The organism is Aeromonas sp. R2-2, assembly GCF_040908355.1.
GTDB classification, from domain to species: domain Bacteria; phylum Pseudomonadota; class Gammaproteobacteria; order Enterobacterales; family Aeromonadaceae; genus Aeromonas; species Aeromonas veronii.
This window is the reverse complement of record NZ_JBFODQ010000061.1, coordinates 1-57211: the sequence shown is the minus strand read 5'-3', so window position 1 is coordinate 57211 and position 57211 is coordinate 1. Positions and strand designations below refer to the sequence as shown.

General features: G+C 61.6%; 46 protein-coding genes and 1 pseudogene (1 of these 47 cut by a window edge). 22 read left to right on the top strand and 25 right to left on the bottom strand.

What is annotated here, in order from left to right; translation table 11 throughout:
* The 5 genes in view from AB5Z09_RS12465 to AB5Z09_RS12445 are tightly spaced (at most 27 nt apart) and all read left to right on the top strand, a layout consistent with a single transcriptional unit that may run on beyond the window.
* Positions 1–2736: the 3' portion of an efflux RND transporter permease subunit gene (locus AB5Z09_RS12465; protein WP_270657315.1), read on the top strand. Its footprint begins 429 nt before the window's first position; 2736 of the gene's 3165 nt are visible here — the last part of the coding sequence; the start codon falls outside the window, past its left edge; it ends in the stop codon at positions 2734–2736.
* Positions 2737–2763: 27 nt separating this feature from the next.
* Positions 2764–3903, top strand: coding sequence for an efflux RND transporter periplasmic adaptor subunit (locus AB5Z09_RS12460; RefSeq protein WP_270657316.1), 1140 nt, complete (start codon positions 2764–2766; stop codon positions 3901–3903).
* On the top strand, positions 3896–4585 hold the full coding sequence (locus tag AB5Z09_RS12455) for an ABC transporter ATP-binding protein (protein WP_139432586.1): 690 nt from the start codon (positions 3896–3898) through the stop codon (positions 4583–4585). The genes AB5Z09_RS12460 and AB5Z09_RS12455 overlap by 8 nt, the downstream gene beginning before the upstream one ends.
* Complete coding sequence (locus tag AB5Z09_RS12450; RefSeq protein WP_368195412.1) at positions 4586–5800, top strand: ABC transporter permease; 1215 nt, start codon at positions 4586–4588, stop codon at positions 5798–5800. It abuts the gene before it with no gap.
* Positions 5800–6999: an ABC transporter permease gene (locus AB5Z09_RS12445; RefSeq protein ID WP_368195411.1), complete on the top strand. Its 1200-nt coding sequence runs from the start codon at positions 5800–5802 to the stop codon at positions 6997–6999. The genes AB5Z09_RS12450 and AB5Z09_RS12445 overlap by 1 nt, the downstream gene beginning before the upstream one ends.
* Positions 7000–7050: 51 nt before the next feature.
* Here AB5Z09_RS12445 and AB5Z09_RS12440 read toward each other — a convergent pair whose 3' ends face one another.
* Complete coding sequence (locus AB5Z09_RS12440) at positions 7051–9513, bottom strand: diguanylate cyclase (protein WP_368195410.1); 2463 nt, start codon at positions 9511–9513, stop codon at positions 7051–7053.
* 430 nt (positions 9514–9943) lie between these two features.
* On the opposite strand from AB5Z09_RS12440, the gene AB5Z09_RS12435 reads away from it, so the two are divergent.
* Positions 9944–10960 carry a lipoate--protein ligase A gene (locus AB5Z09_RS12435; protein ID WP_368195409.1) on the top strand — a complete coding sequence of 339 codons (1017 nt, stop codon included), beginning with the start codon at positions 9944–9946 and terminating at the stop codon, positions 10958–10960.
* Between the two features lie 223 nt (positions 10961–11183).
* A complete protein-coding gene (locus tag AB5Z09_RS12430; RefSeq protein WP_368195408.1) occupies positions 11184–12878 on the top strand; it encodes an aspartate aminotransferase family protein in 1695 nt (564 codons plus the stop codon).
* A 146-nt stretch (positions 12879–13024) separates the two neighbouring features.
* Here the strand turns inward: AB5Z09_RS12430 and AB5Z09_RS12425 are convergent, their stop codons facing one another.
* The 3 genes from AB5Z09_RS12425 to yiaY all read right to left on the bottom strand — a co-directional run bounded on the left by AB5Z09_RS12425 (position 13025) and on the right by yiaY (position 15453).
* Positions 13025–13654: an NAD(P)H-binding protein gene (locus AB5Z09_RS12425; RefSeq protein ID WP_201955573.1), complete on the bottom strand. Its 630-nt coding sequence runs from the start codon at positions 13652–13654 to the stop codon at positions 13025–13027.
* Positions 13655–13825: 171 nt separating this feature from the next.
* Positions 13826–14164: an outer membrane protein assembly factor BamE gene (gene bamE, locus AB5Z09_RS12420; protein ID WP_005337980.1), complete on the bottom strand. Its 339-nt coding sequence runs from the start codon at positions 14162–14164 to the stop codon at positions 13826–13828.
* Between the two features lie 137 nt (positions 14165–14301).
* Complete coding sequence (gene yiaY, locus AB5Z09_RS12415) at positions 14302–15453, bottom strand: L-threonine dehydrogenase (protein WP_368195407.1); 1152 nt, start codon at positions 15451–15453, stop codon at positions 14302–14304.
* Positions 15454–15835: 382 nt separating this feature from the next.
* Between yiaY and udp the strand changes: the two genes are divergently transcribed.
* Entirely contained in the window at positions 15836–16591 is a 756-nt protein-coding gene (gene udp, locus AB5Z09_RS12410; RefSeq protein ID WP_005337975.1) for a uridine phosphorylase, read from the top strand.
* Between the two features lie 167 nt (positions 16592–16758).
* Here the strand turns inward: udp and AB5Z09_RS12405 are convergent, their stop codons facing one another.
* Positions 16759–17487: an RluA family pseudouridine synthase gene (locus AB5Z09_RS12405; protein WP_190973222.1), complete on the bottom strand. Its 729-nt coding sequence runs from the start codon at positions 17485–17487 to the stop codon at positions 16759–16761.
* A 222-nt stretch (positions 17488–17709) separates the two neighbouring features.
* On the opposite strand from AB5Z09_RS12405, the gene rihA reads away from it, so the two are divergent.
* Together rihA and AB5Z09_RS12395 are read left to right on the top strand one after the other, a co-directional pair.
* Positions 17710–18645 carry a pyrimidine-specific ribonucleoside hydrolase RihA gene (gene rihA / locus AB5Z09_RS12400; RefSeq protein ID WP_043818582.1) on the top strand — a complete coding sequence of 312 codons (936 nt, stop codon included), beginning with the start codon at positions 17710–17712 and terminating at the stop codon, positions 18643–18645.
* Positions 18646–18678: 33 nt separating this feature from the next.
* Positions 18679–19146 carry a hypothetical protein gene (locus tag AB5Z09_RS12395; RefSeq protein WP_005337958.1) on the top strand — a complete coding sequence of 156 codons (468 nt, stop codon included), beginning with the start codon at positions 18679–18681 and terminating at the stop codon, positions 19144–19146.
* Positions 19147–19232: 86 nt separating this feature from the next.
* Here AB5Z09_RS12395 and AB5Z09_RS12390 read toward each other — a convergent pair whose 3' ends face one another.
* The 3 genes from AB5Z09_RS12390 to AB5Z09_RS12380 all read right to left on the bottom strand — a co-directional run bounded on the left by AB5Z09_RS12390 (position 19233) and on the right by AB5Z09_RS12380 (position 21853).
* Entirely contained in the window at positions 19233–19529 is a 297-nt protein-coding gene (locus AB5Z09_RS12390) for a helix-turn-helix domain-containing protein (RefSeq protein WP_005337957.1), read from the bottom strand.
* Positions 19526–20056 (bottom strand): DUF1523 family protein, encoded by a 531-nt coding sequence (locus AB5Z09_RS12385; protein WP_041208367.1) that lies wholly within the window; start codon positions 20054–20056, stop codon positions 19526–19528. Before AB5Z09_RS12385 ends, AB5Z09_RS12390 begins: the two co-directional genes overlap by 4 nt.
* A 174-nt stretch (positions 20057–20230) precedes the next feature.
* Positions 20231–21853: a methyl-accepting chemotaxis protein gene (locus AB5Z09_RS12380; RefSeq protein ID WP_139742815.1), complete on the bottom strand. Its 1623-nt coding sequence runs from the start codon at positions 21851–21853 to the stop codon at positions 20231–20233.
* 232 nt (positions 21854–22085) lie between these two features.
* On the opposite strand from AB5Z09_RS12380, the gene AB5Z09_RS12375 reads away from it, so the two are divergent.
* Positions 22086–22718 carry a LysE family translocator gene (locus AB5Z09_RS12375; RefSeq protein ID WP_368167396.1) on the top strand — a complete coding sequence of 211 codons (633 nt, stop codon included), beginning with the start codon at positions 22086–22088 and terminating at the stop codon, positions 22716–22718.
* Between the two features lie 73 nt (positions 22719–22791).
* Here AB5Z09_RS12375 and AB5Z09_RS12370 read toward each other — a convergent pair whose 3' ends face one another.
* From AB5Z09_RS12370 to AB5Z09_RS12335, 8 genes are all read right to left on the bottom strand, one after another.
* The gene (locus AB5Z09_RS12370) at positions 22792–24000 is read right to left on the bottom strand and encodes a cation:proton antiporter (protein ID WP_368167394.1); all 1209 of its coding nucleotides are present in this window, start codon (positions 23998–24000) and stop codon (positions 22792–22794) included.
* Positions 24001–24031: 31 nt separating this feature from the next.
* Positions 24032–25135 carry a beta-N-acetylglucosaminidase domain-containing protein gene (locus AB5Z09_RS12365; RefSeq protein ID WP_368167392.1) on the bottom strand — a complete coding sequence of 368 codons (1104 nt, stop codon included), beginning with the start codon at positions 25133–25135 and terminating at the stop codon, positions 24032–24034.
* Between the two features lie 43 nt (positions 25136–25178).
* Complete coding sequence (locus AB5Z09_RS12360; protein WP_005359340.1) at positions 25179–26906, bottom strand: potassium/proton antiporter; 1728 nt, start codon at positions 26904–26906, stop codon at positions 25179–25181.
* A gap of 280 nt (positions 26907–27186) precedes the next feature.
* The gene (locus tag AB5Z09_RS12355; protein WP_005337933.1) at positions 27187–27333 is read right to left on the bottom strand and encodes a hypothetical protein; all 147 of its coding nucleotides are present in this window, start codon (positions 27331–27333) and stop codon (positions 27187–27189) included.
* Entirely contained in the window at positions 27330–28019 is a 690-nt protein-coding gene (locus AB5Z09_RS12350) for a M15 family metallopeptidase (protein WP_270657325.1), read from the bottom strand. Before AB5Z09_RS12350 ends, AB5Z09_RS12355 begins: the two co-directional genes overlap by 4 nt.
* A complete protein-coding gene (gene dapE / locus AB5Z09_RS12345) occupies positions 28016–29143 on the bottom strand; it encodes a succinyl-diaminopimelate desuccinylase (RefSeq protein WP_288726943.1) in 1128 nt (375 codons plus the stop codon). Before dapE ends, AB5Z09_RS12350 begins: the two co-directional genes overlap by 4 nt.
* 19 nt (positions 29144–29162) lie before the next feature.
* Positions 29163–29513: an ArsC family reductase gene (locus tag AB5Z09_RS12340; RefSeq protein WP_064341502.1), complete on the bottom strand. Its 351-nt coding sequence runs from the start codon at positions 29511–29513 to the stop codon at positions 29163–29165.
* Between the two features lie 320 nt (positions 29514–29833).
* Positions 29834–30148: a hypothetical protein gene (locus tag AB5Z09_RS12335; protein WP_005337929.1), complete on the bottom strand. Its 315-nt coding sequence runs from the start codon at positions 30146–30148 to the stop codon at positions 29834–29836.
* Positions 30149–30433: 285 nt separating this feature from the next.
* Between AB5Z09_RS12335 and dcuC the strand changes: the two genes are divergently transcribed.
* On the top strand, positions 30434–31810 hold the full coding sequence (gene dcuC, locus AB5Z09_RS12330) for a C4-dicarboxylate transporter DcuC (RefSeq protein ID WP_270657327.1): 1377 nt from the start codon (positions 30434–30436) through the stop codon (positions 31808–31810).
* A gap of 134 nt (positions 31811–31944) precedes the next feature.
* Positions 31945–33084, top strand: coding sequence for a M20 family metallopeptidase (locus tag AB5Z09_RS12325; protein ID WP_270804036.1), 1140 nt, complete (start codon positions 31945–31947; stop codon positions 33082–33084).
* 141 nt (positions 33085–33225) lie between these two features.
* Here AB5Z09_RS12325 and AB5Z09_RS12320 read toward each other — a convergent pair whose 3' ends face one another.
* The 4 genes from AB5Z09_RS12320 to asnS form a co-directional block, all read right to left on the bottom strand.
* The gene (locus AB5Z09_RS12320; RefSeq protein ID WP_368195406.1) at positions 33226–33882 is read right to left on the bottom strand and encodes a hypothetical protein; all 657 of its coding nucleotides are present in this window, start codon (positions 33880–33882) and stop codon (positions 33226–33228) included.
* A gap of 173 nt (positions 33883–34055) precedes the next feature.
* Positions 34056–35399 carry an anaerobic C4-dicarboxylate transporter gene (locus AB5Z09_RS12315; RefSeq protein ID WP_005337916.1) on the bottom strand — a complete coding sequence of 448 codons (1344 nt, stop codon included), beginning with the start codon at positions 35397–35399 and terminating at the stop codon, positions 34056–34058.
* Positions 35400–35773: 374 nt separating this feature from the next.
* Entirely contained in the window at positions 35774–36529 is a 756-nt protein-coding gene (locus tag AB5Z09_RS12310; protein WP_368167380.1) for a substrate-binding periplasmic protein, read from the bottom strand.
* Positions 36530–36639: 110 nt separating this feature from the next.
* A complete protein-coding gene (asnS, locus tag AB5Z09_RS12305; protein WP_043818544.1) occupies positions 36640–38040 on the bottom strand; it encodes an asparagine--tRNA ligase in 1401 nt (466 codons plus the stop codon).
* Positions 38041–38240: 200 nt separating this feature from the next.
* Between asnS and AB5Z09_RS12300 the strand changes: the two genes are divergently transcribed.
* On the top strand, positions 38241–38585 hold the full coding sequence (locus AB5Z09_RS12300; protein ID WP_005359354.1) for a hypothetical protein: 345 nt from the start codon (positions 38241–38243) through the stop codon (positions 38583–38585).
* A 9-nt stretch (positions 38586–38594) separates the two neighbouring features.
* Here AB5Z09_RS12300 and AB5Z09_RS12295 read toward each other — a convergent pair whose 3' ends face one another.
* Together AB5Z09_RS12295 and bioA are read right to left on the bottom strand one after the other, a co-directional pair.
* On the bottom strand, positions 38595–39407 hold the full coding sequence (locus AB5Z09_RS12295) for a HAMP domain-containing protein (protein ID WP_368195405.1): 813 nt from the start codon (positions 39405–39407) through the stop codon (positions 38595–38597).
* Between the two features lie 176 nt (positions 39408–39583).
* Complete coding sequence (gene bioA / locus AB5Z09_RS12290) at positions 39584–40858, bottom strand: adenosylmethionine--8-amino-7-oxononanoate transaminase (RefSeq protein WP_270660475.1); 1275 nt, start codon at positions 40856–40858, stop codon at positions 39584–39586.
* Positions 40859–41051: 193 nt separating this feature from the next.
* On the opposite strand from bioA, the gene bioB reads away from it, so the two are divergent.
* From bioB to htpX, 5 genes are all read left to right on the top strand, one after another.
* A complete protein-coding gene (gene bioB, locus AB5Z09_RS12285) occupies positions 41052–42140 on the top strand; it encodes a biotin synthase BioB (protein WP_151287003.1) in 1089 nt (362 codons plus the stop codon).
* The gene (bioF, locus tag AB5Z09_RS12280; RefSeq protein ID WP_257124642.1) at positions 42137–43333 is read left to right on the top strand and encodes an 8-amino-7-oxononanoate synthase; all 1197 of its coding nucleotides are present in this window, start codon (positions 42137–42139) and stop codon (positions 43331–43333) included. Before bioB ends, bioF begins: the two co-directional genes overlap by 4 nt.
* Complete coding sequence (gene bioC, locus AB5Z09_RS12275; protein WP_257124643.1) at positions 43326–44141, top strand: malonyl-ACP O-methyltransferase BioC; 816 nt, start codon at positions 43326–43328, stop codon at positions 44139–44141. Before bioF ends, bioC begins: the two co-directional genes overlap by 8 nt.
* A gap of 59 nt (positions 44142–44200) precedes the next feature.
* Entirely contained in the window at positions 44201–44878 is a 678-nt protein-coding gene (gene bioD / locus AB5Z09_RS12270; protein WP_005337893.1) for a dethiobiotin synthase, read from the top strand.
* A 113-nt stretch (positions 44879–44991) separates the two neighbouring features.
* Complete coding sequence (gene htpX, locus AB5Z09_RS12265) at positions 44992–45864, top strand: protease HtpX (protein WP_005337890.1); 873 nt, start codon at positions 44992–44994, stop codon at positions 45862–45864.
* A 75-nt stretch (positions 45865–45939) separates the two neighbouring features.
* Here the strand turns inward: htpX and AB5Z09_RS12260 are convergent.
* Positions 45940–47647, bottom strand: a pseudogene (locus tag AB5Z09_RS12260) (methyl-accepting chemotaxis protein).
* Between the two features lie 224 nt (positions 47648–47871).
* Positions 47872–49722, bottom strand: coding sequence for a hybrid-cluster NAD(P)-dependent oxidoreductase (locus tag AB5Z09_RS12255; RefSeq protein WP_257124645.1), 1851 nt, complete (start codon positions 49720–49722; stop codon positions 47872–47874).
* A gap of 77 nt (positions 49723–49799) precedes the next feature.
* On the opposite strand from AB5Z09_RS12255, the gene AB5Z09_RS12250 reads away from it, so the two are divergent.
* The 3 genes from AB5Z09_RS12250 to nifJ all read left to right on the top strand — a co-directional run bounded on the left by AB5Z09_RS12250 (position 49800) and on the right by nifJ (position 55947).
* Complete coding sequence (locus AB5Z09_RS12250) at positions 49800–50552, top strand: ABC transporter substrate-binding protein (RefSeq protein ID WP_115544057.1); 753 nt, start codon at positions 49800–49802, stop codon at positions 50550–50552.
* A gap of 176 nt (positions 50553–50728) precedes the next feature.
* Positions 50729–52375 carry an NAD(P)-binding protein gene (locus AB5Z09_RS12245; RefSeq protein WP_368195404.1) on the top strand — a complete coding sequence of 549 codons (1647 nt, stop codon included), beginning with the start codon at positions 50729–50731 and terminating at the stop codon, positions 52373–52375.
* Entirely contained in the window at positions 52372–55947 is a 3576-nt protein-coding gene (gene nifJ, locus AB5Z09_RS12240; RefSeq protein ID WP_368195403.1) for a pyruvate:ferredoxin (flavodoxin) oxidoreductase, read from the top strand. The genes AB5Z09_RS12245 and nifJ overlap by 4 nt, the downstream gene beginning before the upstream one ends.
* 182 nt (positions 55948–56129) lie before the next feature.
* Here nifJ and AB5Z09_RS12235 read toward each other — a convergent pair.
* A partial coding sequence (locus AB5Z09_RS12235) for an IS4-like element ISAs18 family transposase (RefSeq protein ID WP_368195402.1) occupies positions 56130–57211 on the bottom strand: 1082 nt, incomplete at its 5' end.

The window sequence follows — 57211 nt, the reverse complement described above, 5'->3', positions numbered from 1 at the left end:
GTAAAACCCCGGGGGATCGATGATGTCCCTATCGTCAGTTTGACCTTATGGAGCAAAGAGGGGAGCAAGCAACTGGGGGCTCCCGAGCTGACCCGGGTCGCCCATGAGCTGGAGACCGAACTCAAGCGCATTCCCGGTACCCGCGATATTTACACGCTGGGCAGCCAGAGTGCCGTGTTGCGGGTGATGCCGGATCCGGCGGCCCTCAGCGCCCACGGCATCAGCTGGGGCGAACTGAGCCAGCGACTGGCGGCCGCCAATCAGGTAGGCACGACACAGGCTATCGAGCAGAACAACAGTGAGATTAAAGTGCAGGTGGGGCAGTTCCTGCAAAGTGAGCAGGAGGCTAGAGAACTGGTAGTGGGGCTGCACGACGGCAAGCCGGTCTATCTGGGGGATGTGGCCAGGGTCTCTCTGGGTCAGGATACCCCGACCAAGCGCAGCTGGATGGGGCTGGGACAGGCCAGTTATCCGGCGGTGACCCTGGCCATCGGCAAGCAGCCGGGCCAGAATGCGGTCGATGTGGCCAAGCGGGTGGAGGTGCGGGTCGAAAGTTTGCAGAACCGACTGATCCCTGCCGGGGTCGAGGTGACGGTGACCCGGGACTACGGCGTTACCGCCGAGACCAAATCCAACACCCTGCTCGGCAAGCTGATTTTTGCCACCACGGCGGTGGTGCTGCTGGTACTGGTGAGCATGGGTTGGCGCGAGGCGTTGGTAGTTGGCGTTGCCATCGTCATCACCCTGGCGCTGACTCTCTTCGCCAGCTGGGCCTGGGGCTTTACCCTCAACCGGGTGTCGCTGTTTGCGCTGATCTTCTCCATCGGCATTCTGGTGGATGACGCCATCGTGGTGGTGGAGAACATCCACCGCCATCGCGGTTTGGGCAAGGGGTCGCTCAAGGAGCTTATTCCGGGGGCGGTAGACGAGGTGGGGGGGCCGACCATACTGGCGACCCTGACCGTCATCGCGGCCCTGCTGCCGATGGCCTTTGTCAGCGGGCTGATGGGCCCTTACATGAGCCCCATTCCCATCAATGCCAGCATGGGGATGCTCATCTCCCTGCTGGTGGCCTTTATCTTCTCCCCCTGGCTGGCGAGCCATTTGCTCAAGGGCGAGGTGCACGGTGCCCACGGCGAGGCCAAGGCTGGTCTCTTTCACCGGCTGATGACCCCTTTCCTGATTGGTGATGGCGCCAAGCGTGCCAGACGCAAGCTCTGGCTGGTGGTGTTGCTGCTGGTCGGGGCCGCCACCGCCATGCCGGTGGTGCAGTGGGTGGTGCTCAAGATGCTCCCCTTTGACAACAAGTCGGAATTTCAGCTGGTGCTCGATATGCCGGAGGGGGCGACCCTGGAGCAGACCGAGCGCACCCTGCTGGCGGTCGGGCGGGAGCTTGCCAAGGTGGAGGAGGTGAAGGATTACCAGATCTACGCCGGCACCGCCGCCCCCATCAATTTCAACGGGCTGGTGCGCCACTACTTTATCCGCAGCGGCGCCAACGTGGGGGATATTCAGGTCAATCTGGTGGACAAGCATGAGCGGGATCGCAGCAGTCATCAGATTGCCCAGTCGGTTCGGGCACAGCTGCAGGCCATCGCCAGTGCGGCAGGGGGCAACCTGAAAGTCGTTGAGGTGCCGCCCGGCCCGCCGGTCTGGTCTCCCATCGTTGCCGAGATCTATGGCCCGACTCAGGCCGCCCGCGAAGCGGCCGCTCGCGCCGTACAGGCCCGTTTTGTGGCCACGGCGGATCTGGTGGATGTGGATATCTATCTGACCGACCCGCAGCCCAAGTGGCGGCTGGTGGTGGATCGCAGCAAGGCGGCCCTGCTCGGGGTCGATCTCGGGGATCTGGTGAACACCCTCAATGGCGGGGTGGGTTATCAGGATGCCAGCTGGCTGCAGGGTCACGGCGCCAAGTATCCGGTGCCGATCCGCATCGAACTGGCTCCCGGTGACAAACGGGATCTGGCGGGCGTACTGGCCCTCAAGGTGCGCAGCCAGAGCGGCCAGTTGGTGCGGGTCTCCGAGCTGGTGAGTCGCCGTGATGAGGTGGCCCCCAGCTATATCATGCACAAGAACATGCAGCCCATGGTGATGGTGGTGGCCGACATGGGTGGCCATACCGACAGCCCGCTCTACGGCATGTTTGCCGCCGGTGCCGACATCGATCTGCCCCAGTATTACGTGCAGCAGCCCGACAAGCTGGGGGAGGTGGCGCTGTTGTGGGACGGGGAGTGGAAGATCACCTACGAGACCTTCCGCGACATGGGGATTGCCTACGGAGTGGGAATGATCCTCATCTACCTGCTGGTGGTGGCCCAGTTCCGCTCCTATCTGGTGCCACTCATCATCATGGCTCCCATTCCGCTCACCATCATAGGGGTGATGCCGGGCCACGCCCTGCTGGGAGCCCAGTTTACCGCTACCTCGATGATCGGGATGATCGCCCTGGCCGGGATCATCGTACGCAACAGCATCCTGCTGGTGGACTTTATCGAGCAGCAGCGCAGCGCCGGAGTGGCGTTCGAGCAGGCGGTGATCGAAGCGGCGCAGGTGCGGGCCAAACCCATCATGCTGACGGCGTTGGCGGCGATGATCGGAGCCCTGTTTATCCTCGATGATCCCATCTTCAACGGACTGGCCATCAGCCTGATTTTCGGGATCCTGGTCTCCACTTTGCTCACCCTGGTGGTGATACCCTTGCTCTATTATGCCCTGCTCTCCCGACGCTCATGACGGGAGTCACTAGCGAAAGGATGCGCGATGAAGAGAGGTTGGTTGTGGTGGGGAAGTGGCGCTGTGGTAGCGGCTGCTGCTGTGGCATGGTGGTGGCGACCGCAGCCGACGCCGATCAGGCTGGCTGAGGTCGGGCGGGGGGATGTGCTGGTCACTGTGGTCAACACCCGGGCCGGCACCATCAAGTCGTGTCAGCGGGCCGGACTCAGTCTGCCCGGTGGCGGTGTGGTGGAGCAGATCGCCGTCAAGGCCGGGGAGCGGGTAGCCCGGGGAGATCTGCTGCTGACCCTCTGGAGTGACGATATTCACGCCGATCTCGCCCGTGCCCGTGCCCAGCAGGCCCTTGGCAAGACCCAGCGCGAGGAGCGTTGCAGCGAGGCGGCCTACTACGAGCGGGAGGCCAATCGGCTGGCCACTTTGCTGGCCAAAAACCTCACCTCTCGCACCCTCGCCGAGCAGGCCCAGAATCTGGCCGATACCCGCCGCTATGTCTGTCAGGCATCCCGCCAGCAGGAGCGGGTTGACGAGGCGCAGGTCGCCCAGGTGGAGGCTCGCTTGAGCGAGCGTCGCTTGCTGGCGCCGTTTGCCGGAGTGGTGGCGGAGGTCAACAGCAAGTTGGGCGAATACATGACTCCCTCCCCGCCCGGAGTGGCCATGCCTCCGGTGATCGATCTTATCGACGATAACTGTCTGTATGTCTCAGCCCCCATCGATGAGGTGGATGCCGCCCGCCTCAAGGTGGGCCAGTCTGCCCGGGTACTGCTCGATGCCATGCCCGGGCGCGATTTTGCCGCCACCGTCACCCGCATCGCCCCCTATGTGAAGGAGCTGGAGAAGCAGGCCCGCACCGTGGAGGTGGAGGCGGCGCTCACTGCCCTGCCCACCGATGTCCCCCTGCTTATTGGCTACAGCGCTGACCTTGAGGTCGAGGTGACCCGCGCCACCGATGTGCTGCGGGTAGCGGCCAGCAGCCGGGCCGACGATGGCAGCGTGCTGCGGCTGGAAGGGGATAAGCTGGTGCGGGTGGTGCCCCGTTGGGGCGTGGAGAACTGGAACTGGATTGAGGTGGCCGAGGGGCTCGCTGCCGGTGATCGGCTGGCAGCCCAGCCCGGACAGATTGTCGGGGAGGGCCCTTTCAGCGCCGCCACGGAGCAGCCGGATGAGTGATCTCATTCGCCTTGATGCCGTCAGCCGTCGTTTCACTCTGGGGGGGAGCGAGGTGGCCGCCCTCGATCGCGTCTCTCTGCGGGTTGCCGAGGGGGAGTATCTGGCGGTGATGGGCCCCTCGGGCTCCGGCAAATCGACCCTGCTCAATGTGTTGGGGCTGCTGGATCGGCCAGACGAGGGGCGCTACTGGCTGGGAGGGGAGGATACCGCCACCCTGTCAGAGCCGGCGCTGGCCCAGTTGCGCGGCCATCGCATCGGCTTCGTGTTCCAGTCGTTTCACCTTATCTCCCGCCTCACCGCCCGTGAAAACGTCGAGCTGCCGCTAATGCTGTGCGGGATTGCCCCCGCCGAGCGCCATCGCCGCAGTCAGCAGTTGCTGGGGGAGCTGGGGCTGGATAATCGTGCCGGACACCGCCCTGCCGAGCTCTCCGGCGGTCAGCGTCAGCGGGTAGCCATCGCCCGGGCCATGGCAATGGCGCCGCGGCTGATCCTGGCCGACGAGCCCACCGGCAATCTCGACTCCCGCTCAGGGGAGGAGGTGATTACCCTGCTGGAGGGGCTCAACCGGGAGCAGGGGATCACGCTGGTGGTGGTGACCCACGATCCGCGCCTCGGTGAGCGTGCGGGCAGGCGGATCCTGATGAACGATGGCCGCATCAACATTGATAGCGGGGGTGGCTGAATGCGGCGGCCCGATGTGATCCGCTTTGCCGCCGTGGCGTTATTGCGTCAGCGTTCACGGGCGCTGGTCTTGATCCTGGCGGTGAGTCTGAGCGTTACCTCGGTGCTGCTGCTCACCGCGCTGGGGGAGGGGGCGAGGCTCTATGTGGCCGACCAGTTCAGCTCCCTTGGCAAGGATCTGCTGGTGATGTTCCCCGGCCGCAAGGAGACCACCGGCGGGCTGCCGCCGGTCACCGGCAACAGTCTGCGGCAGATCACCCTCGATGACATGCACTACCTTGGCCAGCACCAGCCAAACGTGCGGCTGGTGCCGCTGGTGATGGGCTTTGCCGAGGCCAAGCAGGGGGCGCGGCTGCGCCAGACTATGCTGCTTGGCAGCAGCAACGGGCTACGCGATACCCACGGGCTGGAGCTGCTCTCCGGCCGCTGGCTACCGGGGGATGCCGCAGAGGATCGCCCGGCCGTTCTGCTCGGGGCCAAGGTGGCCCGTGAACTGTTCGGTCAGGCCGATCCGGTCGGACAGTGGCTGCGTTTTGACAATCGCCGCTTTCGGGTGGTGGGGGTCTTCACCAGCCAGAGCAGCAATCTGGGGATGGATATGGCCGAGGCCGCGCTGATCCCGGTCGGTAGCGCCATGCGGCTATTCAACACCGAGGGGCTGTTTCGGCTGCTGATCCAGCCGCTGGCGGGGCAAGCGGTGCCGCCGCTGGTCAAGCGACTGGAGCAGCTGATGCAGGCGCGCCACGGGGTGCTCGATGTGACCGTGGTGCGCCGTGACGCCATGCTGGCCACCTTCTCCACCATTCTCTCTACCCTTACCCTGGCCGTTGCCGGTATCGGTGCCATCAGCCTGCTGGTCTCCGGCATCATGATGATGAATCTGGCGCTGATCAGCACCCGCCAGCGCACCGGCGAGATCGGCCTGCTCAAGGCGCTGGGGGCCGACAGTCGCCAGATCCGCCAGCTGTTTTTGTGGGAGGCGCTGTTGCTGAGCGGCAGTGGCGCGCTGTTTGGCACTATGTTGGGCTATGCCCTGGTTAGCCTCGCCGGAGTGATTTGGCCCGGATTTCCGGCGGCGGTCCCTCTGCTCGCTACTTTCTGCACCATACCGGCGGCCCTGCTGACCGGGCTGTTTTTTAGCTGGCTGCCCGCCTCCCGGGCGGCACGGCAAGATCCGGTCAGCAGCCTGCGCAGCGGGCAGTGGAGCGGTGGCTGATGCGCGCCGCTGATCTGCTTTTCTGGCTCTGGCGCGCCTTGCTGGCGGGGCGCAGCCGCAACCTGCTGTCGGCACTGGGTATTGCCATCGGGATCGCCTCGGTGACCCTGCTCACTGGTATCGGCGAGGGACTCAGGCTCTATCTGCTCGACAGCTTCTCCCAATTTGGCACCCGGTTGATCGCCGTGACCCCGGGCAAGACCGAAACCGCAGGCGGCCCGCCCGGCATCCTCTCCAGCAGCCGTCCCCTGCTGCTGGAGGATGCCGATGCCCTCGCCAGATTGGCAGGGGTAGAGGCGGCGCTCCCTGTGGTGCAGGGGCAGGGGGAGGTGCGCAGCCGCGGGCTCACCCGCAGCACCGCTATTCTGGGCACCGGCCCGGCGGCGCTCTCAGGCTGGCGGCTCACCCTGGTGCAGGGGCGTTTTCTGCCTGCGGATGACAGTGCCATGCCCCGCGCCTATGCGGTGCTGGGTGCCAAGGTGGCGGCGGAGCTGTTCCCCGGTGGCGATGCACCGGGGAACCTGCTGCGCGCCGGTGATCGCCGTTTTCGGGTGGCCGGGGTGCTGGCCCCCAAGGGGCAATTTCTCGGCTTTGATCTGGACGACATGATCTATCTGCCCGCCGCTCACGCCCAGGCGCTGTTCAACAAGGAGGGGTTGCAGGAGATCGACGTCATCTATCGCGCCGGGCAGGCAGAAGCCGACATCACCGCCCAGATCCGGCGGGTGCTGATCGCCCGCCACGGCGCTGAGGATTTCACCCTCACCTCCCAGCAGGACATGCTGACCAGCCTCGACAAGATACTCTCCATCATCAAGCTGGCGGTTGGCGGGCTCGGCATTATCTCGCTACTGATCGGGGCGGTCGGCATCTTCAGCATCATGAGTATCGCCCAGCAGGAGCGGATCCCTGAAGTGGGCGTGCTGATGGCGTTGGGTTGCCCACGGCGGCGCATGCTATTGTTGTTCCTGCTCGAAGCCGTGGTGTTGGCGCTGCTGGGCGGGGCCATGGGGTTGGCCCTGCTCGGCGGGCTCAAGCTGCTGCTCACCCTGCTGGCGGCTGGCTTGCCGCTCACCCTCCATCCTCTCTATCTGCTGCTGGCGCTCGGTTGCAGCGCCCTGGTGGGTCTGCTGGCCGGGGTCGCACCTGCGCTACGAGCAGTGAGTCTCGACCCCGTGGTGGCCCTGCGCGGTGACTAGGTCGCCCTTTCAGCAAGAGGCGCATTACGCTCGGGTCTTAGCAGAGGGGGACTAGGCGACCCCCTCTGCAACCGACAGGCTGCGCTCAGATCTGAACAGGGGGAAGTAGCGGCGATCCGCCTGACTCATGTGGCCGACTACCAGCTCCTGAATGATGAAGTTGAGCAGCTCGTCGTTGCCCAGCGTCCCCGCTTTGGCAGCGTGCAGCAGTTGGCCTGCTTTGTTGAGCAGGCGCTGGTGATCCTGACGGTGGCTGACGAGTTCCTGATAGTCGATCTCCGCCAGCATCTGCTCTTCAAAGGCGAAGTGGTGACGTGCCATGTCGAACAGGCTCTCCAGACTCTCCAGAAACGGGGCCGGATCCTCGTGCTGATCTTTCATCCGCTCCAGCAGCCGGTTGGTCAATACGAAGAGCTGGCGATGCTCGGCATCGATGCGCGGGTGACCGCACTCGTGGCCGGGTTGCCACAGCAGGGCGCCCTGCTCGGGATCAAGGCCCTCGGTATAGAGGCAGACCCGGCCGCGGCCGCGATTCTTTGCCTGATACATGGCCTGATCGGCGTGGTGCATCAGGGTTTTGGCATCCTCCCCGTGCTCGGGATAGAGCGCCAGCCCGATACTGCTGGAGATGAGCAACTCCTGCCCCTCCAGCTGGAACGGATGACGCAGCTGCTGGTGCAGCTTGTCGGCCACCGCCAGCACTTCGTCGCCACTCTCCGGCAGCAAAATCACGAACTCGTCGCCCCCCAGCCGTGCCACCAGATCCTGTTTGCGCACGCAGTGGCTCATCCGCTCGGCCACCATATTGAGCAGAATATCCCCGGTTTCATGGCCGAAGGTGTCGTTGATCGGCTTGAAGTGATCGAGGTCGATAAACATCAATGCCAGCGGACGGGGCGTCTCCTGCTCCATCAGCTCCTTGAGCCGTTGCTGCAGCAAGCGGCGATTGGGCAGCCCGGTGAGGGGGTCGTAGAAGGCGAGGCGGCGCATCATCTCCTCTCGCGCTGCCCGCTCGGTGATATCCCGGGTGACCCCGAGGATCGCCTCCGGCTGGGCGTTGTGGTTGCCATGGAGGGTGGTGATGGTCTCGGTCGCCACCAGATGGCCATCCTTGTGGCGCAACTGGGTGCGAATGACCCGGCGGGTCTGGTCATGTTCCCCCCGCTGCCAGGCCTCCAGGGTGGCGGAGATCTCCTCACGCAGCAGCTGCCTTGAGGCATCCGGCAGCAGCTGTTTGAGGGGCAGGGCAAACAGCTCGGGGGCCTCGTAGCCGCTTAGAGGAGTGATGGCCGGGCTGACATAGCGAAAGCGCAAGCTGGCTGCATCCATGGTCCAGATCACATCGGCGCTGTTCTCCGCCACGAAGCGATAGTGCTGCTCGCTCTGGGCCAATTCACGGGTCAGCCGCTGGCGATCCCGCGCCTCTTGGCGCAGGCGCAGATAGAGGTGCAAGAAGATGCCGAGCAGGGTCATCAGGGTAAAGGTGATAAGCATGGCCACCGCCACGCTCTTGTCGAGCAGTTGCCGTTGCTGGCGCAGCCGCTCCTGCGCCGGGTCGTAGATAAAGCGGTCGAGGTTGGGCAATACCGTGAGCATGCCCGCCTCCAGATAGGTTTTGGCGATCTGCAGCCAGCGCTCCTGCTGCATGTAGCCAGGTTCGATAAGATCTGGCTGCATCAGCTCTCTGGTTTCGCGCGCCTCGAACTCCAGCTGTTCACGGCCAGCCCCGGTCGGGTACTGCTCCATGATCAGGTTGATCATCTCTTCGGGGTGGTCCATCGCATAGCGCCACCCCTTGAGGCTGGCCTGCTGGAAGGCGTAGACCCGATCCTGTCGTGTGATCAGCTCCCGCTCGGAGGTAAACAGGTTGTCGCCGTAGAAGTCGAAGTCGATGGTGCGCGGGCTGAAGACCCGATAGGGGATGCCTCTTTGCTGCAGATAGAAGGGCTCGGTAGTGCTGTAGGCGCTGATGGCATCCACCTTGCCCGCCAGCAGTGCCTGTATCCCCTGTTTGTATGGGAGGGTGACCCAGTCGCGGCTGCGGGTCTGGTGAGAAAGGTAGGTCAGCAGCTCGTTGGAGCCAGGTTCCAGCATCAGTCGCTTGTTGGCCAGATCGGCTGGGTTGCGAATATCTGGCCGATCCAGCGTGAGCAGAACCAGCGGCGAGTGCTGCAGCAGGGCGGCGAGCACCACCACCGGACGACCGGCAGCCCGATCCAGCAGCAGATCACTGCCGCTGATGCCAAAATGGGCCTTTCCCGAGATCACCTCGCTGACCACATCGGTGCGGGAGTCCGCTTCGCGCAGGGTGACATGCAGACCGGCCTCCCGATAAAACCCTTTGGCGATGGCCGCGTAGTAACCGGCAAACTGGAACTGGTGTTGCCACGGCAACTGGACGATGACCTGCTCGCCGGCTCGCACGGGGGGAGAGGTCAGGGTCGCGATGACCATACTGACCAGCATTGGCATAAACCAGCTGAGGGGCTGGCGGGGGGCTGCGTTCTCCGTCATACAACGTTTCTCTCGGGAGCGATGTCTAGGCTAGATTCAAGCAATTTTGTGTCACCTGCAAGGGGAGAAAAGGCGTTTGCAATAGGGTATAGGGGGGTTGGAAAGTCATTTTTGTGTCGTTCATCACACGGGATGGATACATGCCGTTTTTTTGCAAGTTATGTGACCAATAAGAGAGTCATATGGCCTATCGAAGTGGTCGCATTCTAGCCACTTTTTCCCGTCTTTATCGTTATCATTGTGGCTAAACTGCATTTTTTCCGTGGTTGCACGTCAAGCTGTGTCGTTATATCAATAGATACTTTTAGGGGGCGGTCAGGTGTGACGCAAATGTATCGCGGCTGCTGCGCACCGGTTAATGTGCGACTGCTCAGTGATGGTACCCCGTCAGTGTTATCATGTTGCCCCCAGTTCCGGATAAGGTCTTTTTATGTCCCGCTTGCGTCTGCTTGTCTCCGACTCTCACGATCCCCTGTTCAATCTGGCCGTTGAGGAGTGCATCTTCCGCCAGATGGACCCCGGCCAGCGGGTGCTGTTCCTCTGGCGCAATGCCAATACCGTGGTGATTGGCCGTGCCCAGAATCCGTGGAAGGAGTGCAATACCCGCCGGATGGAAGAGGACGGGGTGACCCTGGCGCGTCGCAGCAGCGGTGGCGGCGCCGTGTTCCACGACCTTGGCAACAGCTGCTTCACCTTCATGGCGGGCAAGCCGGCGTATGACAAGAGCGTCTCCACCGCCATCGTGCTGGACGGGCTCAAGCGATTGGGGATCGAGGCGTTTGCCTCTGGTCGCAACGATCTGCTGGTGGCCACCCCGGACGGGGAGCGCAAGGTATCGGGGTCGGCCTATCGGGAGACTCTGGATCGCGGTTTTCACCACGGCACCCTGCTGCTGGATGCCGATCTCGGCCGCCTTTCCAACTACCTCAACCCCGACCCCAAGAAGCTGGCGGCCAAGGGGATCACCTCGGTGCGCAGCCGGGTGGCCAATCTGTGCGAACTGCTGCCGGGCATCGATCACCAACAGGTGAGTGAGGCGTTGGTCGAGGCCTTCTTCCACCATTACGGTGCGCGAGTTGAGCCCGAGCATATCTCCCCGGAGCAGATGCCGGATCTGCCGGGCTTTGCCGAGACCTTCGCCCGCCAGCGCAGCTGGGAGTGGAACTATGGCCATGCTCCGGCGTTCAGCCATCTGCTGGAGGAGCGGTTCAGCTGGGGTGGGGTTGAGTTGCACTTTGATGTGGAGAAAGGGGTCATCACCCGGGCGCAACTCTTTAGCGATACTCTGGAGCCGGCCCCGTTTGATCTGCTGGCGGCCGAACTGGCGGGTTGCTGCTATCGACCGGACGCTGTCGCCGCGCGCCTGCAGCCCTGGCTGGCGGCCTTTCCGCAGCAGCAGAGCGAGCTGGCGGAGTTTGCCGAGTGGCTGTTGGCCTCCCTGCGTTGAGGGGAGCGCAGCACTGATGGCGGTCTGGTAGTAAGGACTCTGTCAGCCAGGATGGGAGCAAGATCACGAAATATAAAGAGGCGCCTCAAAGGCGCCTTTTTGCCAGCCCTTGTCATGGCTGATACATGACAAAAAGTAGGGTAGGCCATTAGATATTGTCACTGTTGGCCCCGCTGGTACAGGGGTATAACGGCCGCACATTTGCTGTACTAATGGTATAAAAATGAGTGACTTAGTTTATCTGCAAGACGAAAGCGTCAATGCCGTCCACCCCGATTTCTCCGCCCGTTTCGCCACCGTCAAAGCCAACTTTTTCTCGCGCAATCCCGATCTCTGGCCCGTTTTTCGCGAACCCGGATTTGCCACCCTCAACGAATTTCGGGCCCGTGGCCTGGCCCCCGATGCCCGTTTGAATGCCTGGCCTGATGGCCGTGCCCGCCTGGCCGATCTCTGCGAGACCATGCCGGTGCCCGCCACCATGCGCACCCCGGGCGAGCCGATGGCCGAGTTGCTGTTTGCCGCTGCTCTATCGAAGGATTGGGAGAACCCCTCCAGCGTCGAGAACGTCATCACCATGTCGGCGGATCCCGCCATCTACGGTGCCCAGCTGGGCATTCTGGCCAACCCCAATCTGGTCTACTCCGAATACGCCGGGGTCGCCGAGGAGCTGGAAAAGAAGGTGGTGCGCCAGATTGCGCTGCTGGCAGGCTATGACCCCGAGCGGGCCACCGGCATCTTCACCCAGGGGGGGACCTTCTGTAACCTCTACGGCTACCTGCTCGGCATTCGCAAAACCTTGCCGGAGGCCAAGCACAAGGGGCTAGGCCACTATCAGGATTACCGCATCATCAACTCCCAGGGCGGTCACTACTCCAACATCACCAACCTCTCCCTGCTCGGGGTCGATATCGAGAACAAGACTATCCGCATTCAGGTGGGGGAGAACAATGACATCGATCTCGACCACCTCGAGCGCACCCTGACCGCCTGTTTTGCCCTGAAACACGTGGTGCCCACCATCATGCTCACCATGGGCACCACCGACACGTTCGGGGTGGATCAGGTGAAACCCGTGTTCGAGCTGCGCAATCGCCTCTGCGAGCAGTTCGAGGTGGCGGTCAAGCCCCATATCCACGTCGACGCCGCCATCGGCTGGTCGATGATTTTCTTCCTGGGTTACGACTTTGCCGCCAACCCGCTCGCCATCAACAGCGCCACTCTGGCGGGGATCGAGCGCAACGTGGCGCGCTTTGCCGAGCTGAAATATGCCGACTCCTTCACCGTCGATTTCCAGAAGTGGGGCTATGTGCCCTACACCTCCAGTCTGGTGATGATCAAGGAGCAGGATGACCTCAAGGCGATGGAGAATGACCCGGAGAACTTCTCCTACTTCGAGCGGGACATTCAGGGCCAGACCCACCTGCAATCCACCATCGAGTGCTCCCGCGGCGCGAGCGGTCTGTTCGGTGCCTATGCGGCGCTCAACTACATGGGGGTCGAGGGGTATCGCACCGTGCTGGCCCACTGCCTGCAAAATGCCAACTACTTCCGCTATCGCCTGAGTCAGCTTGGCAACGTCAAGCTGGTGGCGCAGGAGAATCAGGGGCCGAGCGTCGGCTTCAAGATCTACAACCCCGAGTGGGTGAGCGATCCGGAGGCCGAATTCGCCTTCGAGCTGGCCCGCTCCAGCGACCCTGCCTACAAGGCGCGGTTGCAGCGCAACACTGACTACCACCGCAGCCTGTTCAAGGGGCGCGGCAAGGTGGGGCTCTACACCAACTGGGTGGAGGCGGTGGCCCACTCTGACTACGATGCCCGCGGCAAATACTCCTACATCGCCGGGGAGAAGGCGGTCTTTATGAATCCTGCCTGCACTCGCGAGCAGATCGACGCCTTTATCGACCATATTCGCGGTTGATGGCGGTTGCCCTGACTGCCGAGCGCGGTCAATGGTGGCAAGAGATGGTTGGGGTGTATCACGCCAACAGATAGACAAAGGGCAAGCCAATTGGCTTGCCCTGCTGTTTTTACGGCATAGAGCTTAAGTAGTGGGGAAGGTCGGGTTCAGAGAGCCAGCAGTTGCTCGTTTTCGACAATCTCGCACCCAGCGGGCAGTTTCGAGAGGGCGATCATGGCGCGGGCCACCTGACGGGCCTCGATGGCGCGCCAGCGGGCGAGCTTGCCCACCAGCAGCGGCCGAAACAGCGGATAGATGGTCTGAAAGATCTGCTCGGAGAGGCGCGGTGGCTGGCGATCTCCGAGCAGCATAGCGGGCCGCACGATGGCGAGCCGTGGCCAGGATTGGGCCAGCAGGGCCTGCTCCATCTCCCCCTTGGTACGCGGATAGAGAGCCGGGGACGATGCACTGGCCCCCATGCTTGAGACCACGATGAGCCGTTGACAACCGTGCCTGCGGGCCAGATCGGCAAAGGCGACCACATAGTCGAGATCGACCCGGCGAAATGCCTCGGCAGAGCCTGCTTCCTTGCGGGTGGTGCCGAGGGCACAGAAGGCGATATCCACCGGGCGGGAGAGGGTGACGCTGGCCAGATCATCAAAATTGACCGGTAGCCAGTGGTGCGCCTCCTTGCCCGGCTTGCGACAGAGCAGGGTCAGTTCATGTTCGGCAGGCAGTTGCTGCACCAGTTCGCGACCGATCAGGCCGCTGGCTCCGGCAATCAGGATCCGGCTCATGGGGATTCTCCCTGTGTCGTTCGATAATGTTGATGCCATGGTGGCTGCTCATCAGCATCAGGCAATTTGCGAGCAGCTGCAATGGGGAGGAATGACTCAGTGTTGTCGGGCAGGATGAATTACGCGGGGCTGGATAAAACAAAACCGGCGCGAGGCCGGTTTTGCGGGATATCAGAGCGGGGTATTGAAGGCTGCTGGCAGCGGGAAGTCACCCGTCACTGTGGTCAGCCTGTCATTGGCGAAGGTGACGGTGAGCTCTTTGCGCTCCTTGTCGCCGTGGCCCGGCTGGAATTCATAGAGGTAGTACCAGGTGTTGGGGTCAAAGCCGTCACGCAGCATGGGGGTTCCCAGTACATAGCTGACCTGCTCGCGGGTCATCCCCTGGCGCAGTTTGTCGACCTGTTTTTGTTCCACATAGTTGCCTTGGGGAATATCGATACGATAGACCAGGCTGCAACCGGAGAGGGTGAGGGCGGTCAGGGCCGCGGCAATCAGGTGTTTCATCCGCATAACGAGTTCAGATCATCCATACAGTCTTTTTTGGCTCGGCAAATCATACCGACTCCCTCCACGGAAGTAAAAAGCCATTGATCCATCAGCCAATAAAAAGGGCCGCACTGCGACCCTTTCTGGCAATCCGGCAGCCGTTACATGGCGGCGCGGAAGATGGCGACGATCTCTTCGTGGCTCGCCTGTTTCGGGTTGGTGAAGCCGCAGGCATCTTTCAGGGCGTTGCTGGCCAGGGTATCGAAGTCATCGGCCTTGACGCCGAGCTGCTCCAGACCTGCCGGGATCTTCACATCCAGCGCCAACTGCTTGATGGCGGCAATGGCTGCGGCGGCGCCCTGCTCGTCGCTCATGGCGCTCACGTCAACACCCATGTAGCGGGCCACATCCTTCAGACGAGCCGCGCTCACCTGGGCGTTGAATGCCTGAACGTGGGGCAGCAGCACGGCGTTGCAGACGCCGTGGGGCAGGTCATAGAAACCGCCCAGCTGGTGGGCCATGGCGTGCACATAGCCCAGGCTTGCGTTGTTGAAGGCCATGCCGGCCAGGAACTGGGCGTAGGCCATCTGCTCGCGGGCATGCAGGTCATCGCCGTGGTGAACGGCGGTGCGCAGGTGCTTGGCAATCAGCTCGATGGCCATCACGGCGCTGGCATCGGTTACCGGGGTGGCGATGGTGGAGACATAGGCTTCGATGGCGTGGGTCAGGGCATCCATACCGGTGGCGGCGGTGAGACCGGCTGGCTTGGCCAGCATCAGCTCGGGGTCGTTGACCGACATCAGCGGGGTAACATGCTTGTCGATGATGGCCATTTTCACATGGCGCGCTTCGTCGGTGATGATGCAGAAGCGGGTCATCTCGGAGGCGGTACCGGCGGTGGTGTTGATGGCGATAAGCGGCAGTTGCGGCTTGGCGGAGCGATCCACCCCTTCGTAATCCTTGATGCTGCCACCGTTGGCCGCCACCAGCGCGATGCCCTTGGCGCAGTCGTGGGGCGAGCCGCCACCCAGCGAGATGACGCAATCGCAGCCGTTGGCCTTGATCATGGCCAGACCCGCTTCAACGTTGCTGGTAGTGGGGTTGGGTTTGGTCTCATCGAAAACTGCGCTTTCAATGCCATGTTCAGCCAGCAGGGTGGTGAGCTTGGCGACCACGCCGATCTGGTTGAGAATTTTGTCTGTGACGATCAGCGCCTTGCGGTAGCCGTAACCCTTGATATCGGTGGCAGCCTCTTGCAGGCAGCCGGCACCCATCAGGTTGATAGCGGGAATATAGAACTTGAATGTAGCCATGATGGACTTCCTATAGTTAGCCATTAAGTGGTAGTTGAGAGCTAGGCTACCATCTAGAAAGGGATACAAAAGCATCTTGTTTACAACTTTACGGGGTCGATCACGAGTCGTTAATTAAGCGCTGAACCAGGCTTGACCTTCCCGCATCTGACTCGATTTGCAGAAAAACGTTTGTCAATTATTTCATTGAGTTAGCAAACGTTTTGCGCAATGTTTATCACTGTCAATGCGTGGAAGTGTGAGGCGCTTCAAGGAATTGGAAAGCGCTTTCGACCATAGTTGGCGCCTCCCCGAAGAGGGGGGTAAAGGCTTGAAAGTATCATAAAGAATCATCTTAACTTGTGCCCTGACCATGCTGGCAGGGGGCAACCAGGAGTCCAATATGTCTGATGTATTTCACTTGGGTTTGAAGAAAGCGGATCTGCAAGGCGCCACCCTGGCGATCGTCCCCGGTGACCCCGAGCGCGTGAAGCGTATCGCAGAGCTGTTGGATAACCCGGTGCACCTGGCTAGCCATCGTGAATTCACTACCTGGCGCGGCGAGATGGACGGCAAGGCCGTGATCATCTGCTCTACCGGTATCGGTGGCCCGTCCACCTCCATCGCGGTAGAAGAGCTGGCCCAGCTGGGTATCCGCACCTTCCTGCGTATCGGTACCACTGGCGCCATCCAGCCGCACCTGAACGTGGGTGACGTGATCGTGACCACCGGTTCCGTGCGCCTCGACGGTGCCAGCCTGCACTTTGCTCCGATGGAGTTCCCGGCTGTTGCCGACTTCGACTGCACCACTGCGCTGGTGAACACCGCCAAAGAGATGGGCTCCAAGCTGCACATCGGTGTGACTGCCTCCTCTGACACCTTCTACCCGGGTCAGGAGCGTTACGACACCGTATCCGGCCGCGTAGTGAGCCGTTTCCAGGGTTCCATGAAAGAGTGGCAAGCCATGGGCGTGCTGAACTATGAGATGGAGTCCGCAACCCTGCTGACCATGTGCTCCAGCCAGGGCCTGCGTGCCGGTATGGTGGCTGGCGTTATCGTCAACCGTACCCAGCAGGAAATCCCGAACGCCGAGACCATGGCGAAAACCGAATCTGATGCCATCAAGATCGTACTGGGCGCTGCCCGCAAGCTGATCTGATAGCCCTCTTTGTAACAAAGAGTACCGAGTGGGGGGTGGGGGCCGTCGCGAAAGCGCGGCCCCTATCTTTATCCGCCGTTTACCGCCTTTCCTCTCTCGTCACGCCTTTCACTGATCCCGCCGCACTCGCGCTAGTTGTCTCTGCGGGCTGCCTCTACCTATTGCCCCTAAAAAGGCGCGGCACAGCGGATCTGCATCGGCTCGCCGCTCACCGGATGAGCAAAATCCAGCTCGCTGGCATGCAGCATCAGCCGCGGCGCCTGTTCGCAGCCGGGTTGCAGCAGGCCGCCATAGAGATCGCAGCCGAGGATGGGGTGGCCCAGAAGCTGACTGTGGATGCGCAGCTGATGGGTGCGGCCGGTCTCCGGCACCAGCCTTACCCGAGTCAGTGGCACGGTCTGTCCCTGCATCTGCAACTCCAGCCGCTCAATCACTTGATAGCGGGAGCGGGCGGGCTTGCCGCTGGCGGCGCAGATCTTCATCAGCGGAAAGATCGCTGGATCCTTGGCGATAGGAGCGTCGATAACTCCTTCGTCGTCAATCAGATGACCGCACAGCAGGGCGCTGTAGGCCTTGCTCACCGCCCGCTGACTGAACTGCTGGCAGAGCAGGGCATTGATGGCCTTGTTTCTGGCCACCACCATGATGCCTGAGGTGCCAAAATCGAGGCGATGCACCAGGGTGCAGCCGGGGAAATCCTGCACCAAGCGATAGTGAACCGAGTCGAGGTTTTGCGGATTCTTGCCCGACAGACTCAGCAGGCCGCTCGGCTTGTTGATGAGCAACAGATGCTCATCTTCGAACAGGATCTCGATGGCGGCATTGCAGGGCGGGGCAATAAAGGTGTCGACGATAACGGACATAGGTGGCACAGGCTGGAAACGGGGGGCGATCATACCCGAACCGGCGCGGCCGGGCGAATGGGCGGTGCGCTGCCTCGGAAAATGAACGGCATGACGCCAGGCAAACTTTTGATAGTGAGCCGTGTTGAGCGAGGTGGCGTGCCGTGCAAACCGCCCAGGTCAGCAATAAGGCCCCGTTTTGTGACCCCTTCCCGAGTTCATCCGAGGCTTGCTTGTTAAGGTATGGCTCCCTGTTATGTTGTAAGGACTCATCCCATGGCACAGCCCGTTATTCTCGATTGTGATCCCGGCCACGACGACGCCATCGCCCTCATTCTGGCGCTGGCCAGCCCTGAACTGAAGGTGCTGGCGGTTACCACCAGCGCGGGCAACCAGACGCCGGACAAGACCCTCAACAATGCCCTGCGCATCCTCACCTTGCTGGGACGCGACGATATTCCGGTGGCGGCCGGGGCGCCGAAACCGCTGGCCCGGGAGCTTATCATCGCCGACAACGTTCACGGCGAATCGGGTCTCGATGGCCCCAAACTGCCGGATCCCGCCTTTGCACCGCAGGCCATGACGGGGATCGAGCTAATGGCCAGATGTCTGCGCGAGAGCCCGGAGCCCGTGACTCTGGTACCGACCGGCCCGCTGACCAATATCGCCCTGCTGCTGGCGGCACATCCCGAGCTCAAACCCAGGATTGCTCGCATCGTGCTGATGGGGGGCGCCGCAGGGGCTGGCAACTGGACGCCTGCGGCGGAATTCAATATTTATGTGGACCCGGAAGCGGCCGATATGGTGTTCAAGTCGGGCATTCCCATCACCATGTGCGGCCTTGATGTGACCCATGAGGCGCAGGTGATGGATGAGGATATCGAGCGGGTGCGCGCCATCACCAACCCGGTAGCCCAGTGTGTGGCCGGGCTGCTCGACTTTTTCATGATCTACCATCGGGATCCCAAGTGGGGATTTGCTGGTGCACCGCTCCACGACCCCTGTACCATTGCCTGGTTGCTGGCTCCCGAGCTGTTCCACGGGGTTGAGTGCCGGGTCGATATCGAGACCAGCGGGGTGCATTCCGTGGGGATGACGGTGGTGGATCGTTATGGTCTGACCGGCAAGCCAGCCAATGCGCTGGTATTGTTGGGGCTGGATCGTCCGGGCTTTATCGATCTGCTGGTGACGCGGCTGCGGGCGTTTGACTGAGCGCCGGTTCATTTTTGCAAGAAGGGGCGGGGAATGTGGAAGAGAGGCTTGGTGCTGCTGGCCGGGTTGCAACTGACAGGCTGTGCGACGCCATTCGAGCGGATGTGGCAGGGGCTGGCGACCTGTGAATTTACCGATCTCTATGTGGATGAGACGGGCAGGCCCGCCAATCTACAACTGGCCAACTATACCCCCTACAAGGTGAGTGACGGCTTTGCCTGGTACAAGGTGCACGAGGAGCTGCACGGCCTGCCGGTGGTCGGTTTTATCGTGCCAGCCTCAAGCTTCGAAGTGCACGCTCTCTTTGTCGATACTCCCATCGCCAATGCCCGCCGGTTGACCCACAACGCCTACGGCAGCGAGTTTGGCGACGAGCAGAAGCATGACGAGGGGTTGGCGCCCCTGCTGCTGCGCGATCCCAACAACCCCAAGCGTTCCATCATCGACTGCACCCGCGGCGAGTCCGACGGGGAGCTTGAGGATTCGGCCATGCCCGAGTAGGGCGACCTGTCACGCCATCGGCCTGAAAAAAGAGGGGCCAGCCTTGCCGGCTGGCCCCTCTTTTTTATTGTTGCCCAGCGCCCGGATCAGGGGTAGCTCAGCGTCTCCTTGATAAGCGGCAGTTGAGCCTTGATCCATGCCGGATTGATGGGCCCCCAGTCGCTGATGCGGTAGTGCCCCTGCAGGTGGCGAGCCCCCTCGGTCTGCTCGAAGGCGCAACTGATATCGAGCTCGGCCAGCGCTGTCAGGGTATCTTGCGCGGTGCGGCGCGGCATGCCGGTCGCCTCCATGATGGCGGGCACCGTATCCGTGCCCTGGCTGATCAGCCAGGCCACGTAGAGGCGGCGGTAGAAGCTGGTGCGGGTCTTGCTCGGCTCACTCATAGCTCGTCCTCGAGACGATCGAAGTAGCGCCAGGTTGCGATGGCGGCTTTGCCCATCACCAGTGCCCAGAGGCCGAACCAGAACCAGCGGAAGAAGCTCCAGGTGGAGGCGTCAGGCTCGGTGCTCTCAATCTTGGTGACGTTGGGGAACATGGAGAACATGTTGATGCGCCAGCCGTAGGAGGTGATGATGGCGAGCCGTTTTTCAAACTCCATCGACTTGGCCTTGGCCTGTACGTCGGCGGCGTTGAACTTGAAGTAGAAGGGCCAGCCCCACTCGGTATCTTCATTGCGGAACACCCGGATCTTCTCGCCGGGGCGCTCGGTGTAGATGTAATAGACGTCGGTAGTCGGGCCGTCAGCCGGGTTCTTCTGGCTGATGGGGCCATCCTTGTCGGTGCGCTTCACCTCCACCCCGGTAATGGTAGCGATGGTGTGCTCCGGCAGGTAGTAGTCGAGCCAGGTGGCGGAAACGAGGGCAATGAGCCCCAGGGCGATAAAAGCGGGTTTCTTGAATCTCAGGCTCATGGTGTGCTCACGTAGGGGGAGTAACGTGCCTCTACCATACCGATATTTGACAGGTCAGCCCAGCCCCTTATGGCACCAACGGCCAAAAAATGGCGTTTAAAACAGAGACAAAGCCATTGCTTCATCAACAAGAAAGGCCCTTGCGGGCCTTTTTGTCTGGTTCACTTTGTGCGCTTACAGCTGGAATTGGGCCAGCTGCTTGCGTTGCTGCTCGGCGAGCTGGGAGAGCTCGTTGCTGGCACTGGCGCTCTGGCTGATGCCGGCGGAGCTCTGGCTCACGATCTCGTGAATATTGGTGATGTTGCGGTTGATGTCGGCGGTAACGCAGGACTGCTCCTCGGCGGCGGTGGCGACCTGGGCGTTGGCGTCGTTGATCTGGCGCACGGCACCGGTAATGCCGCTTAGCAGATCCTGCACCTGAGCGGACAAGCGCTGGTTATGGCTGAGGATCTCCAGAGTCTCCTGTACGCCGTTGTTGGCGGATTGGGACTGGCTCTGCAGCCGCTCGATGATGGCCTGGATCTCCTTGGTGGAGTCCTGGGTACGGGCCGCCAGCATTCTTACCTCGTCGGCCACCACCGCAAAGCCACGACCCGTTTCACCGGCACGGGCAGCTTCGATGGCGGCATTGAGCGCCAGCAGGTTGGTCTGCTCGGAGATCCCTTGGATCACTTCAATTACCTTGCCGATCTGCTCGGACTGGGATTTGAGCTGAGCCACGATGGCGGCGGCATCTTCCAGACTGCCCGCCATCCGGCTGTTGGCGGCGATGCTTTCGGTAAAGAGGGCGAGCCCCTGTTCGACCCGGCCATTGGCATCCCGCGCCAGCTCATCGGCGATGGCGGCGTTGTGGTTGACGTTGTCAGCGGTGCTGGAGAGTTCGGTCACGGCGGAGGCGACCTGTTCGATCTCGCTGTGCTGCTGCTTTGCATTGGCCTCGGACTGGGTCATCACGGCGGCCAGCTCGGTGGCTGCGGAGGCGACGCTGTTGCTGATCCCGGTCAGGTTCTCGATGGTGTTGCCGAGCTGGGTAAGGGTGAGGTTGATATCTTTGGCCAGACGGGTCAGTTCGTTGTTGCCCTCCGCTTTGGCGCGCACGTTGAAGCGCCCTTGCGCCACGGCGTGCATCACCTCTTGCAACTGACCGATGGGGCTGACGATGCGCCCAGAGAGGACCCAGCCGCAGATCAGCGCCGCCAGCAGGGTACCGGCGGTGAGCAGCAGGGTACGCAGCAGGGTGGCGTCGTAGTGGGCCTGCTCTTCGGCCAGCTCTTGCTGGATCAGCTGGTTGATGTGGGCGGACATGCTGTCGATCTGCTTGATCAGCTGTTCACCCAGCTCGCGGAAATGGAGGCGAGCCGCCTCGTAGGCGACCGGATCGCCGCCACCCTGATGTTTTTGCGCCAGCAGCGGCAGCATGTTGCTGCGGGTATGGCTGAGGTAGGCCTGCAGGGCGGCAGCGACCTGACGGTTATCCTGCTCGGCACCGGGGAGCACCAGACGGCCGAGGATGGCGTTGATCTCCTGCTCGGCGCTGTTGAGGTTTGCGGGCAGGGCGGCAAACAGCTTGGCATCGTAGAGGCCATAGATGGCGCTGGTGCGTAGCCGATAGGTGGCGTGGATCAGTTTGGCAATATCGTCCTTGTGCTGGACCACGCTCTGGGTCGTCTCATCTATGTCATTGATGGCTTCATCCAAACCCTGTTTGCTGATGGCGATCATCACCATCATCAGCAGGCTGGCCAGCAGCAAAGGTATCAAGACCTGAACACGTATTGATAGATTATTCAATGACATAAGTGGCTCTAATCCGGAATTGGAGGAGCCGATATCTTACACATGCACGTCAGGAGCTGTCACAGGCTTTTATTGCTGAAATGTGCTGAAGAAAAGGTTTTTTCTTGTGAGAAAGGAGCCATTTAGGCATGATTGAGCGCTTTATCCCCTGAATATGTGGTACAACTGGCTGGGTTGTGTCAATCCTGTCCCGTTTTCGTGATTTCCCGCTCTCGTCATATGGAGGTGTGTTGTGTCCAGCTGGATCGATCCGGCCATTCTGGCTCTGTTTATCCCGACCTTTTTCTTTGTCTCGGTGACCCCCGGCATGTGCATGACCCTGTCGATGACCCTGGGGATGAGCCTGGGGGTGCGCCGTACCCTGCATATGATGTGGGGGGAGCTGATCGGGGTCGGGCTGGTCTCGGTGCTGTCGGTGATCGGGGTTGCTGCCATCATGCTCAACTATCCGGGGATCTTCGCCGCCTTCAAATATGTGGGGGGCGCCTATCTGGTGTGGCTTGGCATCCAGATGTGGCAGGCCAAGGGGAAGATGGCCATTCCGGCGGATCTCTCGGCCGGTCAGCAGACCAGCGCCATGGGGCTGGCTCTGCAGGGCTTTGTCACCGCCATCGCCAATCCCAAGGGGTGGGCCTTCATGATCTCCTTGCTGCCCCCCTTTATCTCTGCCGACAAGGCGATGGCGCCGCAGATCAGCGCGCTGGTGGCGCTGATCCTGGTCATCGAGTTCTCCTGCCTGCTGCTCTACGCAAGCGGTGGCCGCACTCTGCGCCACTTCCTCGCCAAGAGCGGCAACGTCACCTTGATGAACCGCATCGCCGGTACTCTGATGCTGGGGGTGGGAGTCTGGCTGGCGCTCGGGTAAGAGCTTTCAGTGACCCGCACCAGACAAGAAAAATGCCACCGGTCGGTGGCATTTTTAATGGGCGCCGGGTGGCTCAGCGAGGCTTGAAACGCTCGACCCAGGGGTTGGCGGTGAGGCCGTGCAGGATGACGCTCAATATGATGGTGCAGAGCACGGTGGCGATGATGGGGCGCTGGCCAATCAGGGAGGGCTCGTTTTGCAGCACCATTACCGCAAAGACGATGCTGGCAAGGCCCCGCGGCCCGAACCAGCCGATAAAGAGCTTGAGCTCCGGCTTGAGGCCGGTACCGATGAGGCTCAGCCAAACCGGCACCATCCGCAGCAGGGTGAGGCTGGCAATGGCATAGAGCCAGTATTGCCAGTGCAGCAGCTCCGGCAGAATGGGCATCAGGGTCGCGCCAAACACCATCCAGATCACCACGGAGAGCAGGTCGCCGTAGCCTTCGCAGCTGTCCATATAGGCGTGCTTGTGTTCGCCGAGGCGGTGGCCGATAAAGAGGCCGCCGACAAAGGCGGCGATAAAGCCGCTCCCCCCGAGAGTCTGTGCCAGCGCAAAGCAGAGCAGGGCCAGCCCCGGCATGGTGAGCTGGCGCCAGAGCGGCAGTTGCCAGCCGTTGAGATAGGAGATTTTCAGTAGCCGGATGGTGAGGCTGGTCTGCACAAAGGCGACCAGCAGGCCAATGCCGATCTCCTCCAGCATCAGGGTGATAGCCAGCGTGGCGGTGCCTGCGTGCTGCTCGGTGGGGGCGATAAGGGCCAGCAGCAGAAGCAGCACCGGTACGCAGATGCCGTCGTTGAGGCCGCTCTCCTGATTAAGCCCTTCACGCACCGGTGCCGGCACCGCGGGGTTGCTTACCACCGCCTTGCCGAGCGCCGCATCGGTGGGGGCAAGAATGGTGGAGAGGATCGCCATCTCCAGCAGTGGCAGGTCGGGGAAGATCCAGTGGCCAAACAGGGCGCCACAAAGCAGGGTGAGGGGCAGGCCAATCAGCAGCAGCCGGATGGGGAGCTGGCGGTTGGCCAGCAATACCTGCCAGTTGGTGTTGGCGGCATCGTTGAATAGCACGATAACCAGCGTCAGCTCGGCCAGCAGCTTGATGCCGGCGCTGTCGATAGAGAGGGAGAGCAGCTCCAGCCCGCCCGGCCCCAGCAGCCAGCCGGTCAGCAGAAAGAGCAGGGGGCCGTTGACCAGCTTTGATTCAAAGCGCCCCGCGATCAGGCTGTAGACCAGCAAGAAGGCGGCGATCACCGCTAGATTCTGGTAAAGCAGGTGTGCATCCATACAACCTCCTTTCTGCCCCCGCAGGGGCGGTTTAATCGGTCAGGCAGTCGGGATCGAACACATACTCCCCGTCCAGCCAGCGCACGATTTCGTCTACGCAGGATTGGTCACGAAACGGCAGATAGCGCGCCTTGAGGGCGGCAATCTGATCGGAGGTGAGCTGTGTCAGCCCTAGATCCTGAAACAGCGGCAGGTCGGCCTCGATCATCGCCGAGATCTGCGGGCCGCAGGTGGCGTTGAGGGCGGCATGCAGCGCCTTGTCGGGGTCGTACTGCTTGCCGAGTCGGTAGCTCATCGGCAGGGTAGCGAGGGGCAGGGCGGAGAGCGCTGCCTGCTTCATCGGGTTGACCGCATGGCCGGCGAGCAGATCCGCCAGCTCGGCGGGGCGGTTCTCGAAGGCGCGCAGGTGCAGGTAGCTGCTCGCCTTGCTGCCATCGTTAACCGGGTAGTTGTCCCACAGGAAGGGCTTGCGGCCGAGCAGTTCGGTCACCTGCTTGAGGTGACTGGCTGGATATTCGCTGGAGCAGACCTTGGGGCCGGTCCAGAATATCTCGAAACGGCGATCGAGCTGCTCGCCAAGCTCCTCCAGATAGCGGGGAGGCATGGCGCCAAACACCTTCTCCAGCACCGGATCGGTCGAGTAGTAGCTGGGGCAGAAGATGAGGCGGGTCGCCTTGCTGTGAGCCGCGATATCGTGGGCGATGGTGAGCTGGTGACCGGCCAGATCCGGGGTATCCCCCTTCATATCGTCAAACAGCACCGCCAGAATATCGGGCTGGAGCATCTCGTCGATGAGGCGCACTTTTTCAAGCAGTGCCGGGCGCTGCCGCTTATAGTCGTGATGCGCCCCCATGGGGCTCAAGCCCACTCCGAAGGCGAGTCCGTTGGCGCGGCACTGGCGCGCCAGTTCGGCGAGATCGGCCAACTGCTGCTCGGGCCAGGGGAGAGCCCAGTGCTTGCGCAGATAGCCATCCTCTTTTGGTGCATAGATATAGAAACCGTAGCCGTGGCGTGGCAGCCACTGGGCGTAGCGGGCGCGGGCCTGCCAGCTCCATCCCTTGCCAAAAAAGCCTTCAATCACCCCCAGATTGGCAGCGGGGGGCAGGGGGCCGGACAGCAAACTTTGATATGGCATAACTCTCTCCCTTCTTGCTGGGGACTTGATACGGGACGGTCGGTCAGACCGGGTCCTCTTCCTGAAAGCGCACCCCGATCTTGCTCGGCACGCTCTCGTCCATTTCGGCCACGGTCCAGATCAGGCCCTGCCATTCGATGTTGTCACCGACCACCAGATTATCGCCCAACTGACTGGCAATAAAATCGCCCAGTGTCTGATCCGCCACCTCGCTCACATCCAGCCCGTAGAGAGGGGCGAGATCCACCAGTCGTGCCGCCGCTTCCAGCAGGAAGTCACCGAAGAAGCGGGGGCCGAGATCTTGCTCCGGCGCCTGGCTAAAGAGCTGGCCGAGGGCGGGGAGGTCACGTTCGTGACCGATCACGCAGAGGATGTCATCGGCCTGCAGACAGGTACTACCCGAGGGGTGGAGCAGCTCGCGGCCTCGAAACAGGGCGCAGATCCGGGTGCCGGTGGGCATCTGCAGATCCCGCAGTGGCGAGCCGATGCACCACTTCTCTTCCCCCAGCTGGTAGACGAAGGTCTCCCACTGGCTGTCGAGATCGATTTCGAGCCCGGAGCGGTTGATGGGCGACGGCGGTGCCGGTACCTCCACCCGCGCCAGTTTTGAGGCCAGCGGTAGCGAGCTGCCCTGCAAAATCAGCGAGACCAGCACCACAAAGAAGGCGACGTTGAAGTAGAGCTGGGCGTTGGGCAGCCCCGCCATCATGGGGAAGACTGCCAGAATGATGGGCACGGCGCCGCGCAGGCCAACCCAGGAGATAAACCAGCGCTCGCGGGGGGCGAAGTTCTTGAACGGCAGCAGCCCGATCCAGACCGACACCGGGCGGGCAAACAGGATCATCCACATTGCCAGCGCCAGCGCGGGCAGGGCGATGGGTAGCAGTTTGTGGGGTGAGGCGAGCAGCCCCAGCACCAGAAACATGCCGATTTGGCTGAGCCAGGTCAGACCGTCCAGCACCGACAATGTGGTGCTGCGGCTGCGCAGGGCGAGGTTACCGAGCAAGAGACCAGTGAGATAGATGGCGAGAATGCCGCTGCCACCGACCGCCGTGGTGAGGGCGAAGATCAGCAGGCCGCCGCTGACGGTGAGCAGTGGATAGAGCCCCGGCGCCAGGCGGGCGGTGTTGATGAGGCGCCACAGCAGCCAGCCGCCGCCAAGGCCAATCCCGGCGCCAAGTCCAAACTGCTTGACCAGTTGCAGCAGCAGGAAGCCCCCATCCAGCCCTTGCTGGGCGGTGGCGAGCACCTCGATCAGGGTGACGGTGAGAAACACCGCCATGGGGTCGTTGCTGCCTGACTCTATCTCCAGCGTCGCGCTCACCCGCTCGTTGAGGCTGCGTCCGCCAAGCAGGGAGAAAACCGCCGCCGCATCGGTGGAGCCGACGATGGCGCCGATCAGCATCCCCTGCATCAGGTTGAGGTCAAACAGCCAGGCGGCGGCAAGCCCCGTCAGGCCGGTGGTGATGGCCACACCGACCGTCGCCAGCGACAGGGCAGGCCAGAGCGCCACCCGGAACGAGGAGACCCGGGTGCGCATGCCGCCGTCGAGCAGAATGATGGCAAGCGCCAGGTTGCCCACCAGATAGGCGATGGAGTAGTCAGCGAAGTGGATACCACCTGGGCCATCCTCACCGGCCAGCATGCCGACGGCGAGGAAGATAACCAGAATGGGAATACCGAGGCGGGAAGAGAGGGCGCTCAACAGTACGCTGGCTCCCACCAACAGGGCAGCGACAAAAAAGAAACTGTTGATGGTAGCGGCATCCAAGGGCGAACTCCTTCCTGGTAATGTGCAAAGTAGGCACATTATATGCAGTTAGGCCCCCCTTGTGTGGCTTATTTGTGCATCAATTTGCACTTTCTTACATTTTTCATCCCTTTTTTCAGCATGGCCGCGCCATATTCTGACAGTGACGGGGTTAACGAAAGCGGAGTCAAAGGAGCGTCGATTTCAGGATGCGCAGGGAGGAGAGGGCGGGGAAAAGCGAAACGGCACAGCAGAGGGAGAGGGGAGCACAAGGGCGCTCCCCACGGGATGGGGGCGGGATTCAGTCGTCCTCGTCATCCTTCACTTCGCGGATCTTGTCCTTGTAGTTGGGCAACTGCTTCTCCAGCCGTTTCATGTCTTTGATGGCATTGAGAAACAGCCCGAGCAGGAACAGCAGCGGCAACCCTATCCACAGCCAGAGATTCATGGGATTTTCCTTTCGTCAGGACAGGTGGTGACATAACGGGCCAAAATTTCATCAAGGTTGGCCAATATGGTCGACTTGCCTTCAATATCCGCCTGTTGCAGACAAAGCGCCAGTGCCGCGGGATCGAGCCGCTGCTCATCGGACTCCAGCGAGAAGCTGATATGCCAGGGCTCGTAGGCGACCCCGCTCTCTGCCCCGACCGGCTTGGCATAAGGGAGGAAGAAGCCGAAGTCGCTCATATGATCGCTGAGCCACTCGCTGAGATCTGCAAACCAGCCCCCGGCTTCATACTCCCACGGCTCCAGTGCCAGTTTGGTATCGGCGGGCAGGCAGTCCGGGTCGTAGATATCGAGATCGGTCCCCCAGTGGTGACGGCTGGTGCCGGGCAGGGAGCTCCAGCGCAGGATGGCGTGCAGCCGCTCCACCTCGCTTAGTTGCAGGGCATCGATGGGCTGGCTGTTGGCATCGAGCAGAGGCCGTTCGCCGCGCCACTTGCCATTCCAGATGGCGAGCTGGCGCTCGAAGCTGCGCCAGCTGGAGGCCGCCTGCAGGTTGAACCCCTCATAGGCGGCCGCCACCTGCATGTCGTTGAAGGCCGCCGCGGTGGCGGCAGTTAGACGATGGGGGCCGCGCCCCACCAGAATAAGGTGGCTCTCGTCGAGCCCCAGCAGTTGTTCCTGCGTCATGCCAGCAATCTCTCGAGCACCCCTTGGTACATGTCCGCCAGCAGATCCAGATCGTCCGCCTTCACGCACTCGTTCACCTTGTGAATGGTGGCGTTGACGGGACCGAGCTCAATCACCTCGGCGCCGGTGGGGGCGATAAAGCGCCCGTCCGAGGTGCCGCCGGTGGTGAGCAGGGCTGGCTGCTGGCCATTGACCGCCTCGATGGCAGAGACTGCCGCCGCCAGCAGTTTGCCGGTGTCGGTGAGGAACGGCTGGCCGGAGAGGGTCCAGCTCAGCTGATAATCGAGGCCATGTTTATCCAGCAGCGCTTCGACCCGCTCGCGGATATCCAGGTCGGTCAGTTCGGTGCTGAAGCGGAAGTTGAACTGGACCTGCAGCTCGCCCGGAATGACGTTGGAGGCGCCGGTACCGGCCGAGATGTTGGCGATCTGGAAGCTGGTGGGGGGGAAGTAGGCGTTGCCCTCATCCCACACGGTGGCAGCGAGTTCCGCCAGCGCTGGCGCGGCTTTGTGAATGGGGTTGTCAGCCAGATGGGGATAGGCCACATGGCCCTGCACCCCGCGCACCAGCAGATCGCCGGTGATGGAGCCGCGGCGGCCGTTCTTCACCACATCCCCCACCACGGCGGTGGAGGAGGGCTCGCCGACGATGCACCAGCGGATCTTCTCATTGCGGGCCTCCAGGGTGTCGATCACCCGGGTGGTGCCATTGATAAAGGGCCCCTCCTCATCGGAGGTGATGAGAAAGGCGATGGACCCTGTGTGATCCGGATGCTCGGCCACGAAGCGCTCGACCGCCACCACCATGGCAGCCAGCGAGCCCTTCATGTCGGCGGCGCCACGGCCGTAGAGCACGCCATCCTTGATGGTCGGCTCGAACGGCGGGGTGTGCCATTTGTCCAGCGGCCCGGCGGGCACCACGTCGGTGTGACCGGCGAAGCAGAACAGCGGCCCCTCGCTGCCACGACGGGCCCAGAGGTTGGTGGTGTCCTCAAACACCATGGGCTCGATGACAAACCCGAGCTTGGCGAGGCGCTCCGCCATCAGGGTCTGGCACCCTTCATCGAGGGGGGTAACGGAGGGGCGGCGGATCAGATCCTTGGCCAGTGCGATGACATCCGACATCAGTTGTCCTTAGTTGTCCTTAACGGGAGAAGAGGGATTGATAGTGATCAGCCTTGAAACCCAGAGTCAGTTCGCCGTCACGGTCGAGCAGCGGGCGCTTGATCATGGCCGGGTGCTCCAGCAGCAGGGCGCGCGCCTTGGCGGTGTCGAGCCCCTGTTTGGCCTCATCCGGCAGGGCGCGGAAGGTGGTGCCGCGACTATTGAGCAGGGCTTCCCAGCCGAGTTTTGCCAACCAGCTGTCCAGATCGTCCGGGTTCAGGCCGTCGGCGCGGTGGTCGTGAAAGCGGTAGTCGATACCGGCCTCATCCAGCCACTTGCGGGTTTTCTTGATGGTGTCGCAGTTCTTGATGCCATAGAGGGTGATGGCCATGGGGAGTCCTTCTCTTGTGGGCGCTGGCCGTGGGCCGCGTCCCGAAAATCCGAATCAACAGAGTGCAAGGGCCCGATTCTGGCATTGTGGCAATCCCATGGCAACGCCGATGGTCCGGCTCGCGGGTTTTACCGGAACTGGTCACACCTGAACGGCGATTTTGAGCACAAGGTCAGAAGCAGTGGGGCTGGCATGCCCGATGGGGTTGGGTATTGCGGGAGAAGATCGACTATTGCAGGAGAAAAAGAGAAGGGGGCAAACGCCAGATAACCAAAACGCGCCAGCGGGCGCGTTTTGGTCGGCATCATCAAGCACCTCAATCAGTGCAGGGTGGTCCACTCATGGTCAAAGACCCGGGCCCGTTCCCAGGGAGCATCAGGCAGGCTGGAAGAGAGGCCAGTGTATTTGCCCACGTCGTCCACCACGATGGCGGAGAGGATCGGCAGGTTGTTTTCGGTGCAGTACATGCGGATGCGTTGCAGCAGGGTGCGCAGTTCATCCTGGCACTGCTCCAGCCCGGCCTGCTTGGCCAGTTTGGAGTAACGAATGGTAGTGCGTTCCTTTGCAGACTCGACGAGGATGTCCCACAGCTTGTAGTCGCAGGTCGAAGCACCTGCGGTGGCTTGGCTTGTCATAACTCTCTCCGGCGCGAAATGGTCGCTATATGTCGAAGCGCATCTTCGCCAGTTCGGCGCCGTCATATGTTGATCCAACGCAAAAAAGAGGGGAGTCGCGTCACACAATTCCCGGATATGGGGTGATAAAGGTTTTCCGGCAGTTGAAATAACGAAAAATTGTTACATGGCCGACATATTATGCTAATGAATCACGGTGACGGCACCTTTATTGATAGGGATCAAAGGCAAACAGTGGTCAGATCACTAGATTTCGCTCTTCGATAAATTTATCAGGAGTGAATATTGGAACTTTTATTCGTCTTGCTCGTTCTGGTGGCCGTGGTTTACGGCATTATCAAGGATTACAACCCGCAGGCGGTGCTGGCGCTGGCGGGCATGGCCATTTTTGCGGTGGCCTACTGGCTGGGGCTGCACCCCATTCTCCCCGCTGACAAGAGCACCGGCTTCGCCCTGTTCGACCTGTTCGAAGTGTTCAAGGGGATCTTCTCCTACCGCGCGGCGGGCCTCGGCCTCACCATCATGGCGGTGGCGGGTTTTGCCACTTACATGTCCCATATCGGGGCCTCCCAGGCGCTGGTGCGAGTGGCGGTCAAACCGGTGGCAGGCATCCAGTCCAGCTACCTGATGCTCTCCATCTGTTATCTGGTGGCGGTATTCGTCTCCCTGTTCGTTACCTCCGCTACCGGCCTTGGCCTGCTGTTGATGGTCACCATGTATCCGGTGATGCGCAACCTCGGCATCAGCCCGGCCTCCGCCTGTGGTGTCATCGCCACCTCCCAGGCGTTTGAAATTGGCCCGACCCAGACCAACGCCATCTTCTCCGCCGGTCAATCCGGCATGGATCCGACCAGCTATTTTGTTGACTACCAGATCTGGCTGGTGGCCCCCATGCTGCTGGTGACCATGGTGCTGCACTTCTTCTGGCAGCGTCACTGCGATCGCAAGGATGGCTGGGATCCTGCGCTCCATCGCGGCGATCATGCCGAGCTGGACGAACAGGGCACCGAGAGCGTGCAGGCGCCTACCTGGTATGCCCTGCTGCCGATCATCCCCTTCGTGCTGATGATGACCTTCTCCAAGCTTCTGGTGAGCGACATCAAGATGAGCGTGGAGGTGGCCATGCTGCTGTCGGTCTTTATCGGCATGCTGTGCGAGCTGCTGCGTAGCCGCTCGGTGCGTAACGCGTTTGCCGGGCTGTCGAGCTTCCTCGATGGCATGGGCAAGGTGTTTGGCCCCGTGGTGGCGCTCATCGTCTGTGCCGAGCTGTTTGCCGAATCTCTCAAGGCCATCGGCGCCATCGATACCCTGCTGCACTCTGCCAGCAATGCCGGTATCGGCAGCGGTCTGATGACCCTGGTGATGGTGGCGCTGATCATGGTAGCGGCGGTCATCATGGGCTCCGGCAACGCGGCGTTCCTCAGTTTCTCGACCCTGGCACCGGCGGTGGCGGCCAAGTTTGGCGTACCTGCGGTGACCATGCTGCTGCCGATGCAGCTCGCTTCCAGTATCGGCCGCACCGTCTCCCCCATCGCAGCGGTACTGATCGCCTGTGCGGGGATTGCCAAGGTATCGCCCTTTACCGTGGTCAAACGCACCAGCGTGCCGATGGCGGGGGCGCTGGTGACGGCGCTGACCCTCAACTATCTGCTGTTTATGTAGTGATGTGGGTTATGTAGTGGTGTTTGGAATTTACCGGTCGGGCGGGTGGCATGGCTGCCCGCCTTTTTCTCACTGTGTCGCTTTGTTGCAATAGACGATCGGCCATCAACGCTGATTGTTGCATGGAGAAGATAATGACAGTTGTAAAGAGCCCGTTTTCCCTCGATAACTATCTGGCCGATTTGGCCCCGCTCATCAACCTCGATTGCGGTACTCGCACCCCGGCCGGGGTAGCGAAAGTGGCCGACATCATGACCGAGAAATATGAGGCCATCGGCTGGCAGGTGACTCGCCACCAGTTTGCTGCCGAGTGCGGCCCCTGCCTCGAGATCACCAATGCGCCGGGTGCCGATCACTACGACGTGATGCTGTGCGGCCACATGGATACCGTCTTCCCCGAGGGGACGGCGGCCAAGCGCCCGCTGAAAATCGAAGGCAATCAAGCCTTTGGCCCCGGCGTCTCGGACATGAAGAGCGGCCTGCTCTCTATCTGGTATGCACTCAAAGAGATGGATCCGGCATTGCTTGCCAAGCTCAAGGTGCTGGTCTGCTACAACTGCGACGAAGAGATTGGCTCCCCCTGGTCTAAGGATTGGCTGGTGAAAAAAGCCAAACAGAGTGGCTGCGTGCTGGTGGCCGAGGCAGCCCGTCCCAACGGGGATCTCATCAGCGCCCGCAAGGGCAATGCCAAGTACCGCATCACCTTCCACGGCAAGGCGTCCCACGCCGGTTCGGCCCTGACCGAAGGTGTCTCTGCCATCACCGAGCTGGCGCATTGGGTGCTGGCCATCAACGAGCAGGTCAACATGACCACGGGCACCACCATGAACGTCGGCGTGGTACAGGGCGGCACCGGCGTCAACGTGGTGCCGGACTTTGCCGAGGCGATCGTGGATTTGCGCTTCTGGAGCAACGAAGAGGCCGCTGCGGTACACGACCGGCTCACCTTTATGGCCAACAACCCCTTCCTCGCGGGTTGTCGGGTCGAGGTGGATCGCCAGAGCTTCAAGCCGGCGATGCGCCCGAGCGGTGACACCGAGGCGCTGATGGCGCTGGTAGAGGCGGCAGCCAAGGAGGAGGGGATCCCCTTCAACTGGCTGGAGGCCGGTGGCGGCTCGGATGCCAACTTCACCGCCGCCGCAGGTGTGCCGTCGCTGGATGGCTTCGGCCCCATGGGGGGCGGTTTCCACTCGGAAGCGGAGTTCCTGCTGCTGGAGAGCATCGAGCCGCTCATCCGCCTGCTGCAGCGGGTGCTGGGCAAGCTGGCGAAATAAGCCGGTTTATCCCTTGTTCGGGTCGTCATGGCCTGCTCAAAACTGGTCCGCTCAAATCCAAACGGGAGGCTGTTGCCTCCCGTTTTTTTATCTCGATTTTGCGCATGTCCCTGAACGAGCGCGCCAGATGGTTTGAGGCCGTTACCCCAGTGGCTCGGCCAGGTAGGCCAGATGATCCTGCCGCGCCACCTGCCAGCCATCGAGGCGCAGTGGGGCGGCAAAGCCCGGGCCATCGGTCACCATGGTGTGGTACTCCCCCTGCTCGCCGCAGGCATCGAAGCCCTCGCGCTCGGCCAGTTGTTGCAATTCCACGAGGGTGGCGGTATCGAGGGTGCGTCCAGTCCACTCGGGAGCCAGCACCCGGGTATTGACGCAGGAGAGGTGGGCGACGATGCCGCGGGCCAGCATATCCGCCAGCAAGGCTTGACGAGATTGCTGCCAGAGCGGGGTATGGACGGTGAGACCCAGCGGCTGGCAGCGTTCGCGGATCCAGTTTGGTGCGCCCCCCACGCTGTCGATATCGCCGGTGACTACGCCATCGAGTTGCCACTCCTCCTTGAGCCGTGCCAGTGCCCGCTCATAACCGAGATCGAACGGTGCTTCTATGGTGACCAGCAGATGGGGCAGCCCGAGGGCTTCCGCCTGACGGCGCACCAGCGGCAAGGGGTGAGCGAGAAATCGGGGTTCTGGCGGCGCAAAGGTGGCCAGTGCCACCACCTGATGGCCCGCTTGACGGGCATGACAGAGGGCCAGCATGGCATCTTTGCCACCGCTCCAGAGCAGGATGACGCGAGACATGGATGAGATTCCAGTGGTGAACGAGGGGGCATGCTACCCAGCGGCGGGGGCAGAGGTAAAGGCATAGTGTCCGGAAATGGCGGCGGGGAAGTGGTTGGGGTCACAGAGCGGGGAAAAAGCAGGCCCCCGAAGCGGGGGCCTGTATTGCAATGGCGTGGTAAACGCCGCTGCGATTAGAGCAGGATGCTGGTGAGGATAAAGCCCAGCGAGCAGGAGGTCACCACCCCGATCAGCCCCGGAATGATGAAGCTGTGGTTGATGATGAACTTGCCGATGCGGGTGGTGCCGGAGCGGTCGAAACCGATACAGGCCAGATCGCTCGGGTAGGTCGGCAGCACGAAGTAGCCGTAGCTGGCCGGCAGGAAGGCGATCAGCAGCTTGGGTTCGACACCCAGCGCCAGACCCATGGGGGCGATGGCGGTCAGGGCTGCGGCCTGGCTGTTTACCAGCTTGGAGATAAGGAACAGCACCAGGGCGTAGGTCCAGGGTTGGGCCTGTACCACATGGGCCAGAGTCTCTTTGAGCAGCGGCATGTGAGCCTGGAAGAAGGTCTCACTCATCCATGCCACCCCGAATACGGAGAAGATGGCGACCATGCCCGCCTTGAAGACGGCACCGTTGGCGATCTCGCCCGGCTTGACCTTGCAGCGCATCAGGATGATGGCACCGGCGATCAGCATCATCATCTGGATCACCAGGTTCATGGAGAGCGGGCCGGTCTTGTCCTTGATGGTGAACACCGGACGCAGACCTTCGTTGGCGCCGAGCAATACCACGGCAGCGATGGCGGCGAAGAAGATCCAGGTAGACCAGTAGGCCTCTTTCGGGAACTTGGTGTTGAGCAGGGTTTCACCGCCGCCGTAGATGAAGGCGCGCTGTTCCGGGTCTTTGATCTTGGCCTGGAACTCTTCGTCCTTGTCCAGATCCTTGCCGCGACGCAGGCTCCACAGGGCAGCCACGATGACACCGGTCAGGGAGGAGGGGATGGCGATCATCAGGATGTCGAGCAGGCCATAAGCCTGACCGATACCATGACCAGCCGCCAGAATGGAGACCATAGAGACCACGGCAACGGAGACCGGGGAGGCACAGATGGCCATCTGGGAGGCAACGGAGGCGACAGCCATCGGGCGTTCGGGACGGATGTTCTTCTGCAGCGCGATGTCAGCGATGATGGGGAACATGGTGTAGACCACGTGGCCGGTACCGCACAGGAAGGTGAGGGTCCAGGTCGTGAGCGGCGCCAGGATAGTGATGTATTGCGGGTGGCGGCGCAGCAGACGCTCGGCCACTTGCATCATCAGGTTGAGGCCACCGGCAGTCTGCAGGGTGGCGGCACAGCCGATCACCGCCAGAATGGTCAGCATTACCTGAACAGGCGGTTCGCCCGGCACCAGGCCGAAGACGAAGGTCAGCAGGAATAGACCGATACCACTGATGAGACCGAGTCCCATGCCCCCAAAGCGGGTACCCAGCAGCAAGCAGCCGAGTACCACTAAAAATTCCATCAAGATCATTCCGTTACCTCGTGTGATTCAACCCATATTGCCGCGGGTAGCCTGAACCATGAATTGTCATTGTCTGTTTTATTTAGCCCAAAAGGGTTAGTTGCTATTCTGCTCCCCTGAAAAAGTGAAAAAATTGAGTTACTTCAATAACTCGATGAATTTTTGATTAAACCACTTAAAAACCACGTACTAACAAAAGCATCATTTTTGTCACCAAGTGGTATCACTCGGGGCCAAGCCATCGGGTGGTCATGGCGGCAGCACAGAGCGGCAACAGGGCTGCAGGGGAGGGGCATAAAAAGGGCTCGATTGCGGCAGAAGAGGGTGAAAAAGCCAGCGCTCAGGCTATTTTTGCCAGCAAGGACTGACTTCAGCGGGTTGGCTCATTTGGCCGCAGGTGCTTGCTGCAGATAGCGGCGCTGATAATCCTCGCTCAGCTTGGCAATATCCAATCTGGCAATGGCCTGTGCCACCCGTTGCTGCAACGCCTGCTGGTCGGGACGAAACATGATGTGCAGGCTCTTGTGTTCGAGGATCTTCGGGTGAAATTGCAATCCGGCGCTGCTCAGCTTGCGATCATGGTTGATGAGCCAGTGAAAGACATCCCGATCGATCACCGCCAGATCGAGCCGGTCGCGCTGCAATTTGCGCAGGTTGAGCAGGTCGGAATCGACGGCGGCAGTGTTGAGGCGCTTGCTGGCCATCAGGGCATCGAATTCACGGGTGTTGACGTACCCCTCCACCACGCCGATCCGGTAGGGGGCGAGATCCGTGAGCTGCTGCCAGGGGATGGGTGGGCCTGAGCGCTGCGCCATGCCCAGCACGCTGTCGCCTACGCTGGGGGAGCTGCGCCACAAGGTCGGCAGGGTGTCGGAGAGGTAATCTGGAAAATAGCCGCTATAAGGCTGGGTCGGGTCGGCCGCCAGCCGTACCGCCCGCTGCCAGGGGTAGAAGTCGAACGTCACCTCCAGTCCCGCCTCGGCAAAGGCACGTTTGACGATATGACCGGTGAGGCCGCCATCGGGCAGGCTCTGGCTGGTGTAGGGGGGCCACTCCAGGGTGGTCAGACGAACGGGCTCGGCCCACAGTTGAACAGGCATGCAGGACAGCAATAGCGAAAGCAGCAGGCGATATCCCATAGGCGACGAGTTCCTTGTGCCGGTTGATCCTGAGTATCACCCATAACGGTGACAATAAAAAAGCCGACCCACAGGTCGGCTTGTGCAATGCAGTGGCAAGATGCCGCTGATCAGAACTCGGCGGTACGCGGAGTACGCGGGAACGGGATCACGTCGCGGACGTTGCCCATGCCGGTCACGTATACAACCAGACGCTCGAAGCCCAGACCGAAGCCGGAGTGCGGCACGGTACCGAAGCGACGCAGGTCGCGATACCACCAGTAATCTTCCTTGTTCAGGCCCATCTCGGCCAGACGGGCATCCAGCACGTCCAGACGCTCTTCACGCTGGGAACCACCGATGATCTCGCCGATGCCCGGTGCCAGTACGTCCATCGCGGCAACGGTCTTGCCGTCGTCGTTGAGGCGCATGTAGAAGGCCTTGATATCTTTCGGGTAGTTCTTCACCACCACCGGAGACTTGAAGTGCTCCTCGGCCAGATAGCGCTCGTGTTCGGAGGAGAGATCGATACCCCAGGAGACCGGGAATTCGAACTTCTTGCCGCAGTTTTTGAGCACTTCGATGGCGTCGGTGTAGTCGATCTGGGCGAAGTCGGAGGAGACGAAACGCTCCAGACGGCCGATGGCATCCTTGTCCACGTGCTGGGCGAAGAACTCCAGATCGTCGCGACGCTCGGTCAGTACGGCGTTGAAGACATACTTCAGCATGGCTTCGGCCAGTGCGGCGTTATCTTCCAGATCGTTGAAGGCCACTTCCGGCTCAACCATCCAGAACTCGGCCAGGTGGCGGCTGGTGTTGGAGTTTTCAGCGCGGAAGGTCGGGCCGAAGGTGTAGACCTTGGAGAGTGCGCAGGCATAGGTTTCGGCGTTCAGCTGGCCGGATACGGTCAGGAAAGCTTCTTTGCCGAAGAAATCTTCGTTGTAGTCCACCTTGCCGGCGTCGGTGCGCGGCAGGTTTTCCATGTCCAGAGTGGAGACACGGAACATCTCGCCGGCACCTTCGGTGTCAGAGGCGGTGATGAGCGGGGTCGCAACCCAGAGGAAACCCTCTTCGTGGAAGAAGCGGTGGATGGCTTGCGCCAGGCAGTGACGAACGCGGGTCACGGCGCCAACGATGTTGGTGCGCGGGCGCAGGTGGGCCTGTTCACGCAGGTATTCGATGCTGTGGCGCTTGGCGGCCATCGGGTAGGTATCCGGATCCTCGACCCAGCCGACTACCTTCACCTCGGTCGCCTGCAGTTCGAAAGCCTGGCCGCTGCCCTGAGAGGCGGCAACCACGCCGGTCACTTCCACGGAGCAGGCAGTGGTCAGACGCAGCACTTCATTCTCGTAATTGGCCAGGGTATTGGGGACAACTGCCTGTACCGGATGGAAACAGGAGCCATCGGAAATGGCCAAAAATGAGATCCCCGCCTTGGAATCACGGCGAGTCCGGATCCACCCTTTGACAGTTTGGGTGGTGCCGACCGGATACTTACCGGCCAGCACATCTACTACGGATGCGTGCGTCATCGAAATATTGTCTCCAGCTTGTTCTTGCAGCGCTATTTGCAACACTAGGGAGTCTGGCCCGGGCACAGATGGCCCACCATGGCAGACTAAGCCGTCAATCTTACCCGCGCGGGTTTGATAAACAAGCAAAAATGTCGGACTCTGGTGGGGTTTTCGGCATGGTTCACTCAACAAGAGTGTCACGGGCGCAGGAGAGGTGGGTGAAAGATCGGCGGCATGGGCCAGATTGGCTGACACGGGTGTTGCAGGGGCTGGTGATGCTCTGCTGGGGTGGCTTTATCGTGCTGCTCTCCCTTTACCACTATGCCCGCCCCGAAATTGCCTACGGTTTTCTGGTCTATGGCGGGATCGAGGTGCGCGATTATTGGGACCCGGCCCTTACCCCCTGGCTGGTCTACGGGCTCTGGAGCTGCTGCGCCCTGACGCTGGCGGTGTTGCTGCTGGAGCGCAAGCGCAGCCGCCGTCAGGATGACTCCCGGCATGTCAATCTGGCCATCCTGCTATTGGTGCTGATCGCCAGCTTGCTCTTTTACTACGTCGGTTAAGCGCCCGCCTCAGCGGGGCTGATCCGGTTCCTGCCTGCTGGCCTTGGTGCGCTTGCCGATCTGTCGCTCCACACTGTCGAGCATCTGGTTGTAGGCCACCGCCACCCGGCCAATCTCGTCGCCGTCATCCCCCTCCAGCCGGTGGCCGAAGTCGTGCAGGTCGGTGGCCTCTTCCATGGAACGGGTCAACTGGTTGAGGGGGCGCACGATCCAGGTGCGGATGACCCAGAGGGTCAGCAGCAGTCCCACCCCGAAGATGCCGGTGAGGATCAGCGCCGAGGTGAGGATATTCTGCTCGACCCGGGTAAACAGCGAATCGAGGGAGTAGTCAAAGCGCACCGCACCAAGCACGGTGTTCTCCGGTACCAGATGACAGCTGGTGCAGTCGGTGCCGCGAAAATCCTTCTTGGCCAGCAGCGGTCGAGTGACCACCAGACGGCTGTGCATGCCGTTGTGCACCACCTCCAGGCTCCCTTTGCCCGCCAGAGCCAGCTCATCAAACTCATCTTTTACCTGCTCTGTCTCTCGTCCCGGCCCGAACTGTTTGCTCACCGCGTCGCCACGGACGATGCGGGCATCCTCCACATGGGCATGGTCGAGAAATTTGCCGCGCAGGGTATCGCGGGCATCCATCTTGCCGGTCAGCATCAGCATGTTGAGGCCGTCGAAATAGGCTTCGGTCTGCTCGCGGCTCTGCTCCTTGATGAGGGTCAGGATGAGATCGCGCTCGCGCACCGCCTGATAGGCTGCGGAGAAGACCAGTACCATGGAGAAGATGAAGAGCAGGAAAAAGTTGATTTTGGCAGCAATGGAGAGGCGCATGAGCAGTCTTTCTTGATGGTAAAACCGCAGCAGTTTACCCCTCTTGGGGCCTCAGGTCTGGTGTTTTGCTCACATTACGGCAAGTGAAACTGCACTGAAGTGGATAAAGTTGCCCTTTTTATATATCAAATGCCGGTAGTCAAACGGGCGGCTGCGATGGCCGCCCGCTGCATGCATTAAAACTCGCCCTCGGTGATGGCCTGACGGATGGCGCCGGTCAATACCCGCAGCTCTTCAGGGGTGATGACGAAGGGGGGCATCAGGTAGACCAGCTTGCCAAAGGGGCGGATCCAGGCGCCCAGTTCGACAAACTTGCGCTGGATGCGCGCCACATCCACCCGTTCCTTCATCTCCACCACCCCGATGGCACCGAGCACCCGCACATCCGTGACCGCCGGGTGCTGGGTCAGCTCTACCAGCTCGGTACGCAGCTGATGCTCGATGGCTCGCACCCGCTCCTGCCACGGTGAGGCCAGCAGCAGATCGATGGAGGCGTTGGCCACCGCGCAGGCGAGGGGATTGCCCATAAAGGTGGGGCCGTGCATAAAGACCCCCGCCTTGCCGTCACAGATGGTACGGGCGACATGCTCGGTGGTCAGGGTCGCCGAGAGGGTGAGGTAGCCGCCGGTGAGCGCCTTGCCCAGACACATGATGTCGGGGCTGATCCCCGCCCAGTCGCAGGCAAACAGCTGGCCGGTGCGGCCAAAGCCGGTGGCAATCTCGTCGGCAATCAGCAGCACGCCGAACTCGTCGCACATGGCGCGTACCCACTGTAAGTAGCGGGGGTGATAGAAACGCATGCCGCCAGCGCCCTGCACTATGGGTTCGAGCACAATGGCGGCAATCTCCTCGTGATGATCGGCCATGAGTGTCGCCAGCTCCACCACGCACTGCTCGTCCCACTCGGCGTGGAAGCGACAGCTCGGCGCATCGACAAAATAGTGTTCCGGCAGAAACCCCTTGTAGAGCTCGTGCATGCCGCCATCGGGATCGCAGACGCTCATGGCGCCAAAGGTGTCGCCGTGATAGCCGCTGCGCAGGGCGACAAATTTGGCTCTGGGCGTCCCTTTGGCGTGCCAGTACTGCTGCGCCATCTTGAGCGCCACTTCCACTGCCACCGAGCCGGAATCGGCCAGAAATACCCGATCAAGCCCCTTTGGAGTGATCTCCACCAGCTTGCGGCAGAGCTCGACCGCCGGGGCGTGGGTGAGGCCGCCAAACATCACGTGGGACATCTTGCCGAGCTGGGCGGTGGCGGCGGCGTCCAACTCCGGCACCTGATAGCCGTGCACGCAAGCCCACCAGGAGCTCATGCCATCCACCAGTTCACGGCCATCGCTGAGGCTGATCTTCACCCCTTTGGCGCTGGCCACTTCATAGCAGGGCAGGGGGTGAGTGAGAGAGGTGTAGGGGTGCCACACATGGTGCAGGTCAAATTCTTGGTTGGTCATTTGTTGTTCTGTTGTCAATTGGTTTGATCTGGTCGGTGTTGACAGTCTACGCGGGCTCTCTACACTAGCCAACAATTTCAGGCACTTGGCACTGCGCATCACCCTGAGCGCGCGGGCCTGGCAACGGGTTTTGTGGCTGTCCATCCCAAGATGGCGGGCGCAGGATCCCACTAATAACAACCGGAAGCCATGTATGAATGCTCTCACCGCGGGCGGTCACGCCCTTCGCAATGACTGGACCCTCGCCGAGGTTCAGGCTCTGTTTGCCCTGCCGTTCAACGATCTGCTGTTTCAGGCTCAGACTGTCCACCGCGCTCACTTTGACCCGAATGAAGTGCAGGTGAGTACTTTGCTCTCCATCAAGACCGGCGCCTGCCCGGAGGATTGCAAATACTGCCCCCAGAGCGCCCGTTACCACACCGGGCTCGAAGCCGAGCGGCTGATGGAGGTGGAGAAGGTGCTGGAGCGGGCCCGCGAAGCCAAGGCCAACGGCTCGTCCCGTTTCTGCATGGGGGCCGCCTGGCGCAATCCCAAAGAGAAGGACATGCCCTACATCATCCGGATGATCGAGGAGGTGCGGGGACTAGGGATGGAGACCTGCATGACGCTGGGGATGCTCACCGCCGATCAGGCGGCGCGTCTGGGGGCTGCGGGGCTTGATTACTACAACCACAACCTCGACACCTCGCCGGAGTTTTACGGCGAGATCATCTCTACCCGCACCTATCAGGATCGGCTCGATACGCTGGAGCATGTGCGTGGCGCGGGCATGAAGGTCTGCTCCGGCGGCATCGTCGGCATGGGCGAACAGGCGAAAGACCGGGCGGGCCTGCTGATGGCGCTCGCCAACCTGCCGCGCCACCCGGAGAGCGTGCCAATCAATATGCTGGTCAAGGTGAAGGGCACGCCGCTGGAGGATCAGGAGAACCTCGATCCGTTCGAATTTATCCGCACCATCGCGGTGGCACGGATCATGATGCCCGCCTCCCATGTGCGCCTCTCCGCCGGGCGGGAGAAGATGAACGAGCAGATGCAGGCCATGTGCTTTATGGCGGGAGCCAACTCCATTTTCTATGGCTGCAAGTTGCTGACCACCCCCAACCCGGACGAGAACAGCGACATGCAGCTGTTCAAGCGGCTCGGTATTCGCCCCGCCCAGCGGGCCCAGAAACCTGATCAGGTTCAAGAAGAGGAGCTGCTGGCCGAGGTGAGTCGCCAGAGCGAGCCCACCGAGATGTTTTATGACGCCACCCGTCCCCGAGCCGGGGCCGCGCAGCCATGAACGGCCCTGCAGTAACGGGCCCCTTTGTGTTGGGCACGGCGCTGGCCGAGCGCGAGCAGGTGGGTCTGCTGCGCAACCGCATCGCGACCGACGGGGCGAGTGGCGGGCGGCTCAGGGTTGCAGGGCGCGACTACCTCAACTTTTCCGCCAACGACTATCTGGGCCTGGCTGATCATCCCGCCATCAAGGCCGCCTTCAACGCGGGGATTGAGTGCTATGGCACGGGCTCCGGCGCCTCACCGCTGGTGACCGGTTACAGTCGTGCCCACCAACAGCTTGAGGAGACCCTGGCCGAGTGGCTCGGGGTGGAGGCGGTACTGCTGTTCAACTGCGGCTTTTCGGCCAATCAGGCGGTGCTCAAAGCGCTGCTTGGCAAGGAGCATCTGCTGTGGCAGGACAAACTCAACCACGCCTCTTTGCAGGAGATGGGCAGCCAGCTCCCCTGCAAGATGAAGCGCTTTGCCCACAACGATATGGCGGCCCTTGAACGGCAGCTTGAGCCAAATCGCGGACTGATTGTTTCGGAAGGGGTGTTCAGCATGGACGGGGATCAGGCCCCCTGGGGTGAGCTCGCAATCCTCGCCGCCCGGAGCGGCAACTGGCTGATGATCGACGATGCCCACGGCCTCGGTGTGCTGGGGCCTGAGGGGCGCGGCACCCTGGCGGCGCAGGGAGTAAATCCTGCCAACGTGCATATCCAGATGGGCACCTTTGGCAAGGCGCTTGGCGTCGCTGGCGCCTTTGTCGGCGGCAGCCGCGAGCTGGTGGAGTATCTGGTCAACTTCGCTCGCCACTATGTCTACAGCACCCATATGCCCGCCGCGCAGGCTTGCGCGGTGAGCAAGAGCATCGAACTGGTGCGCGCGGCTGATGAGTCCCGCGCCCATCTTGGCCAGCTGATCGCTCGCTTCCGGCAAGGGGCAAAGGATCAGGGTTGGCAGCTTGGCGCGAGCGATACCCCGATCCAGCCGCTGCTGGTGGGGGAGAGCAGTGTTGCCCTGCAACTGGCAGAACGGCTGCGGGAACGCGGCGTCTGGGTGAGCGCCATCCGCCCGCCCACGGTGCCAGTCGGTACGGCCCGGCTGCGCATTACCCTGAGCGCGGCTCACCGCGAGCAGGATGTGGAGCGCCTGCTCGATGCCTTGGGGGTCTGCCCTGCAGTTACAACGCTTGGGGAGGCTCACTATGGCTGAGCGTTTTCAAACGGTCGACAAGGCGCAGCTTGCTCGCCGTTTTGGCGCCGCCGCTCGTCATTACGATGCCCACGCCCGCTTTCAACAGGAGGTGGGTCAGGCGCTGTTGGAATGGATGCCAGACAGGCTGGTTGGCACTGATCTGACGGTGAGCGGGCTGGATCTGGGCTGCGGCACCGGCTTTTTCTTGCCCCAGCTGGCGAACCGTTGTCACCAGCTGGTGGGGCTGGATCTCGCCCCCGGCATGCTGGCGCAGGCCGCCTTGCGTGGCAGCGGCGCCCGCCTGCTCTGCGGTGATGCGGAGCAGCTTCCTTTCGCCGACAGCGCGTTCGACTGGGTTTTCTCCAGTCTGGCGTTGCAGTGGTGCGAGCGTCCGGCCCAGGCTTTTGGCGAGTTGCTGCGGGTGGTCAAACCGGGCGGCCAGATCTTTTTCTCGACCCTGCTCGATGAGTCACTCTGGCAGTTGCGAGCCGCTTGGCAGCAGCTTGATGGTCGCGCCCATGTCAATCGCTTCCTCAGCCTGCCACAATTGGAGCAGGCGCTGGCTAGCGCCGGGGTATCTGCTCCCGAGCTGCGTTGTATCACCTGGGATCTCGCCTATCTTGAATTGCCGCAGTTGTTGCGCGATCTCAAGGGGATTGGGGCCAATCAGATCAATGACAATCAGGGGAGTGCCGCCCCGGCCGGTCTGAGTGGTCGCGCCAGATTGCAGCAGCTGGCGCAGGCGTATGAGGTGTTTCGCCAGCCCGATGGCAGGCTGGTCGCCAGTTATCGGGTGTGCCTCGGCCGCCTCAGCAAGCCTCGCTGAGCGCCGGGAATCGCATTGTGTGCAGGGTAGTCAACGGGCCCTGCCAAGGAGAGAACCGTATGAAATCATTCTTTATCACCGGCACCGATACCGATGTGGGCAAGACGCTGGTGGCGCGCACCCTGCTGCGCGAATTCAGCGCACAGGGAATCAAGTGCGCGGGTTACAAGCCGGTCTCGGCCGGATGTGCTCGCACTCCGGACGGGCTGCGCAACCTGGATGCCGTTCTGTTGCAGGAGGCGGCGAGTCTGCCGCTGCCCTATGAGGTGGTCAATCCGTTCGCCTATGAGCCGCCGATTGCGCCCCACATCGCCGCCAGCGAGGCGCGCCAGCCTATCACCATGCAGGGGTTGAGCGAGGGGCTACGCAAGATTGAACAGGCTGGGGCCGAACTGGCGGTAGTGGAAGGGGCGGGGGGCTGGTATTTGCCGCTCGATCGCAAGCATCTGCTGTCGGACTGGGTCAAGCAGGAGAACATGGCGGTGATCATGGTAGTGGGGGCCAAGCTGGGTTGCCTCAACCATGCGTTGCTCACCTTTGCCGCCATTCGCAATGATCAGCTGCCGGTGGCGGGGTGGGTAATTAATCGGCTCCATGGTTCCATGAGCCATTATCAGGAAAATCTGGACACCCTGAGGGGCTTGCTGCCAGCTCCCTTCCTCGGCGAAATTCCGTTTATAAACAATCCACTTGAAGCCGATTTGCAGGGGCGTCTCGATATCTCGCCGCTACTTTGACGGCATATTCAGCGAACATTCATCGAATCTCCCTAGAATGTCGACATTAACATGATCAGGTGGGGATCCCGAGTGATCCCCGGTCATGTCCCTTATCTTCACAAGGAGTCTATATGAAGCGAATTATGCTATTCCTGGTGACCAACCTGGCCGTCATGCTGGTGCTGGGGGTGGTACTCAATATCCTGTTCTCGGTTCTGGGGATCAACAAGTCCAGCATTTCCGGGCTGTTGGTGTTCTGTGCCGTGTTCGGTTTTGGGGGTTCCTTTATCTCCTTGCTGATGTCCAAGTGGATGGCCAAGCGCAGCTATGGCGTCCAGGTCATCGAGCAACCCCGTAACGAGACCGAGCACTGGCTGGTGAGCACTGTGGCCCGTCAGGCCCGCGAAGCGGGTATCAAGATGCCGGAAGTGGGGATCTACGACTCTCCCGAGATGAACGCCTTTGCGACCGGCGCTCGCCGCGATGATTCGCTGGTGGCTGTCTCCTCCGGCCTGCTCTACAGCATGAGCCGTGACGAGGCGGAAGCGGTACTGGCCCACGAGGTGAGCCACGTGGCCAATGGCGACATGGTGACCCTGACCCTGATCCAGGGTGTAGTGAACACCTTCGTGATGTTCTTCGCCCGTATCGTGGCTGGCGTGATCAGCAACTTCTTCAGCTCCAACAACGAGGAAGAGAGCAGCAGTACCGGCGGTTTTGCCTACATGATCACCGTGTTCGTGCTGGAGATGCTGTTCGGCATTCTGGCCTCCATCATCGTCATGTGGTTCAGCCGTCAGCGTGAGTTCCGTGCCGATGCCGGTGCCGCCAAGTTGGCCGGTCGCGACAAGATGATTGCCGCCCTTGAGCGCCTCTCCCGCGGTGCCGAGCCACAGCTGGAAGGCTCCATGATGGCTTTTGGCATCAACGGCAAGCGCTCCATGAGCGAGCTGTTCATGAGCCACCCGCCCATCGAGCAGCGTATCGCCGCCCTGCGTGGTTGATAGATACTGAATGACGGGGATACCCTGCATAAAAAACGGCTGCCTTCGGGCAGCCGTTTTGCTTTTCAGCGTTCTTTAAAGCTTGAAGTGCCCCATCTCCTGGCGCAGTACCCGTGACAGCTGCTTGAGCTTGGCCGCCTCTTGGGACACGTGGCGGGCGGCATCCCCCGACTGCTCCGAGAGGGAGGTGATGTTGCCGACGGTAGAGACCACCTCGTTGGCTGCGGTGGACTGCTCGCGCAGGGTGTGGCTGATCTCCCCCATCAGGCCGGTGAGGTTGGAGGCGTGGCTCTGGATGCTGGCGATCGCCTCGCCGGTCTGGTTGGCCAGCGTGACCCCGCGAGAGACGTTGTTGACCGTGTTCTCCATGCTGCGGATGGAGGCATCGGCCCCGCTCTGGATTTTGCTGATCATCCCGGTGATCTGCTGGGTTGAGGCCGCCGAGCGACTGGCCAGATTGCGCACCTCGTCGGCCACCACCGCAAAGCCGCGACCCTGTTCACCGGCCCGCGCCGCCTCGATGGCCGCGTTGAGGGCCAGCAGGTTGGTCTGATCGGCGATGCCGCGGATCACCCCGATGATCTCCGAAATCTGCTGGGTATGGCCGTTGAGCTCGGAAATGGTGCTGGCCGCATCCCCCACTGTGGTGGAGATATTCTCGATGCTGCCGAGAGTCTCTTTAATGACCCCCGAACCCTCCTCCAGGGTATTGGCGGAGACCTTGCTCAGCTCGTCGGCATGGGTGGCGTTGTCGGAGAGGTGGCTGATGCTCACCACCAGCTCCTCGATGGCGGCGGCCATGGTCTGGGTGCTGGTTTGCTGATCGGTGGCAAACTGGGCGGTCTGCTCGGCAATTTGGGCGATGCTGTCGGCAGAGTGGGACAACTCCTCGGTGGAGTGGGAGACCTTGGCGATGATCCCCTTGAGGGTGGTCTGCATACTGCCGAGCAGACCGATCAGGCTCTCTTTCGATCCTGGCGGCACCTTGATGGGGCGCGAGAAGTCCCCTTCCGCCATCATATGGAGATCGGTCTTGAGCTGCTCGACCGAGGTGCCCACCAGATCGAGCAGGGAGCGATAGGTGCGCCAGAGGAAGAACATCAACACCAGACCGAGGGCGATAAAGAGATAGCGCAGCATGTCGGTATTGGCGATGGCGCTCTCGACTGCCTCATGGTTGCGCTGCTCCATCATCACGTAGAAGTCATCGATGGGGGACATGATGCGCCCCTTGTTCTGGTGATAGGCTTTGTCATGCATCATGGCGATGGCTTTTTGCTGGTTGGCAACCGGATCGCCATCGGTCTGCTGCACCAGCTTGAAGGCGGCGACCTCGGTGTTGACCAGCGCATCCGAGTTGTTTTTGGCCTCGTTGAGCTTGGCGAGTTCAGCATCGGTGAAACCGGCATCCTTCATCAGATCGATCAGGCCGCGGCGAACATTGCTGTCGGGGCGAGGATTCTGGCCGTTGGCCGCGACAAAATCCCAATAGATACGGTTGTAGCCATCCGGTCTCGGCTGTTCGCCGTTGCGAATGGCCAGTATCCGCATGTACTGCTGCTCGTAGGCTGGATCCTTGGTGATGACGTAGGTGCGACCGAGTCGGGTCATCGGAGGATTGGCGCAGCTCGTCGGCCAGCAGGTAGGAGAGATATTGTTGTCGATAACTCTCTTCCAGTTGTTTACCCGCCCAGCTGTAGGCGAAAAACACCAGTGACAGCAGGATCAGGGTGATGACGGAGAGCAAGAGGTTGAGTTGAAAGGCGGGTTTGTTCTGTTCCATGGTTTGAGCGTCCTTATTCTCACCGGGTAACCCCCTTGGTCAGACGGCAAAGGCCGCTACGTCGGAGGGGTTTTGTTGTTATTGCTGTGAGTATAGAAGTCATCGTCGGCATGGTTGCGCAGGCGGGGCGAGAAAGAGACGAGAATGGAGGAACCGCGGGTCGACAGGGGGGAAAAGGTCGGCCAGGATCGGGGCCCAGCCAGCCTTTTCGTGGCTCGATCACCTTATTTGATGACGATGTCTGTGAGCGGCACGGCGCAGCAGGCAAGGATCTTGCCCTCTGCCCGCTCGGCGGCGGTGATGGCGGGGGCGTCGGGGTGATCCACCTCGCCCGAGATCAGCGTCTGTTTGCAACTGCCGCAGATGCCGGCGCGGCAGCTCCATGGCAGCTCTACACCTTGCTTGTTGGCCTGATCCAGCACTGTGCCCTGATTGTTGCCGGTAAAGGCTTGGGCGCCGATACGCAGTTGCACCGCCTGATGGGGGCGGGCCACCGAGAGAATGGCGCCGCCAAAACTCTCCTGTCTGATCCGTGCGGTCGGAACGCCGAGGGCCGCAACTTTGGCGGCAGCATCGGCCATAAAACCGTGGGGGCCACAGATAAAGACCTCTTTTTCGGCCAGCCCTTTGATCCGTTGCAGATGCTCATCATTGAGTCGTCCTTGCAGCCCCTGCCAGTGGCTATCTGGCTGGCTAAGGATCAGGGTGAGGGTCATCCCCTGCTGCGCCATGGCATGCAGTTCGCTGGCGGCGGGTATGTCCGCTTCGCTGCGGCACAGGTGCATAAAGTGAACCTCTTCCAGTTCCCCGCGTAGCGCCAGGGTGCGCGCTATCGCCAGCATGGGGGTGACGCCGGAGCCTGCGGAGAGCAACAGTAGGTTGCGCTCGGACCCTAAGTGAAACTCGCCAGCGGGGTTGGCGGCCAGCAGCCGGTCGCCCACCTGCAGTTGCTGGTGCAGCCAGTGGGAGATGCGACCCCCCTCTACCTTCTTGACGCTGATGCTGTAACGCTCCGGATGATCTGGCGTGGAGCTCAAGGTATAGCGCCGCTGGATCCGTTCATTTTTGATATCGAGACTGATGGGCAGATGCTGGCCCGGCAGGTAGTCGGGCAGGGGCTCGCCATCGGCGGCTTCGAACCAGAAGGTCTCCAGATCCCGCGCCAGCGGTTCGCGGGCCACGCAGACCAGCTCCCGCTTCTTCGGTGCGGCGGCGGGATAGACCACCGGTCTGGTGCGCTCCAGCACCTCGATCTCGCTGCCAGCCTCAATCCACCCTTCGTTCAGGGCGATCAGGTTCTGGCCGAAGTAGACCTCGCCATCCTCGCCACGGCGGTAGCGGGTGAGGGTGGCCAGCGGCTCTTTCAGGGCGTTGAAACGATCGGTGCCTGCTTCCACCGTGGTCATGATGCAGCGGCTGCAGGGCTTGACCACCTTGAATTCCACCTCACCGATGCGGATGCGCACCCAGCTGTCCTCCTCGAAGGGCTGGGTATTGTTTGCCACCAGATTGGTGCGGAACTGGCTCATCTGATGCAGCGCATCGGAGCGCAGATTGAGATCCTCAAGGGAGGCTTGGCTTATCAGCAGCAGCGGATAACCGTCGGCAAAGCTGACCCGGGTGCCGGTCTTTTCACGAAAGCGATCAGAGGTTTCACCCAGCCAGAGCAGTTGCACCGTTTCCCCTGCCACCCGGCTCAGCCACCCATCGGCTTTGGGGTCGGTGTGCAGGGCGGTGAAACGGTCGCTCCAGACTCCGGTAGCTTGCGGGGCGCGGCTGAAGTCGACCTCTTGCAGGGTGAGCGGTTCAAAGCCCGGATAGCGCAGTTGCAAGCCACCTTCGATGGGGGTGGCCACGACCTGTTGCAGCTGGGGATGGGTACGGGCGGTGATAAAGGTGCCGTCCGGTTTGACCACCATGTAGCGGCGATCCCCTGCCAGTCCCTCTTCGGTCACCCGGGCGCGAGCCAGCGGCATACCTGCAGTCGATTTGATGGGGTAGAGGTGAATGCTGTCTAGCCTGGGCATCTTCATATCCTTGTGACGCGGCGTGATCGCCTGGAAAAAGTGGAACATAACGGTTCCCCGGCGATCCGGCAATCCTTTCAAGGGGGCGGTCTATAGTTGGGAAAACAGAACAAGAGGGCATCGGGATGAAAATAAGCTGGTTGCTGGCGGGGAGCCTTTTTTGCCACGGGCTCTGGGCGCAGGAGCTGACCCTGACCACGGGAGAGTATCCCCCTTACTGCTCCGAGACGCTGAAATATCAGGGGCTGATCCCTCATGTGGTGAGCGAGGCATTCAGGAGTGAAGGGGTGAGCGTCAAGTTCCAGTTTCTTCCCTGGAAGCGGGCCTTTCGCTTGTCGGAGGAGGGAGTGGTGGATGGCACAGTCCACTGGTATGAGTCGAGCGAGCGGCGCAAAACCCATCTCTACAGCGATCCCATCCTGAGCGAGACCTACGTCTGGTTCTATCTCAAATCCGATCCGCTGGAATGGCACGGCTATCAGGATCTGGCGGATCGCAAGCTGGCTGCGGTCAGTGGCTATACCTACAATGCAGATTTTTTTGCAGCCATCGCGCAGGTGCCGCTGCAGGTGCAGTTCGTCACCCGGCTGCGCCAGAGCTTTGATCTGCTGCTCTCCGGCCGCGCCGACCTGACGCTGGAGAACATCGATGTCGGCTACTACTCCCTGCGTCAGTTCTACCCGGCCAGTACGGTCGATCTCTTTGCAACCCATTCAAAACCGGTCATGAAAGTTGAAGGTCACCTGCTGATCAGCCGCAAGCGTGCCAACGCTGACGAGCTGATCAAAACCTTCAATCGGGGGCTCGCCAAACTGAAAGCCAGCGGTCAGCTGGAGAAGATGTTACTTGAGTCACGTTCTGGTCTCTATGAACCATAAAATGCAACATTTTTTGATCCTGATTCGCTAATCAGTACAAAAAAGCGGCCATTATCGACTCAGTTCCCAGTTTCTAACGCTTTCGCTTCTTCCCCATCCGGCCACCGTCCGCTTCGGCTACACGGTATCAAGCGCCATCGGGTGGGGCCTGTCACACAAAAAGAAGAAAGCAATGTATGAGCAAACAACTGGACATGACCCCATTGCCGGATCTCTCCCTGAAAACGGGAACAGGCCCGGTGCGTACCCGGCTACCCGTCTGGCGGCCGGCCCTGCCACCCTGCAATCACGCCTGCCCGGCTGGAGAAAATATCCAGGCCTGGCTCTCTTTGGCGCAGGCCGGCCGTTTTGAGGCGGCCTGGCAGACCCTGATCGAAGAGAACCCTTTGCCCGCCATTCATGGTCGGGTCTGCTATCACCCCTGCGAGAGTGCCTGCAATCGCGGGCAGGTGGATGAATCCGTCTCTATCCACGCCATCGAGCGCTTCCTCGGCGACGAGGCGCTGGCCCGTGGTTGGCAGCCTGCGCCACCCGCGCCCACCAGCGGCAAGAAGGTGCTGGTGATCGGTGCCGGCCCCTCCGGCCTCTCCTGCGCCTGGCATCTAAACCGGCTCGGTCATCAGGTGGAGATCCGCGAAGCGGGGCCACTGGCGGGCGGCATGCTGCGCTTCGGTATTCCCGCTTACCGTCTGCCCCGCGATGTGCTGGATCGGGAGGTTGCCCGTATCGTGGCGGCCGGAGTGACCCTGACCCTCAACCACAAGGTGGAGGATGTGCTGCGCGAGCGCGACGAGGGGGGCTTTGACGCCGTCTTTATGGCCATCGGTGCCCATCTGGCCAAGCGGGTCGATATTCCGGCGCGGGAAGCGGGCAAGATCCTCGATGCGGTGAGTTTCCTCGAGCAGGCCAGTCTGGCCGAAGAGAAAGGACTGCCACCGCCCAAACTGGGACGGCGGGTGGCCATCTACGGCGGCGGCAACACCGCCATGGATGCGGCCCGTACCGCCCGCCGTTTGGGCGTTGAAGAGGCAATGATTATCTACCGCCGCGACCGGGACCATATGCCTGCCCACGCCTTTGAAGCCGACGAGGCCGAGGAGGAGGGGATCAAGATCAACTGGCTGCGCAGCATCCGCCAGCTCGACAATACCCATATCGAGGTGGAGGTGATGGCGCTGGATGCCGAGGGCAAACCGGTACCCACCGGCAAGTTTGAAACCCTCGAAGCGGACTCCCTTATTCTGGCGCTCGGTCAGGAGGTCGATCTCTCGGTGCTGGAGAGCATTCCCGGCGTGCGGGTCAACAAGGAGGGGGTGGTGCAGGTAGCGGGCAACCTGATGACGGATGTGCCGGGTCTGTTTGCGGGCGGTGACATGGTGCCCTCCGAGCGCACCGTCACCATCGCCACCGGCCACGGCAAGAAGGCGGCGCGCCACATGGATGCCTGGCTGCGCGGTCGCCACTACCACAAACCGCTCTCCTACCCGCTGGTGGGGCCGGAGCAGTTGCAACTCTGGTTCCAGACCCACGCCCCGGCCAGCAGTCAGCCGGTCAAACCGGCGTGGGCGCGGGATGACTTTGGCGAGATCATCGGTGGGCTGGATGAGGTGGCCGCCCGCTACGAGGCGGCGCGCTGCTACTCCTGCGGCAACTGCTTCGAGTGCGACGGCTGCTATGGCAGTTGCCCCGAGCAGGCCATCGCCAAGCTGGGGCCGGGCAAAGGCTATCAGGTGGATGCCCAGCGCTGCACCGGCTGCGGTGCCTGTCACGACCAGTGCCCTTGTCACGCCATCGAGCTGCGCCAACCGGAGGAGTCCCAATGAAACATGAACTGATCATGGTCGATGGCAACGAAGCCGCGGCCCGGGTGGCGTACCAGCTGAGTGAAGTGTGTGCCATCTACCCCATTACCCCGAGCTCGACCATGGCCGAACTGGCCGATGCCTGGGCGGCGGAGGGGCAGACCAACCTGTGGGGCAACATTCCCACAGTGGTGGAGATGCAAAGCGAAGGAGGAGCAGCCGGTACGGTACACGGCGCCCTGCAGGCGGGGGCGCTCGCCACCACCTTCACCGCCAGTCAGGGGCTGATGCTGATGCTGCCCAACATGTACAAGATCGCCGGTGAATTGACCGCGGCGGTGTTCCATGTGGCGGCCCGTTCGCTGGCGGCGCAGGGGCTGTCGATTTTTGGTGACCATCAGGATGTGATGGCGGCGCGCAGCACCGGATTTGCCATGCTCGCCTCCGGCTCGGTGCAGGAGGCGCAGGACCTGGCCTTGGTCGCCCATAGCGTCACCTTGCAATGCCGGGTGCCCTTTATCCACTTCTTCGACGGGTTCCGTACCTCCCACGAGGTGAACAAGATCACCGCCCTGCATCGGGATGAAATTCGCGCCCTTATCGACAACGACTGGGTACGCGCCCACCGTGCGCGGGCGCTCAACCCGGATCATCCGGTGATGCGCGGCACCGCCCAGAACCCGGATACCTACTTCCAGTCCCGCGAGAGCGTCAACCCCTTCTACGAAGCGGTACCGGTGCGGGTGCAGCAGTGCATGGACAATCTCGGCGAGCTGACCGGCCGCCACTACCGGCTGGTGGAGTACCACGGCGCGCCCGATGCCACCGATGTCATCGTGCTGATGGGCTCGGGGGCGGCCACTGCCCGCACTACCGTTGATTGGCTCAACCGGCAGGATCGCAAGACCGGGGTCTTGGTTGTGCGCCTCTATCGCCCCTTCCCGGTACAGGCGCTGCTGGATGCCCTGCCCGCGAGTGTGCGACGCATGGCGGTGCTGGATCGCACCAAGGAGCCGGGGGCGGGCGGCGAGCCGCTGCTGCTGGATGTGCAGAGCGCCCTTATTGACGGTTTGCAGCGTGGCCTTATCAAGCGGCTGCCCTGGCTCAGTGGCGGCCGCTACGGTCTCTCTTCCAAAGAGTTCACCCCCGCCATGTGCGCGGCCGTGTTCGAGGAGCTGGCATCCGATGCGCCGCGCCCGCGCTTTACCGTGGGGATTGTTGATGACGTGTCGGGCCTCAGTCTGGCCTGGCACCCCATCGGCGATCTGGAGCCCGCCAGCCGGGTGCGGGCGCTCTTCTTCGGCCTCGGTGCCGACGGCACTGTGGGCGCCAACAAGAACAGCATCAAGATCATCGGTGAGCTGGAGGGCTTCCACGCCCAGGGCTACTTCGTCTACGACTCCAAGAAGTCGGGCTCGCGCACCGTCTCCCACCTGCGCTTTGGCCCCGAGCCCATCGATGCCCCCTGGCTTATCGAGCAGGCGAGCTTTATCGGCTGCCACCAGTGGGGCTTTGTCGAGTCGGTGGATCTGCTGGAACACGCCGCAGAAGGGGCGACCCTGCTGCTCAATGCTCCCTATGAGGCGGACAAAGTGTGGGGCCAGCTGCCCGAGCGGCTGCGCGCCCGTATCCGTGCCCTCAATATCCAGCTCTACTGCATCGATGGGGATCGGGTGGCCGAGCAAAACGGCATGGGCAATCGCATCAACACCATTATGCAGACCTGCTTCTTCGCGCTGGCCGGAGTCTTGCCGCGGGATGAAGCCATTGCGCTGATCAAGGAGAGCATCGAGAAGAGCTATGCCCGCAAGGGGCCCGAAGTGGTGGCGCGCAACTTCGCGGCAGTGGACGACACCCTGGCCCACCTCCATCAGGTGGCCATCCCGGCCGGTGAGGAGCAGATCAGCGACTATCCGCTGCCATTGGCGCCGGGTGGCAGCGAGTTTGTCCAGCGGGTGACCGGCGAGATGCTGGCAGGGCGCGGCGATCTGATCCCCGTCTCCATGCTGCCGGTGGATGGCACTTACCCCACCGCCACCAGCCGCTTCGAGAAACGGGATATCGCCCGCGAGATCCCGATCTGGCACTCCGATATCTGCATCCAGTGCGGCAACTGCGTCTTTGTCTGCCCCCACGCGGCGCTGCGGGCCAAGTTCTACCATCAGGATTGGCTGGCGACCGCCCCCGAGGCAGCGCAGTCGGTGCCCGTCACCGCCAAGGGCTTCCCCGACAGCCGCTACACCCTGCAACTCTATCCGGAAGATTGCACCGGCTGCGGTCAGTGCGTGCAGGCCTGTCCGGTGCGGGCCGGAGCGGATGAGAGCCATGAAGGTGAGCGCGCCATCGCCATGATGGACAAGGCTCCGCATCTGGCTGGTCAGAAGCAGGCACTGCGCTGGTTCGAGAGTCTGCCGTGGCCTGCCCGCGAACGGGTGGACTTCTCCACGGTGCGTGGTGCCCAGTTCCTCGAACCCCTGTTCGAGTTCTCCGGCGCTTGCGCCGGCTGTGGCGAGACCCCCTATCTCAAGCTGCTGACCCAGCTGTTTGGCGATCGCATGCTGGTGGCCAACGCCACCGGTTGCTCCTCCATCTATGGCGGCAACCTGCCGACCACCCCGTGGGCCAAGAATGGCGAAGGGAAGGGGCCGGCCTGGTCCAACTCCCTGTTTGAGGACAACGCCGAGTTTGGCTTTGGTTTTCGTCTCACCGCCGATCAGCATCACGGTCAGGCGGTGGCGGCCCTTGAAGCGATGAAGGGGGAGCTGGGGGAGGCGCTGGTCGAGTCGCTTATCAACGCCCCGCAGCGGCTGGAGTCGGAGATCCGCGCCCAGCGCAACCGGGTCGCGCAAGTGCGGGAGCGGCTGGAAGAGGTGAAATCCGGCAAGGCCCGCGAGCTGCTGTCACTCATCGATCAGCTGGTGCGCCGCTCGGTCTGGATTATCGGCGGCGATGGCTGGGCCTATGACATCGGCTCGGCGGGGCTCGATCATGTGCTCGCCTCCGGCCGCGATGTGAACGTGCTGGTGATGGATACCGAGGTCTACTCCAACACCGGCGGTCAGATGTCGAAATCGACCCCGCTCGGTGCCGTCGCCAAGTTTGCGGCGGGGGGCAAGACGCTGGCCAAGAAGGATGTAGCCTTGCAGGCCATCTCCTACGGCAATGTCTATGTTGCCCGTATCGCCTTTGGTGCCAACCCGCAGCAGGCGCTGCAGGCCTTGCGTGAGGCGGAGGCCTATCCGGGCCCGTCGCTTATCATCGCCTACAGCCACTGCATCGCCCACGGTATCGATATGGAGTTTGGCCTGACCCAGCAAAAACGCGCCGTCGCCTCCGGTCACTGGCCGCTGATGCGCTACAACCCGGTATTGCGCAGCGCGGGGCAGAACCCCTTCAGTCTCGACAGCTTGCGCCCCTCCATTCCCCTTGCTGAATACCGGCAGGAGGAGACCCGTTATCGGGTGCTGGCCCAGAGCCATCCGGAGGAGGCCGACCGGCTGATGCAGGTGGCGCAACAAGTGGCGTGGCAGAAGTGGGCCACCTACGAGGAGATGGCTACCCGCGAGGCCAGCCATTTCCATCCGCCGGTGTGAGGATTGGGTTAACTCTGCATAAAACGAAGCGGGCCACTGGCCCGCTTGTTTTGCTGTTAGGAAATGGCGTGTTTATCGCTGGAGTCTCATCACAAGCGCAGCAGTTATTGTGTTGATAATGATGCGTTGATATGTGAGAAAAAACGGGGCAGCATCTCAGAGATCCCCTCATTTTTAGAGACTCAAATAATTCCAAGTGTGCGGGTATATAAGCGGTGTTGCTTCAGGTAGTAGATAAATTTATCCATCAACAAGACCGCATTGGCTTCTTTCATTTTAGGTAGCAACTGGTAATAGATGACCCCTTGCCGAAAGAACGAATAGGTTCGGCTCTTGCTGGTATTGACCTTGATCGTTCTCTCTAGACCGACACTGTCTCCAGCCTTACCCAGCAGCGTCAGCAAGACGATGGCCAGGGCACTGAATAAAAACAGTCGGTCGCGCCGGACCGGATTACTGATGTGCACATCTCCCATACCCATGCCGAATTTGTAATCTTTGATATCACGAAAACTGGTCTCGATACCCCAGCGCTGGCCGTATAGTTGCAACGCCTTGGCGGCGCTCAGGTCGGTCCGGTTACTGGCCAGAAACCACGCGTCTTTCATGCCACTCTTATGACAACAATAGACCCGTTCGACAGGCTGTCGCTGCCCAGTTAGCTCCACCGCTTTGAGGGTTCGGGTGCGCCCGGTCGGCGTTAGCCAGTGCCGAGCTGGAACCTGCTCTACACCAGGGTAACCAACCAAAACATTTCCTTTAAATCTAATGAGATAAGCAAAGCCTAGCTCTTGCTCCAGGCGTTCGAACAGCTCCATGTAACCAAAGCCGCGGTCAGCTACTACCGTCACGAAGATACCCTCTGGCAACGTCTGCTTGAGCTTGGTGAGCAGCTCTTTCTCATGGGCATTGCGTTGCCCTTTGAGCAACGATTTCCGATGGGTTTTCCACAGCAGCGGAGTACTGCGACCGTGGTTGGTTTGCAGGCTGATAACCAAGGTACTGTGATCATCGGCATCGAATTCGGTCCAGTCCATGGAGACTACGATCTCGGTACGTTCACCGACCACATAGGGCACCCAATCGTCAAAGAGGCTCCAGACATTGAGCTTGGTGTTAGTGAGCAGGCGATCCACCTGTTTAACCGCATGTTTACGTTCGAGACCGTTGGCCAAGGAGAGGCCACTACCGATGGCGTGGATGGCCAGTGAACCTGACTCGATAACCCCGAGGGTAGCATTGGCGAGGGAAAGAACACGCTTAG

What these genes read in the sequence shown, in the direction of transcription:
- AB5Z09_RS12460 (WP_270657316.1), top strand. Translation starts at nt 2,764, where the DNA reads ATGAAGAGAGGTTGGTTGTGGTGGGGAAGTGGCGCTGTGGTAGCGGCT.
- AB5Z09_RS12455 (WP_139432586.1), top strand. Translation starts at nt 3,896, where the DNA reads ATGAGTGATCTCATTCGCCTTGATGCCGTCAGCCGTCGTTTCACTCTG.
- AB5Z09_RS12450 (WP_368195412.1), top strand. Translation starts at nt 4,586, where the DNA reads ATGCGGCGGCCCGATGTGATCCGCTTTGCCGCCGTGGCGTTATTGCGT.
- AB5Z09_RS12445 (WP_368195411.1), top strand. Translation starts at nt 5,800, where the DNA reads ATGCGCGCCGCTGATCTGCTTTTCTGGCTCTGGCGCGCCTTGCTGGCG.
- AB5Z09_RS12440 (WP_368195410.1), bottom strand. Translation starts at nt 9,513, where the DNA reads ATGACGGAGAACGCAGCCCCCCGCCAGCCCCTCAGCTGGTTTATGCCA.
- AB5Z09_RS12435 (WP_368195409.1), top strand. Translation starts at nt 9,944, where the DNA reads ATGTCCCGCTTGCGTCTGCTTGTCTCCGACTCTCACGATCCCCTGTTC.
- AB5Z09_RS12430 (WP_368195408.1), top strand. Translation starts at nt 11,184, where the DNA reads ATGAGTGACTTAGTTTATCTGCAAGACGAAAGCGTCAATGCCGTCCAC.
- AB5Z09_RS12425 (WP_201955573.1), bottom strand. Translation starts at nt 13,654, where the DNA reads ATGAGCCGGATCCTGATTGCCGGAGCCAGCGGCCTGATCGGTCGCGAA.
- bamE (WP_005337980.1), bottom strand. Translation starts at nt 14,164, where the DNA reads ATGCGGATGAAACACCTGATTGCCGCGGCCCTGACCGCCCTCACCCTC.
- yiaY (WP_368195407.1), bottom strand. Translation starts at nt 15,453, where the DNA reads ATGGCTACATTCAAGTTCTATATTCCCGCTATCAACCTGATGGGTGCC.
- udp (WP_005337975.1), top strand. Translation starts at nt 15,836, where the DNA reads ATGTCTGATGTATTTCACTTGGGTTTGAAGAAAGCGGATCTGCAAGGC.
- AB5Z09_RS12405 (WP_190973222.1), bottom strand. Translation starts at nt 17,487, where the DNA reads ATGATCGCCCCCCGTTTCCAGCCTGTGCCACCTATGTCCGTTATCGTC.
- rihA (WP_043818582.1), top strand. Translation starts at nt 17,710, where the DNA reads ATGGCACAGCCCGTTATTCTCGATTGTGATCCCGGCCACGACGACGCC.
- AB5Z09_RS12395 (WP_005337958.1), top strand. Translation starts at nt 18,679, where the DNA reads ATGTGGAAGAGAGGCTTGGTGCTGCTGGCCGGGTTGCAACTGACAGGC.
- AB5Z09_RS12390 (WP_005337957.1), bottom strand. Translation starts at nt 19,529, where the DNA reads ATGAGTGAGCCGAGCAAGACCCGCACCAGCTTCTACCGCCGCCTCTAC.
- AB5Z09_RS12385 (WP_041208367.1), bottom strand. Translation starts at nt 20,056, where the DNA reads ATGAGCCTGAGATTCAAGAAACCCGCTTTTATCGCCCTGGGGCTCATT.
- AB5Z09_RS12380 (WP_139742815.1), bottom strand. Translation starts at nt 21,853, where the DNA reads ATGTCATTGAATAATCTATCAATACGTGTTCAGGTCTTGATACCTTTG.
- AB5Z09_RS12370 (WP_368167394.1), bottom strand. Translation starts at nt 24,000, where the DNA reads ATGGATGCACACCTGCTTTACCAGAATCTAGCGGTGATCGCCGCCTTC.
- AB5Z09_RS12365 (WP_368167392.1), bottom strand. Translation starts at nt 25,135, where the DNA reads ATGCCATATCAAAGTTTGCTGTCCGGCCCCCTGCCCCCCGCTGCCAAT.
- AB5Z09_RS12355 (WP_005337933.1), bottom strand. Translation starts at nt 27,333, where the DNA reads ATGAATCTCTGGCTGTGGATAGGGTTGCCGCTGCTGTTCCTGCTCGGG.
- AB5Z09_RS12350 (WP_270657325.1), bottom strand. Translation starts at nt 28,019, where the DNA reads ATGACGCAGGAACAACTGCTGGGGCTCGACGAGAGCCACCTTATTCTG.
- dapE (WP_288726943.1), bottom strand. Translation starts at nt 29,143, where the DNA reads ATGTCGGATGTCATCGCACTGGCCAAGGATCTGATCCGCCGCCCCTCC.
- AB5Z09_RS12340 (WP_064341502.1), bottom strand. Translation starts at nt 29,513, where the DNA reads ATGGCCATCACCCTCTATGGCATCAAGAACTGCGACACCATCAAGAAA.
- AB5Z09_RS12335 (WP_005337929.1), bottom strand. Translation starts at nt 30,148, where the DNA reads ATGACAAGCCAAGCCACCGCAGGTGCTTCGACCTGCGACTACAAGCTG.
- AB5Z09_RS12325 (WP_270804036.1), top strand. Translation starts at nt 31,945, where the DNA reads ATGACAGTTGTAAAGAGCCCGTTTTCCCTCGATAACTATCTGGCCGAT.
- AB5Z09_RS12320 (WP_368195406.1), bottom strand. Translation starts at nt 33,882, where the DNA reads ATGTCTCGCGTCATCCTGCTCTGGAGCGGTGGCAAAGATGCCATGCTG.
- AB5Z09_RS12315 (WP_005337916.1), bottom strand. Translation starts at nt 35,399, where the DNA reads ATGATCTTGATGGAATTTTTAGTGGTACTCGGCTGCTTGCTGCTGGGT.
- AB5Z09_RS12310 (WP_368167380.1), bottom strand. Translation starts at nt 36,529, where the DNA reads ATGGGATATCGCCTGCTGCTTTCGCTATTGCTGTCCTGCATGCCTGTT.
- asnS (WP_043818544.1), bottom strand. Translation starts at nt 38,040, where the DNA reads ATGACGCACGCATCCGTAGTAGATGTGCTGGCCGGTAAGTATCCGGTC.
- AB5Z09_RS12295 (WP_368195405.1), bottom strand. Translation starts at nt 39,407, where the DNA reads ATGCGCCTCTCCATTGCTGCCAAAATCAACTTTTTCCTGCTCTTCATC.
- bioA (WP_270660475.1), bottom strand. Translation starts at nt 40,858, where the DNA reads ATGACCAACCAAGAATTTGACCTGCACCATGTGTGGCACCCCTACACC.
- bioB (WP_151287003.1), top strand. Translation starts at nt 41,052, where the DNA reads ATGAATGCTCTCACCGCGGGCGGTCACGCCCTTCGCAATGACTGGACC.
- bioF (WP_257124642.1), top strand. Translation starts at nt 42,137, where the DNA reads ATGAACGGCCCTGCAGTAACGGGCCCCTTTGTGTTGGGCACGGCGCTG.
- bioC (WP_257124643.1), top strand. Translation starts at nt 43,326, where the DNA reads ATGGCTGAGCGTTTTCAAACGGTCGACAAGGCGCAGCTTGCTCGCCGT.
- bioD (WP_005337893.1), top strand. Translation starts at nt 44,201, where the DNA reads ATGAAATCATTCTTTATCACCGGCACCGATACCGATGTGGGCAAGACG.
- htpX (WP_005337890.1), top strand. Translation starts at nt 44,992, where the DNA reads ATGAAGCGAATTATGCTATTCCTGGTGACCAACCTGGCCGTCATGCTG.
- AB5Z09_RS12255 (WP_257124645.1), bottom strand. Translation starts at nt 49,722, where the DNA reads ATGTTCCACTTTTTCCAGGCGATCACGCCGCGTCACAAGGATATGAAG.
- AB5Z09_RS12250 (WP_115544057.1), top strand. Translation starts at nt 49,800, where the DNA reads ATGAAAATAAGCTGGTTGCTGGCGGGGAGCCTTTTTTGCCACGGGCTC.
- AB5Z09_RS12245 (WP_368195404.1), top strand. Translation starts at nt 50,729, where the DNA reads ATGAGCAAACAACTGGACATGACCCCATTGCCGGATCTCTCCCTGAAA.
- nifJ (WP_368195403.1), top strand. Translation starts at nt 52,372, where the DNA reads ATGAAACATGAACTGATCATGGTCGATGGCAACGAAGCCGCGGCCCGG.